The organism is Pseudomonas monsensis (genome assembly GCF_014268495.2).
Classification (GTDB): domain Bacteria; phylum Pseudomonadota; class Gammaproteobacteria; order Pseudomonadales; family Pseudomonadaceae; genus Aquipseudomonas; species Aquipseudomonas monsensis.
The window spans coordinates 5,648,953-5,706,043 of the sequence record NZ_CP077087.1 but is presented as its reverse complement, the minus strand read 5'-3'; the positions used below and the strand labels follow the sequence as shown (position 1 = coordinate 5,706,043).

Below are 57,091 nucleotides of genomic sequence, written 5' to 3'. Positions count from 1 at the left end.
GGTGGCGGTCTGGTCGACGGTTCCGTGGTGCTGATCGGTGGTGATCCCGGTATCGGCAAGTCGACGATTCTGTTGCAAACCCTGTGCAATCTCGCCAAGAGCATGCCGGCGCTGTACGTCACCGGCGAAGAGTCCCAGCAACAAGTGGCCATGCGTGCCCGCCGTCTCGGGTTGCCTCAGGATCAACTGCGGGTGATGACCGAAACCTGCATCGAAACCATCATCGCCACGGCCCGTCAGGAAAAACCCAAGGTGATGGTGATCGACTCGATCCAGACGATCTTCACCGAGCAATTGCAATCGGCGCCCGGCGGCGTTTCGCAAGTGCGTGAGAGTGCGGCGTTGCTGGTGCGCTACGCCAAGCAAAGCGGCACCGCGATTTTCCTCGTTGGCCACGTCACCAAGGAAGGCGCACTCGCCGGCCCCCGGGTGCTTGAGCACATGGTCGACACCGTGCTGTATTTCGAGGGCGAATCCGATGGCCGGTTGCGCTTGCTGCGCGCGGTGAAGAACCGTTTCGGTGCGGTCAATGAACTGGGCGTGTTCGGCATGACCGACAAGGGCCTTAAAGAGGTTTCCAACCCATCGGCGATTTTCCTCACCCGCGCCCAGGAAGAAGTCCCGGGCAGTGTGGTAATGGCGACGTGGGAAGGCACCCGGCCGATGCTGGTGGAAGTGCAGGCGCTGGTCGATGACAGCCATCTGGCCAACCCGCGTCGGGTGACGCTGGGGCTGGATCAGAACCGCCTGGCGATGTTGCTCGCGGTGCTGCACCGCCACGGCGGCATTCCGACCCACGATCAGGACGTGTTCCTCAACGTGGTCGGTGGGGTCAAGGTGCTGGAAACAGCGTCCGACCTGGCGTTGATGGCGGCGGTGATGTCGAGCCTGCGCAACCGGCCGCTGCCCCACGATCTGCTGGTGTTTGGCGAAGTGGGCCTGTCGGGCGAAGTGCGTCCGGTGCCGAGCGGGCAGGAGCGCTTGAAAGAAGCTGCCAAGCATGGCTTCAAGCGGGCGATCGTGCCGAAGGGCAATGCGCCGAAGGAATCCCCGCCGGGTTTGCAGATCATCGCCGTGACCCGCCTCGAACAGGCCCTCGACGCGCTCTTCGAATAACTTGAACCCACCGCATAACCTGTAGGAGCTGGCCAGCCAGCGCCTACAGGATTCAATTGTGGATTCTAGATTTCGATCAGGGCGCCCAGTTCGCGCTCCAGTTCGGCTTCGTCAGCCAGGTTCAGCTCGATCAGCCGCCGCAAGCGCTGGATCGATTCCAGGCCGATATGCCGGCAGACAAAACCCAACTGACCCTGATCTTCATGGGCCAGATGCACATCCATCTGGATATCGACGTCATCGCTCAGATGGATGTCGACGAAAAAATCCTGCTCCGCATTCCCCAGCCACGGCTCGGGCCGCTCGATCAGCAGCCCTTTGAGTGACAGGTCGATCAGCTTGACCGGCCAGATGAATTGGCCCTGACTCAGCTCGGTTCTGGCATCGAACGCAATACGTTTGAAGCGACGGCGATTGGCTGGGTGTTCGCTCATGACGCAATCCTCGGAAGAGTTCGCTGACTATAGACCCGACCAATGGGTGCCTGCCAATCAACCAAGCGTCTAGACCAATGTCGGGGTATGGCCTTTGGCGCCAGTAGCGCTAAACTCGGGGTGGCTGTCTTTCTTGTCCACCCTGGCTGGAATAATAAAATGAAAAATAATAATAGCCTGCTGCGCCACTTACCCTGGCTAGTGCTGGCAATCGTAGGAGCGTGCGCCCTGGGCGTAGTGGCATTACGCCGAGGAGAGGCGATCAACGCCTTGTGGATCGTGGTCGCTGCCGTGGCCATTTATCTGGTCGCGTACCGTTACTACAGTCTGTTCATCGCCAACAACGTGATGCAACTCGACCCGCGTCGGGCCACCCCCGCCGTGCTCAACAACGACGGTCTGGACTATGTGCCGACCAACAAACACATTCTTTTCGGTCACCACTTCGCAGCGATTGCTGGCGCAGGGCCTCTGGTTGGCCCAGTGCTGGCGGCGCAGATGGGGTATCTGCCCGGCACGCTGTGGCTGATTGCCGGGGTGGTGCTGGCGGGCGCCGTGCAGGACTTCATGGTCCTGTTCATGTCGACCCGGCGCAACGGCCGTTCCCTGGGTGACATGGTGCGTGAGGAAATGGGCCGTATCCCCGGCACCATTGCCCTGTTCGGCTGCTTCCTGATCATGATCATCATCCTCGCGGTGCTGGCGCTGATCGTGGTCAAGGCGCTGGCCGAGAGCCCGTGGGGCATCTTCACCGTGATGGCGACCATCCCGATCGCGATGTTCATGGGCATTTACATGCGCTACATCCGCCCGGGCCGCATCGGCGAGATCTCCGTGGTCGGCGTATTGCTGCTGCTCGGGTCGATCTGGCTCGGTGGGCAGATTGCCGCTGATCCGGTGTGGGCCAAGGCGTTCACCTTCACTGGCGTGCAGATTACCTGGATGCTGGTCGGTTACGGCTTTGTGGCTGCATCGCTACCGGTGTGGCTGATTCTGGCGCCGCGTGACTATCTGTCGACTTTCCTCAAGATCGGTACCATCGTCGCCTTGGCGATCGGCATTCTGGTGACCATGCCCGAGCTGAAAATGCCGGCACTGACCCAGTTCGTCGACGGCACCGGCCCGGTGTGGAAGGGCGGTCTGTTCCCGTTCCTGTTCATCACCATCGCTTGCGGTGCGGTGTCCGGTTTCCATGCACTGATTTCTTCGGGCACCACGCCGAAGCTTTTGGATAACGAAACCAACGCCCGTTACATCGGTTACGGCGGCATGCTGATGGAGTCGTTCGTGGCGATCATGGCCATGGTTGCCGCTTCGGTGATCGAGCCAGGCGTGTACTTCGCCATGAACAGCCCGGCCGCCGTGGTCGGCAGTGATGCCGCGTCAGTGGCGCAAATGGTCACGAGCTGGGGCTTCGCGATCACGCCGGAAGCGCTGCAAGCCGTGGCTCACGACATCGGCGAGACCACCATTCTGGCCCGTGCCGGTGGTGCGCCGACCCTGGCGGTCGGTATCGCGCAGATCCTGCACAGTGTCCTGCCGGGTGAGAACACCATGGCGTTCTGGTACCACTTCGCGATCCTGTTTGAAGCGCTGTTCATCCTGACTGCTGTGGACGCCGGCACCCGTGCCGGGCGCTTCATGCTGCAGGACCTGCTCGGCTCCTTTGTGCCGGCGCTCAGACGTACCGAATCGTGGACCGCCAACCTGATTGCCACCGCCGGTTGTGTGGCGATGTGGGGCTGGTTGCTGTATCAAGGTGTGATCGACCCATTGGGCGGCATCAACACCTTGTGGCCACTGTTCGGTATCTCCAACCAGATGCTGGCCGGTATCGCGCTGATGCTCGGCACCGTGGTCCTGATCAAAATGAAGCGCCAGCGCTACATTTGGGTCACTCTGCTGCCAGCCACCTGGCTGCTGATCTGCACCACCACGGCGGGCTTCATCAAGTTGTTCGACGCCAACCCGGCGATCGGCTTCCTGTCGCTGGCCAAGAAATACAGCGATGCGCTGGCCAATGGTCAGGTGCTGGCACCGGCAAAAAGCGTTGAGCAAATGCAGCACGTGATCTTCAACGCTTACACCAACGCAACGCTTACCGCGCTGTTCCTGTTCGTGGTCTTCAGCATCCTGTTCTACGCGCTCAAGGTCGGCATCGCCGCCTGGGGCAAAAAAGAGCGTACGGATAAAGAATCGCCATTCCAGGCTCTGCCGGATGCGTAACCAGAGGATTGCACCATGTTCAATGACCTGAGTCGCCTCGGTAAATACCTCGGTCAGGCCGCGCGCCTGATGGTCGGCATGCCCGACTACGACACCTACGTCGAGCATATGCAAACCAAGCACCCGGACAAACCGGTGATGAGCTACGAGATGTTCTTTCGCGAACGTCAGGAAGCCCGTTACGGTGGCAAGGGTGGGCCGAAGTGCTGTTGAGCTGACAGCGCAAGGTTGAGGTAATCCCTGTGGGAGCGAGCCTGCTCGCGAATACGGAGTGTCAGTTGATGAATAATTTGACTGGCACACCGCTTTCGCGAGCAAGCTCGCTCCCACATTTGTTTTTGTGTTGTTCATTCATTTGAAGGAGATCGAGTTTTGTCCTCTCCCATTCCGGTCACGGTACTCAGCGGTTTTCTCGGCGCCGGCAAGACCACCTTGCTGCGGCACCTGCTCAAAGCCGAGCACGGCCTGAAAATCGCCGTGATCGAAAACGAATTCAGCGACGCCGGCATCGACACTCAGTTGCTGGGTGATGAGCCGGTGCAAGTCATGACCCTGGCCAACGGCTGCGTCTGCTGCACCATTCACACTGACCTGACCAAGGCCCTGTACCTTCTGCTCGAACGCCTGGACAGCGGCGAAATCGCCTTCGACCGTCTGGTGATCGAGTGCACTGGCCTGGCCGACCCGGCCCCGGTGGCGCAAACCTTCTTCATTGAGGAAGAACTGCGCGAGCGCTACCTGCTTGACGGCATCATCACCCTGGTGGATGCCGCCCACGCCGATCTGCACCTGACCCAGACCATCGCCCAGGCACAGATCGGTTTCGCCGACCGCTTGCTGGTGAGCAAGACCGATCTGGTGGACGAGGCGACGTTCACCGCGCTGAGCGAACGCCTGACGCGAATCAACCGTCGTGCGCCGATCCGCGTGGTCGAACATGGCAAGATCAATCTGGCTGAACTGCTGGATGTGCGCGGCTTCAACCTCAACGCTGATCTCGGCGGCGGGGTGAGTCTGCGTCCGGTCAGCAAGGCGCCCTCCATCGACCGTATCTCCAGCCTGGTGCTGCGCACTGAGCAACCGCTGGATATCGATCAGCTCAGCGAGTTCATGAATGAGCTGCTGGAAGACCACGGCAAGCAATTGCTGCGCTACAAAGGCGTACTGAACATCGCTGGTGAGGATCGGCGCCTGGTGTTTCAGGGCGTGCTGAAGCTCTATGGTTTCGACTGGGATACCGAATGGGCCGAGGGTGAGGCGCGGGAAAGCGTAATTGTGTTTATTGCCGATGATTTGCCGGAAGAGAAGATTCGGGCGGGGTTTGCCAAAGTGGCTTCTGCCTGATGGATCTTGGTTGTCAGTGATGGCCTCTTCGCGAGCAAGCTCGCTCCCACAGGAGACCGTATTCTGTCCAGAGAAATGCGGTCAACTGTGGGAGCGAGCTTGCTCGCGAAGGCGATTTAACCGACAACACAACGCTTGACGGTTGGCCCCAGCAGCGTCTGCTCAAGATGATCCAGATGTCGATTCATCAGCATCCCGGCCGTGGAAGCATCGCCTTGCTCCACCGCCTCGATCAACGCCAGATGCTCCTGCCACGCGCAACAGCTGTGCGTCTGGCACTTACTTCGCGCAATCGCCAGTGACGTCAGCGGCACCAGGCTGCCGAGAAAATGCGCCAGCGGGGCATTCCCCGCCATTTGCGCCAACTGCAGATGAAACTCTCCGGATAAGCGAATCGCCGCCCCCCGCCGATCCTGTTCGATGGCCAGGCGCTCGCGCTCGATCAGCGTGCGCACGCGCTTCAAAGCGTCTGCCTGCGGGCGCTGACAGGCCAGATACACCAGCGTGCTTTCGGTCAGGCGCCGCGCCTGCAGAGCTTGCCGTGTCTGCTCCGGATCCGGTTCCGCCACCCGTGGCCGGTGATTGGCCCGCAGCACAATGATGTGCTCATGTGACAGTTGGGTCAGTACCCGGCGCACGTCTGCACGGCTGGCGCCGAACATGTCTTTCAGGCTGTCTTCGGTAAAACGGCTGGCCGAATGGATGCGCCGCTCGAGAATCGCATCGAACAGTCGCGGATACAGATCCGCCGCCGGTGCGCGCGGGCGGGAGAAGGGCAGGGGCGTCGGGGGCTGGCGAGTGGGCGACGCTGCGGCAAAACTGTTCATGGCCTGTCTCCAGTTGGGGTCAGCGACTCAAGTGGTCATCCGGAATATTCAGTTCGATACCCATCCGCTGGCCCTCACGCAGAATGTGCCGACGCATTTCGGCGCTGGCCTGGGCGCTGTTCTTGCTGCGGATGGCGCGTACCACCGCCTCGTTTTCTTCCAGGCGTTCGGCCAAGTGTTCGGGCGAATTGCGCAACACTTCGGCGCTTTGCTTGAGGGCGTTGCTGGTCTGTTGCACCACGCTCTGGAAGATCGGGTTGGAGGTCAGGGTGAACAATTCTTCGTGAAAGGCGATGTAGGCGCTGACTCCGGCTTCGCTGTCGCCCGCTTCCAGCGCTTCGCGCATGTCCATCAAGGTCAGGCGCAGTTGCCCGACTTCCTTGCTGCTGATCGACTGCGCCACCAGACCGACGATGAACGGTTCCAGGGTGTAGCGCAGTTGCAGCACGTCTTCGAGGCTGGCGCCGGCGACTGCGCTGTCGTGATTCTGGCTGTCGCTCATTTGCGCATCGAGCACGACCACGCCTTTGCCCGGCATCGAGCGTACAAGGCCGAGGGTTTCCAGGACGATGACCGCTTCGCGCAGGCTTGGGCGGCTGATGCCCAGTTGCTCGGCCAGTTCGCGCTGGCCCGGCAGCATCTCGCCGGAGCGCCACTGGCCACGGGCGAGGGCGCTGCGCAGTTTTTCTACGACTGAGTTGACGACGGTTGATGTGGTAATCACTTGTCTTGCTCCATGTGCCCGTCAGGAGCCGGCAAACGAAGATCAAAAGATCGCAGCCTGCGGCAGCTCCTGCAGGAGTTAAATCAGAACTCTTGCTGGTGCGCCGGAGTTGCTGTTTTACGCGGTTGAAAGGTGTAGCCCTGCTGACCGCTGAGTACTTTGTTTGCGCGTTGCACGTCGATGTCCTTTTCCCAACGGGCGATGGCCACGGTGGCGACACAGTTGCCGATCAGGTTGGTCAGTGCGCGGCCGATGCCCATGAACCAGTCCACGGCCAGGACCAGCACCAGACCGACCACCGGGATTGCCGGAATCGCCGTCAGCGTGGCCGCCAGAATCACCAGTGCCGAGCCGGGAATGCCGTGGGCGCCTTTGGAGGTGATCAGCGACACCAGCAGAATGGTCAGCAAGTCGGTCATGGCCAGTGGTGTGCCGGTGGCGTTGGCGATAAACACAATCGCCAGGGTCAGGTAGATCGAAAAACCGTCGAGGTTGAACGAGTAGCCAGTGGGGATCACCAGGCCGACCGTCGAGCTGCCAATGCCGAGATGTTCAAGTTTGCGCATGATTTGTGGCAGCACGGCGTCGGAGGAGGCGGTGCCCATGACAATCAGCAATTCTTCGCGCAGGTATTTGAGCAACGGCCACAGACGCAGGCCGGACGCACGCATCACCAGACCCAGAATCACGCTGACGAACGCCATGCAGGTCAGGTAGAACAGGCCGACCAGGCTGCCCAGGTGTTGCAGCGAATCGAGACCGTATTTGCTGGTGGTGAAAGCAATGGCGCCGAACACCCCGATTGGCGCCAGACGCACGATCATGCCCATGATCCGGAAAATCACATGGCTCAGTTCGTTGATCAACCGCGAGATCCCGGATGCTGCTTCACCGACCAGATTCAAGGCACTGCCGAACAACACCGAGAACAGCAGCACTTGCAGGATGTTGTTGTCGGCGAAGGCGCCGAGCACCGAGGTCGGAATCAAATCCATCAGGAACTGCGTGGTGGTGTGTATGTGTTGACCGCGTTCGGCGATGTCGCCCATGTCGGCGGCAGACAATTGTTCAAGATGGATATTCGCGCCGCTGCCAATGCCGGTGCTGAAGGCGAATACCAGGCCGATCACCAACGCGAGGGTGGTCAGCACTTCGAAGTAGATCACCGATTTGAGGCCGATGCGCCCGACCTTTTTCAGATCACCCGCGCCGCTGATGCCGCTGACCACCACGCAGAACACGATCAGGCCGATGAGCATCTTGATCAGTTTGATGAAGCCGTCGCCGAGCGGTTTGAGTTGAGCAGAGTATTCGGGAAGGGTCAGCCCGCAGACGATGCCAAGCACCAGTCCGAGAACCACTTGGAGGAAGATTGAACGCGAGCACCATCTGAGCATGGGAGGAATCCTGGTCGGTGTCCTGGCTGCCGTGCGCGGGGCGCATCAGATTGAGGACTTAATTATTGTGGTCTTACCGGTATGTCCAGTGCAGGCGCAGTCTAGGATTGGTTTTGGCGGGATCGCAAGTGAAAAATGACGAATTGGCATGACCGGTCTGACCAGTCAGGGGCAATGCCGCGTTCTTGAGCCATTCACGGGTTTGAAAATTTTTTGCAGGCGAAAAAAAACCGGCCATCACTGGCCGGTTTTTTCATGCTGCGGGTTTAACGTCGCAATTAAGCGCCGTACACCGGCAGTTTCTTGCAGATGGCTTTGACTTTCTCACGCACGGCGTCGATCACCGCTTCGTTGTTCAGGTCAGCCAGGATGTCGCAGATCCAGCCAGCCAGCTCTTTGCACTCTGCTTCCTTGAAGCCGCGAGTGGTCACAGCCGGGGTACCGAAACGCAGGCCGGAAGTGACGAATGGCGAGCGTGGATCGTTAGGCACGGAGTTCTTGTTCACGGTGATGAACGCTTTGCCCAGAGCGGCGTCGGCGTCTTTACCGGAGATGTCCTGCTTGATCAGCGACAGCAGGAACAGGTGGTTCTTGGTACCGCCGGAGACTACGTCGAAACCGCGCGCGATGAACACTTCGGCCATGGCCTGGGCGTTCTTCACCACTTGTTCCTGGTAAGCCTTGAACTCAGGCTGCAGCGCTTCCTTGAAGCAGATCGCTTTAGCGGCGATCACGTGCTCCAGCGGGCCACCCTGGGCGCCCGGGAATACTGCGGAGTTCAGCTTTTTCTCGATCTCGGCGTTGGCGCGCGCCAGGATCAGGCCGCCACGTGGACCGCGCAGGGTCTTGTGGGTGGTGGTGGTCACGACGTCAGCGAAAGGCACCGGGTTCGGGTAGACGCCAGCGGCGACCAGACCGGCTACGTGAGCCATGTCGACGAACAGGTAGGCACCGACTTTGTCAGCGATTGCACGGAAGCGCGGGAAGTCGAGGATCTGCGAGTAGGCAGAGAAACCGGCCACGATCATTTTCGGCTTGTGCTCAACGGCCAGACGCTCGACTTCGTCGTAGTCGATCAGGCCGTTGGCGTCGATGCCGTACTGCACCGCGTTGTACAGCTTGCCGGAGGACGACACGCTGGCGCCGTGGGTCAGGTGACCACCATGGGCCAGGCTCATGCCCAGGATGGTGTCGCCACCTTGCAGCAGGGCCAGGTAGACCGCGGCGTTGGCTTGCGAACCGGCGTGCGGCTGAACGTTGGCGTAATCGGCGCCGAACAGCTCTTTTGCACGATCAATTGCAAGCTGCTCAACAACGTCGACGTACTCGCAACCACCGTAGTAGCGCTTGCCCGGGTAGCCTTCGGCGTACTTGTTGGTCAGTACCGAGCCTTGAGCTTCCATCACCGCAGGGCTGGTGTAGTTTTCCGAAGCGATCAGCTCAATGTGCTCTTCCTGGCGCTGAGCTTCTTGCTCCATGGCGGCAAAGAGATCGGCGTCGTACTTGGCAATAGTCAAATCACGGCTGAACATGGCGGTCCTCAAGGATCGGGGGCAGAAAAGGGGGGCATTCTAACTCAATGGGTTTTGGATGGCATATGAAACGACATCATGTCGCAGACAAGTGGCATTCATGACAGATGTGCGGTGCATCTGCCGGCCCCATCGCTGGCAAGCCAGCTCCCACAATGTCTGTGTTTCAATCGGAGAATATTGATCCACGGCAAGTCCTCGGGGAAACCGGAGTGGCCGCAGGATTTCGTGATCGCCATCCATCCCTGTGGGAGCTGGCTTGCCAGCGATGAGGTCAGGAGCAACACCCGAAGGTTTCAGTCGAACATGAAGAGGGCGTCGTTACTGAACTGCGCCTCAAACCGGCTCGCCGGCATCGGCCGGCCGAACAGATAGCCCTGCACCTCATCGCAACCGTGCTCGCGCAGGAAGTCCAGTTGCTCATGGGTTTCCACGCCTTCGGCGATCACCGCCAGGTTCAGGCTGTGGGCCATGGCGATGATCGCCCGAGCAATCTGCGCGTCCTGTTCACCGGACGGCAAGCCATCGACGAAGGTACGGTCGATCTTCAGCACGTCGATCGGGAATTGCTTGAGGTAATTCAACGATGAATAACCGGTGCCGAAGTCGTCGACCGCAATGCTCAGGCCGAGGTTTTTCAGGCCGGCGAGAATCTGCATCGCCTCGCTGACTTCGCGCATCAGGATACTTTCGGTCAGTTCCAGCTCCAGGCACGCCGGCGGCAGGCCGGTTTCGCGCAGGATCGTGGCGATCCGCGTGCCGAGCTGGCCATCGGAGAACTGTCGCGCGGAAATGTTCACCGAGACCTTCGGCACCCGCACCCGGCTCTGGTGCCAGGTCTTGAGCTGACGGCAGGCCTCGCTGATCACCCAGTCGCCCACGTCTACCACCAGACCGAGCTCTTCCAGCACCGGAATGAAATCCCCCGGCGGCACCAGTCCGCGACGCGGATGACGCCAGCGCAGCAGCGCTTCAGCGCCGGTCAGGCGTTTGCCGTCGCCGCTGAATTGCGGCTGGTAATACAGGACGAATTCGTTCTGTTCGAGGGCGTGGCGCAGGTCGCTTTCCAGCTCCAGACGTTCCAGCGCGCTGGCGTTCATGTCGGCCTGGTAGAACTGGAAGTTGTTCTTGCCGCGTTCCTTGGCGTGGTACATCGCGGTGTCGGCGTTCTTCATCAACTGGCTGAGTTCGTTGCCGTCCTGCGGACTCAGGGCGATACCGATACTCGCGGTGACAAAGAATTCACGACCTTCGAGCACAAACGGCCGCACCAGGCTGGCGAGGATCTGCTCGGCGACATGAATCGCCCGGTTCAAGGCCATTTCGCGGCTGGAGCGATGTTGCAGCAGCAAGGTGAATTCGTCGCCGCCCATGCGCGCCACGGTGTCGTCATCGTCGACGCAGGCCAGCAGGCGCGTGGCCATGTCTTTCAACATGCGGTCGCCGGCGGCGTGGCCGAGGGAGTCGTTGATCGGTTTGAAACGGTCGAGGTCGAGGAACATCAGTACCACCCACGACTTCTGCCGCTCGGCCGATTGCAGTGCGGTGTGCAGGCGATCCTGGAACAGCGTGCGGTTTGGCAGATGGGTCAGGGCGTCGTAGTAGGCGAGGCGGTGAATCCGCTGTTCGCTGGCCTTGCGCTCGCTGATGTCGCTGAAGAAGCACACGTAACTGGCGAGGTCGCCTTCATCGTCGAGTACCGCAGTGATGCCGACCCACGCCGGGTAATGCTCGCCATTACGGCGCTTGAGCCAGACTTCGCCTTCCCAGGTGCTGTGCTGGTGCAATTGCTTGAGCACGTAGCGCAGGTGCGCGTCCTGTTGCTCGTCGACGGTGAGCATGTTCGGCAACTGATCGAGCACCTCCGACACGGCGTAACCGCTGACCCGGCTGAAGGCTTCGTTGGCCTGCACGATGTAGCCGGCGGGGTCGGTGATCAGGATCGCCGACGTCGAGTGTTCAAATACCGTAGCGGCCATGCGCAGGTCTTTTTCGGCGCGGCGTTGCTGGCTGATGTCGCGGCCGACGCCGAGCACGCCTTCGAACGCGCCATGTTCGTCCCACACCAGCACCAGGCGCAGTTCGATCGGAATCTTGCGGCCGTCTGCGCGCAGGCAATCGAACAGGAACATTTGGGTCTGCACCTGGTTGCGCAGCACGGCCAGTTGTTCAGGCTTGTCGAGCGCTTTGCTGACCCGGTCCATCAGGGAGTAAATGCCGCTCAGCTGTTGCGGGTTGGCGATGGTCGATTGCCAGCCGTTCTGGAAAATCCACTCGGCGTCGTAGCCCAGCACTGCCTGCACCGACGGGCTGACGTAGTTCAGCGACAGCTTGCTGTCGGTGGAGAAAATCACGTCGCTGATGCTTTCGGCGAGCATGCGGTAGCGCTGTTCGCTGTCGCGCAGGGATTCGCTGGCCTCGATCTGTTCGGTGATGTCCTTGGCCACGCCGATGATCCGCGTGACCTGATCGTGTTTGTCCCGGGCCAGCGCCTGCTCGCGAATATCGAAACGCCGCCACTTGCCGTCACGATGACGGAAACGCAACTGGCATTGCAGCAACTGGCTGTAGCCGGCGTGCCGCTGCATCTGCCGCGAACGGTGGTAGTAATCGGCGTCTTCCGGGTGCAGGAGGATTTCCCAGAAGTACTCGCCCATCTGATGCAGTTCGGTGCGGTTGTAACCGAGGGTCTGGCCGAGGTGGTGGTTGCTGAAAATCATCCGCTGGCTGATCACGTCCTGCACGTACAGATGATCCGGCACGGTGCGCACCACGTCCGACCAGAAACCTTCGCGCTCCAGCAACGACAGCTCGATCAGCTTGCGGCTGGTGATGTCGTTGATGCTGAGGATCACCGCTTTGTAGTCGTGCTGTTCCTGCGGCAGGCGCAATACCATCCACAGGTGCTGGTCGCGGCCGTTACTGTTCGGCAGTTTGACTTCCAGTTCCAGCTGCTTTTGCTGCTGCAGGACGGCGTCGAGCACCTGATTGCCGATCGCGCAGTGGTAGTGCGGATGGCCGTCAATCAACAGCTGCCAGGCGTGTTCGCAGGAATTGACGTTGAGCAGTTGCAGCGCCACCTGGTTGACCTCGGTGACGCGCAATTCCTGCAGCAGTTGCTGGCGTTGCACCGGTTGGTCGAGCCAGGCCTTGAGCTGATCGCTGGTCTGAATCTGCGCCCTGTCGAAGAATTGCTTGAGCCCGGACAGGTCCAGCACACACAGCGCGACGCCGGTGCCTTCGAAAATATCCTGATAACGCCGACGCCCTTCATGCACCTGACGCTGGCGACGACGCATGTTCAGCAGCGCGATCACCGGCAACATCGAGAAGGCCAGGCCCAACAGGCATTTGCCGATGAACGCCGGGAGCAGTTCTTCGAGTACGCGCTGCCGATCGAACAGACCACGCAACTGCCAGTCGCTGCTGCTCAGCGGCACGGTCAGCACGGTGTTGGCCAGATCGTCCGGTGTCAGGACACCGGGTTTGGCTGCGGGCAGGGCTTCGTCGCGGCTGATGATCTGATGGTTGACGCGGTTTTCCACCAGCCACAGGGGCCGCGCTCCGGCTTCGTTCTGTTTGGTCAGCGAATCGAAAAATGTCGGCGTCAGACGCAGGGCCCAATAGCCGCGGGAGCTGCCACTGGCCTGATGCAGTAACAGGTGCACCACCGACCCGTCATCGGCGTTGCTGAAATAATGGGCTTGCGAATGACTGCGGCGCACCAGTTCGGTGAGGTAGTCGGCGTCAGCACTGTTGGCGGCGCTGTCGCTGATGATTCTGCCGGAAGGGCTGAGCAGCGCGATGCTGCGCAGGTCCGGCAGCGAACGCTGCAGCTTGCGCAGCAAGGCCTGCTGTTCGTCGGCCGATTGCGGTTGTTCGACGATCGGTAGCAGGTTGAGGGCGATTTGCGCGTTCAGCGCCATGTTCAGGCTGACCTGCGAAGCGAGATCGGCGGTGTAGTCGATGGTGTACTGACGCTGGTTTTTCTGGGTTTCACGCAGTTGATCGAGCAGTTGCCAGAACAGCAAGGCCAGCAATAAAAGCACCAGCGTCGCCAGCGCGCCCTTCAATGTTCCGCGCAGGGGCGAGCCGGGCGCCGGTTGGAGGCTGCTCACAGAGGCTGGCGGAGTGACGTTGGACAAGCTGTAATCCTGCGATTTGGCTGGACTGGCGCGACGTGCACTATAAGCCGGACGCCCAAAGGGCGGCTAGCATGCCTTGAGTTGTGGCGAAGTGCCAGCCCCACTCGGCTGGACTGCCACCGGTCATTAAGGTAGCTTTGCCGGTTACGCGGGAGCGTTCCAGCTCCTAGAATCAGACTTTTTCAGCGCGCACGCATTGATGGCCATCAAGTGGTCTAGTGAACGACGCGCATCGGTCTGGCCGGGCATCGCCTGCGCTCCAATCATTCATCTGTCACTGACCCAAGGTTCTCCATGGCTCAATACGTCTTCACCATGCATCGGCTGGGCAAAGTTGTTCCGCCGAAGCGGGAAATCCTGAAAAACATTTCGCTGTCGTTCTTCCCCGGCGCCAAGATCGGCGTACTCGGCCTCAACGGTTCGGGTAAATCCACGCTGCTGAAAATCATGGCTGGCGTCGACACCGAGTTCGAGGGCGAAGCCCGTCCGATGCCGGATCTGAACATCGGTTATCTGCCGCAAGAGCCACAACTGGATCCGGCCAAGACCGTGCGTGAAGTGGTCGAGGAAGCGGTCAGCGTGATCAAGGATGCGCAAGCGCGTCTGGACGAGGTGTACGCCGCTTACGCCGATCCGGATGCCGACTTCGACAAGCTGGCTGCCGAACAGGCCAAGCTCGAAGCGATCCTGCAGGCCAGCGATGGTCACAACCTCGAGCGTCAACTGGAAGTTGCTGCCGATGCGTTGCGCCTGCCGGCCTGGGACGCAAAAGTCGAACACCTGTCCGGTGGTGAAAAGCGCCGTGTGGCCCTGTGCCGTCTGCTGCTGTCCGCCCCGGACATGCTGCTGCTCGACGAACCGACCAACCACCTGGATGCCGACTCCGTAGCCTGGCTGGAGCACTTCCTGCACGACTTCCCGGGTACCGTGGTTGCGATCACGCACGACCGTTACTTCCTGGACAACGTCGCTGGCTGGATTCTGGAACTCGACCGCGGCGCGGGCATTCCTTACGAGGGTAACTACTCGGGTTGGCTGGAAGCCAAATCCGATCGTCTGGCGGCCGAATCCAAGCAGCAGTCGGCTCACGAAAAAGCCATGAAGGAAGAACTGGAGTGGGTGCGCAAAGGCGCCAAGGCCCGCCAGTCGAAATCCAAGGCACGTCTGCAACGCTTCGAAGAAATGCAGTCGCAGGAATTCCAGAAGCGTTCGGAAACCAACGAGATCTACATCCCGGCCGGTCCGCGCCTGGGCGACAAGGTCATCGAATTCAAGAACGTCACCAAGGGCTACGGCGATCGCGTGCTGATCGACAACCTGTCGTTCTCCATGCCGAAAGGCGCCATCGTCGGCGTGATCGGTGGTAACGGTGCCGGTAAGTCGACCCTGTTCCGCATGCTGATGGGCAAGGAAACGCCGGATTCGGGCACCATCGAAGTCGGCGAAACCGTGCAACTGGCCTGCGTGGACCAGAGCCGTGAAGACCTCGACGGCAGCAAGACGGTGTTCCAGCAGATCTCCGACGGTTCCGACCAGATCCGCATCGGCAACTACGAGATCCCGTCGCGTACTTATGTCGGTCGCTTCAACTTCAAGGGCGGCGACCAGCAGAAGTTCGTCAAGGACCTGTCCGGTGGTGAGCGCGGTCGCCTGCACCTGGCGCTGACCCTGAAGGAGGGCGGCAACGTCCTGCTGCTCGACGAACCGTCCAACGACCTCGACGTTGAAACCCTGCGTTCCCTGGAAGAAGCCCTGCTGGACTTCCCGGGCGCCGCCATTGTGATCTCTCACGATCGCTGGTTCCTGGACCGCGTCGCGACCCACATCCTGGCGTACGAAGACGACTCGCAAGCGGTGTTCTTCGAAGGCAACTACACCGAGTACGAAGCCGACCGCAAAAAGCGCCTCGGCGAAGCGGCTGCCCAGCCACACCGGGTACGCCACAAAAAACTGGCCTGATTCGGGTTGGTTGCATAAAGAGCGGAGCCTTCGGGCTCCGTTTTTTTTGCCCGGGTTTTGTCAGCGGGACCGAGTCGCGACCCCTTCGCGAGCAAGCTCGCTCTCACAGGGGAACGCATTTCAAATGTGGGAGCGAGCTTGCTCGCGAAGGCGGTATAACTGTTGGTGCATAACTCAAATTTAGAATCACCATACAGGTGCAAAAAGCCCAAAAAAACCGCCTGATTTATATCCTGTGCACCATTTAATTTCATAACTGCGACATTTTGCGCTGTTCCTGTGCGCAAATCGTTTGCTACAGTCCGGCTCAATCGCTTCCAACGACAATAAATTTGCCGAGACTTTTCCCATGATCGAATCCGTCGAATCCTTCCTCGCCCGGCTGAAAAAACGCGACCCGGATCAACCCGAATTCCACCAGGCCGTCGAAGAAGTCTTGCGCAGTCTGTGGCCGTTTCTCGAAGCCAATCCGCGTTACCTGACCTCGGGCATTCTGGAGCGCATCTGCGAGCCGGAGCGCGCAGTGGTGTTCCGTGTGTCGTGGGTCGACGATCAGGGCAAGGTCCAGGTCAATCGCGGTTTCCGTATTCAAATGAACAGCGCCATCGGCCCGTACAAGGGCGGCTTGCGCTTCCATCCTTCGGTGAATATGGGCGTGCTGAAGTTTCTCGCCTTCGAACAGACCTTCAAGAACTCCCTGACCTCGCTGCCCATGGGCGGCGGCAAGGGCGGTTCGGACTTCGATCCGAAGGGCAAGAGCGATGCCGAAGTCATGCGTTTCTGCCAGGCGTTCATGAGCGAGTTGTACCGCCACATCGGCGCCGACGTCGACGTGCCGGCCGGCGATATCGGCGTCGGTGCGCGGGAGATCGGTTTCCTGTTCGGCCAGTACAAACGCCTGAGCAACCAGTTCACCAGCGTGTTGACCGGCAAGGGTATGACCTACGGCGGCAGCCTGATTCGCCCGGAAGCCACCGGTTTCGGTTGTGTGTATTTCGCTGAAGAAATGCTCAAGCGCCGCGGGCAGGCCGTCGAAGGCAAACGCGTGGCGATCTCCGGTTCGGGCAACGTCGCCCAGTACGCGGCGCGCAAGGTCATGGATCTCGGCGGCAAAGTGATTTCCTTGTCCGACTCCGAAGGCACGTTGTACTGCGAGTCCGGCCTGAGCGAAGAGCAATGGCTGGCGTTGCTGGAGTTGAAGAACGTGAAGCGCGGACGCATCAGCGAGCTGGCGACCGCGTTTGGCCTGGAATTCCGCGCCGGGCAGCTGCCGTGGTCGCTGGCGTGCGACATCGCGCTGCCTTGCGCCACCCAGAACGAACTCGACGCCGAGGCTGCGCGAACCCTGCTGCGCAACGGCTGCGTGTGCGTGGCCGAAGGCGCCAACATGCCGACGACGCTTGCGGCTGTGGATATCTTCATCGAGGCCGGCATTCTGTTTGCGCCGGGCAAGGCGTCCAACGCCGGCGGGGTTGCGGTGAGCGGTCTGGAGATGTCGCAGAACGCCATGCGCCTGCTGTGGACGGCGGGTGAGGTGGACAGCAAGCTGCACGCGATCATGCAGTCGATCCACCACGCCTGTGTGCATTACGGTGAAGAGAACGGCCAGGTCAACTACGTCAAAGGCGCGAACATCGCCGGTTTCGTCAAAGTCGCCGATGCGATGCTCGCCCAAGGCGTGGTTTAACCCGCTTCGATGCGGATCACTTCGATCATCTGATCGCCAGCGGGGCGCTGCCACAGCACTTCGTCATTGAGCCGGGCACCGAGCAATGCCCGGCCCAACGGCGAGGCCCAGTTGATCAGGCCCTGACTGGCGTCGGCCTGATCTTCGCCGACCAGTTGCACTCGGCGTTCGGTGTCGTGTTCGTCGGCGTAAGTCACCCAGCTGCCGATCTGCACCTTGTCGGTAGACGTCGCAGGGGCGGCGACCTGCGCACTGCTCAGGCGCTGATTGAAATAGCGCAGATCCCGTTCCAGATCGGCCAGACGCTGCTTGTCGGCCTGCTCGCCTTTGGCTGATTGTTCGGCGTGCAGGGTCTGCAAGTCGGCGACTTTGGCCTGCAACTGTGCCAGGCCTTGTGGTGTGACGTAATTGGGCTGCGCGCTGACCTGCCGTTCGACGGGCTGATCGGCTTGCGCGGCGGCGTTGTCTTCGTTGACGAAAGCGCGGCTCATGGTGTCCTCCTGTGATAGGAATTGGTCCATGGTCGCCGGCATTTGGTTTCACTGGATGTCTGGAAACGACCTATTGCGAGCGATAGGCTCGTCCGGCGTCCTGATCTTTCTGCTGCTGCCAGGCACGCTCGCGTTCGTCCCAGTGCTCGTTGCGATATTCTTCGCGATCCTTGTTCTCCAGCATCGCCTGACACTGGCGAAAGCCGTCGGTCCAGCCTTCGGCGTATTGCTTGTCCTTGAGATAGCGCGGCACGTTCTTGCGAAACTCGCCACTGATCGAGCCGGCGGCTTGCCGTCCGCTGACGCAACCATCGTCAAAACCATCGGCGAAGGCCGGTGGATAACCTCTGGCGATCAAATCTTCATGGGTGGTCTGGCAACCGCCCAGTAACAGCACAACACCCAGCAAACCCGCACACCGCCACATCGCACTCTCCCGCGCCGGTTGTCCGGCTTATGGGGAAAGTCTAGAAGCTGATTCATGACACGGCTGTCGAAGCCCCGTGAAAAATCCATTAACACCACAAGACCAAATGTGGGAGCGAGCAGGCTCGCTCCCACAGGGGGAATTTGTCGGGCTTCAGATCAGTAGTGATACCACTTCACTTCAAGCATGACCTCTGTTTCCGGCGTGGCGAGATGGCTGAACTCACGCTGCGCACTCAGACGCAAACCGAGGTTGCGTGACAGCTCCCACTGCTGGTTCAGGCTCAGGCTGCGGCGCACTTCGCCGTTGGTGAAGTAATCGCCCTTCGCCTCGACGCTGAGATTGCCCAGCGGGTTTTTCCACAGCACGCCGCTGTTGAAACCGGCCGCCGGGGTGATGAACCCGGCGAAGTCATTGTTGTGCTCGATGCGCACGGTGCCGAGGGCAAAGCCGAGCATGTCTTCGCCCAGTTGCCAGGTGCCGCCACCGCCACCGTTGACGTGGCTGACCAGGGTTTCGTCATCGTGCTTGCCGGGCACACGCTCAAGGCCGCCGGTGACTTGCCATGACAACGGCTGCAACAACTCATTGCGCGGGGTCAGCGAGCGGATGGTCGCCAGATCCAGTTGCTGGAACTGCCACTGGTTGCCTTCGTACTGGCGCAGTTTCATCTGCAGGATCTCGATCTGCGCGCCGAGCGGGAAGCTCTCGGCGTTGTCGTTGAGGTCGTGGTAAGCCATGCGCAAGCCGTATTCGCCGAAGGCGCGGTCGCCTCGGGTGCCGAGACCGGCCTGCCAGGTGCGCGATTCGTGGCCGTCCTCGGGCAGGCCGGGTTGCGGGATGTCCAGCTCCGGCGCCGGATTCTTGTTGATCGCCCGCAGCAGTTCGAAGCTGCGCTGTGCCCGTTGCGAGTCGCGTTCCTGACCGTTGGCGCGGTAGCGCTCCAGGCGATATGCCGCGTCGATGATCAATGCTTGGCGGTCACGGGGCAGCGTTTTGAACGCCGGGTCCTGCAACACCTGTTGATCGGCACTGACTTTCAGCACCCATTGCTGTTCGTCACTGTTCAACGGCTCGGCACGGCTGAGCAGTTCACGCTCGCGGGACGGGCGGTACTGGATGCTTTCCACCAGCCCGGCTTCCTTCACCGCTTTGACCGTGTCGGTGGGAATGGCGGTCAACGGGAATTGCTCGGTCAGGCGCAGGCTCGGCCGTGCCACTTGCAGCAGCTCAAGCAGGCGATACGAGCAGTTTTCGTCGAAGAAGAAATAGTCGAACTGGATCTGCTTCAGCTCCCACACATGTTCGACCATGCGTGCGGTTTCTTCCTGCGTCAGGTTCAGCCGGTACTCCCACAAGTCGCGGTTTTCCAGGCTGCGGTATTCGGAGAGTTTTTCCTGATAGGGCACCAGCGCGAACAGCCCCGGATAGCCGCCCATCAAGCCTTTCCAGGCGTAGAGGATGCTGTTGTCCGAGCCTTCGATGTAGGCGCCGAAGTTGATCGCGTAACTCAGCAGTGAAGTCTTGTCGGCTTGTACATCAGCCTGGTCGATGCGCAGCAAGGTGTGGCCGAACATCGACGAAGGACTGTTGAGATAAGCCGCCGGGAAAATCATCACCGCGCTGTGCGGCGAGACATCCTTGAACCATTTTTTGTATTCGGCGCATTCCGGCGTCGGCAGATCGCTGAGATTGAGCTGTGCCTTCAGCCAGCGCGTGCGCGCCGGGTACACGCACTGCGCGTGTTGCTCGCCGAGACTGGCCGGGGCGTACAGCGCTTGCACGGTGGCGGCCAGTTCACGATCGGGGTGTTCGTTGCCATCGGGCGCGAGGAAGAACTTCTTGTCGCTGACATAGCTGCGCCAGCCGCCAAGCTTGGCGGTTTCGTAGTGACCGAGGGAAATCCAGAAACGATCGTTGGCCAGTTGCTGCAAACGTTGAGGGTCGATGTGAGGCGCGGCGGATAGCGGGGCGCAGACACAGAGCGCCAGCCAGGCAAGGCGTTTGAGCATAGGTGGCAACTTAAGTCGAAAGAAAATAAAACCCGGATCGGGGTGTAATCACTCCACCCTGTGGCGAGGGGATTCATCCCCGTTGGGCTGCGAAGCGGCCCCGGAACCTGTATTCCCAATGCATCAGATACAGCGCATGCACAGGTTTGGCGACGGCTTCGCAGCCGAACGGGGATGAATCCCCTCGCCACAGGTTCAGCGTCACAGCGGACTGATTGCATTCAAAAACAAAACCCGCTTCCCGAAGGAAGCGGGCGGGGTCGAGCTTAAGCCTGAGTCGCGTACTTGGCCAGACGTGGGTCTGATTTCAGCACGGCCAGAGTGTTGGTATGCACGTCTTCAGCGGTCACGTCAGCCTTGCTGAAGATCTGCTGGAAGTGTTCGTGAGTGACGGCAGCGAAGTGCGCACGGTCTTCCGGCGCCACACCCAGTACCACGGCATAAGTCGTCAGCGCTTCGCCGTTGCCTTTGGCCATGTCTTCGGACAGTTCGTTCATCATGCCATTCATGGCGAACCAGGATTTGCCGCCGTACGTCAGCGACGCGTTGGTGGAGCAACCGTTGGTGCCGGACGTCATGCCGAACGTGGCATTACCGGAAGTGCCGTTGGTGGTGGAAGCGAGGAAGTGCGCCGGGGTGCCACGCTGACCTTCGAACAGCATGTTGCCCCAACCGCAATCCGGGCCGCCCGGGGCTTGCGCCATTGCGTTGATGGATACAGCGGTGAAGAGAGTACCGAGAAGAATCCGTTTCATATCTTTGTTCTCTTTGTGTGCATACCAATGGACAGGGTTCTGGCCCCCCAAGCTCTGTACGAAACAGACCCAAACGAAGCCAGTGGGCCAGTATTAGTTCCAGCCGCGCAGTTTGGAGTTTAGGCACGTTCTAACGGTTCCGTGATTTTTTACAAAAGATTCGGTAATAGCCCCGGTTTCAGGGAACCTGCTGCGCAGAGGGCCGGTTGTCTATGCTTTGGCAGATGGCGCGCCTTGCCAGTGGGGCACGGGCGGCGCCAGAATGCCGCTATCTGCCCCGCCTGATTGTTAAGGAAGTCCGATGCCTGATCCTGTTGCTGCCAGCCTGCGTATAGCGCCCGAAGCGCTGACTCGTCCGTTTTCCGCTGAACAGTTCAGCTTCACTACCACCAATGATCTGGAGCCCTTTCGCGGTGTGCTCGGCCAGGAACGCGCGGTCGAAGCCTTGCAGTTCGGTGTGGCCATGCCACGCCCCGGTTACAACGTCTTTGTCATGGGCGAGCCCGGCACCGGGCGCTTCTCGTTCGTCAAACGCTACCTGAAAGCCGAAGGCAAACGCCTGCAGACCCCGGCGGACTGGGTTTACGTGAACAATTTCGATGAGCCGCGCGAGCCGCGCGCACTGGAGTTGCCATCGGGCACTGCCGGTTCGTTCATCGGCGACATCAACGGTCTGATCGACAACCTGCTGGCGACGTTTCCGGCAGTGTTCGAGCACCCGTCCTACCAGCAAAAGAAAAGCGCCATCGACCGCGCTTTCAATCAGCGCTATGACAAGGCCCTCGACATCATCGAGCGTCTGGCCCTGGAAAAAGACGTCGCCCTGTACCGCGACAGCAGCAACATCGCCTTCACCCCGATGCTCGACGGCAAGGCGCTGGATGAGGCGGAGTTCGCGCAGTTGCCGGAAGCCGATCGCGAGCGTTTCCACGATGACATCTCCGGCCTCGAGGAGCGCCTGAACGAAGAACTCGCCAGCCTGCCGCAGTGGAAGCGTGAATCGAACAATCAACTGCGTCAGCTCAACGAAGAAACCATCACCCTGGCCTTGCAGCCATTGCTCTCGCCGCTGTCGGAGAAATACGCGGAGAACGCTGCGGTCTGCGGTTACCTGCAAGCCATGCAGGTGTATCTGCTGAAAACCGTGGTCGAGCAATTGGTCGACGACAGCAAGACCGACGCCGTTGCGCGCAAGCTGCTCGAAGAGCAATACGCTCCGAGCCTGGTGGTCGGGCATCCGGCCAGCGGCGGTGCGCCGGTGGTGTTCGAGCCGCACCCGACCTACGAAAACCTGTTCGGCCGCATCGAATACACCACTGATCAGGGGGCGCTCTACACCACCTACCGGCAGTTGCGTCCGGGGGCGCTGCACCGCGCCAATGGCGGCTTCCTGATTCTGGAAGCGGAAAAAATGCTCAGCGAGCCGTTCGTGTGGGATGCGCTGAAACGCGCCCTGCAATCGCGCAAGCTGAAAATGGAATCGCCTCTCGGTGAGATGGGCCGTTTCGCAACCATGACCCTCAACCCGCAGCACATTCCGCTACAGGTCAAGGTCATCATCATTGGCGCGCGGCAGCTGTATTACACGCTGCAGGATCTCGATCCGGACTTCCAGGAGATGTTCCGCGTGCTGGTCGATTTCGACGAAGACATTCCGATGGTCGACGAAAGCCTGGAGCAATTTGCCCAGTTGCTGAAAACCCGCACGTCGGAAGAAGGCATGGCGCCGCTGACCGCCGATGCGGTGGCCCGTCTGGCGACCTATAGCGCGCGGCTGGCCGAGCATCAGGGACGTTTGTCGGCGCGTATCGGCGATCTGTTCCAACTGGTCAGCGAAGCGGATTTCATCCGTCACCTGGCCGGCGATGAAATGACCGACGCCGGGCATATCGAGCGCGCACTGAAAGCCAAAGCCACGCGTACCGGGCGGGTGTCGGCGCGGATTCTCGACGACATGCTCGCCGGGATCATCCTGATCGACACCGACGGCGCAGCGGTCGGCAAATGCAACGGGCTGACCGTACTGGAAGTCGGCGATTCGGCGTTCGGTGTGCCGGCGCGGATCTCCGCCACGGTGTACCCGGGCGGCAGCGGCATCGTCGACATCGAGCGCGAGGTCAACCTTGGCCAGCCGATCCACTCCAAAGGCGTGATGATCCTCACCGGGTATCTGGGCAGCCGTTACGCGCAGGAATTCCCGTTGGCGATTTCCGCGAGTATCGCCCTGGAGCAGTCCTACGGTTATGTCGATGGTGATAGTGCGTCGCTGGGCGAGGCGTGCACGCTGATTTCGGCGCTGTCGAAAACCCCGCTCAAGCAGTGCTTCGCGATCACCGGTTCGATCAACCAGTTTGGCGAAGTACAAGCGGTCGGCGGGGTCAACGAGAAGATCGAAGGCTTCTTCCGCCTCTGCGAAGCACGCGGGCTGACCGGCGAGCAGGGCGCGATCATTCCGCAGGCCAACGTCGCCACGCTGATGCTCGACGAAAAGGTCCTGGCGGCGGTGCGCGCCGGGCAGTTCCACGTGTACGCCGTGCGTCAGGCGGACGAGGCGTTGAGCCTGCTGGTCGGTGAGCCGGCCGGTGCACCGGATGCTGACGGTCAGTTCCCCGAAGGCAGCGTCAACGCGCGGGTGGTGGAGCGTCTGCGGGTGATTGCCGAGATGATCAGCGAAGAGGACCTGAAAGAGGCCGAGAAGGAGCTGGCGCAGGAGGCGTTGGCAGAGGCCAAACCGGCATAAGCCTTAACCCGGGCAAACTGTAGGAGTGAGCCTGCTCGCGATAGCAATTCATCAGTCACTGTGGCTTTGACTGATACACCGCTATCGCGAGCAGGCTCACTCCTGCATTTTTTTTGCGGTGATCTTCGGGAAAAGTGCCACTACTCTGACGCCAATATTCACACAATGACCATTCGGCGCCTTCTGGTTCTATCCGGCTTGCTCGGCAGACTTTTCTTCTATTCTCAGCTCAAGGACATCGACAGTATCACTGGATCGAAACAGCCTTCGCGTGAGGGCTGAACACCGGCTTTACCGAGGGTCGCCGCCATGTCGCGCAACCTCTGCCTCACCCGTCAATGCCTGGGTCTTGTGACCCGTATCGAGTGCGCCATCAAGCCGTTGGCCGGCGATAACGGCATGTGGACCTTGCTCTTCGCTGCCGGCATGGCCGGTGAACAACCTTCCGCCATCAAGGCCCAGGGCCCGTTTCATGGGCCGGTCGCCGCCGAGTCGATTCTCGACACCATCGTCGAAAGCCTGACGATGCATGGTTACGAACTGGCCGACGATCCGCAGATCTGGAGCCTGCACCTGCAAGCCCAGCTCCGTCAGATCAATGGTGGGCGTGGGCGTACGGTCGGCATGTTCGACCATTAGGCGCAATCACGGCGCAGTGTCGGGCAACTGCGCCTTGTCGAGTTTGACCTCAAAACCGTATTGCACGGTATTGAGTTCAGTTCGCTGATAGGTCTCCACGTGCGTTGGACGGCCATAGAAGTAATGCACGCCGAACAGCGCCGGACCTTCCGCACTCGCGTCATGACTGACCGACAGAATCTGTTTCAGGTAGTTGCCGCTGTCGTCTTTGACAAAGAATCGCCAGGCGTTGGCCGGGAACTGTTTCAGGTCGACCACCAGCGTGTTGTTCTTGATCTCCAGGCCTTTGGGCAGCGACTTGGCGTCGTAGGACTTTTTCTCCACGCTGGCGAGAAACAACGGCATCGAACCCACGGCAATCGCCGGGGTTTCCGGGAACAGGTTCAAATCGTAAGTGATGGTCGCCTGCAGCGGATCGACTTGATACGCCTCGGGCGGCAGTTCGATCGGCTCATCGAGTTTGCCGCTGCGTTTCTCGGTGAAGAACGTGACCGGGCTTTCACCCGGGCTGAAATCATCGCCGAGCAGCTCATCGTTGAAGGTCCGCCGGTGAGAGAACTCGATGCGTGCAGCGCTCGGATCCTCCACCGACTGATGGATGCGGATGCCGGCCTTCAACGCTTCCTCGGTGAGGCTCGCGCCCTTGAGCCAGTTCGGCGCCAGATCGTCATAGACCACCACCGCCGGGTCCAGCGGCTGGATGGCTTTTTCCGTGGTGTGCTGACTGAACGTGCGCACCGGCAGGTCCAGCGCCTTGCGGGTCACGGTCGCCGATGAGAAGTCGAGCACGCTGACTTCCAGGGTCTCGACAGGGCCGTTGAAGTAGACCTTGTTGTAACGGCGCGGGTGCTGTTGCTCGAAGGCCTGCTGGTCGTCCTCGAGCTGTTTTTCCAGGGTTTCGCTCCAGGTTTTCTGCTGTTGCAGATGCGCCAGTTGTTTCTCGTAGAAAGCCACTTGTGCCGGGCTCTCGTTGATCGAACCGGCGCGCACCAGGTATTGCCCGGTGCTGTCGCGGGCCTGAACGATCAACGGATTGAGCTGCACCCCTTGGACCTCGGGCGCCAGTGGCAGGCTGTTACTGAATTCGACTTCGGCGTAGTTTTTTTCCAGCTTCAGCAGGGTGACGCTGAGGTTGTCGTCGGTGCGAGTTTGGCCGACGTCCTTCTGGCTCAGGTTGAAGCTGAACAGGCGGCGCGGGGTGATGACTTCGACTTTGCCTTGCAGGCTCACCGGTTGCGGCTGGGTTTTCTTGTCCACGTTCAGACCGTCGATGAACGGGTAGGTGACGGTCAGGTCATCGGGGTGGGTGACGTTGGAGCTGGAAGGACTGAGCTGAATGCCCGGGTCGGTTTCCGACCACTCCGGCTGCCAGGCGATCACGCGTTTATTGCTCAACGTCACCGATTGCCATTCCACGCCATGGGGAAACGGGAAGCCACCGGGAACGTTGAGGTTGAAGGGGAATACCGGTTGCAGGTCGGTGAGATAATCGGAGCTGGCGTCCTTGTGCAGCACGAACAGACCGTTGATGAGCGTATCGACCAGCGCCTGTGGGGAAGGGTAGTGCTTGAGGATGCCGAGGGTGTCTTCGCCGTGGACGGTTTTCAGCTCTGTGCTGTCGAGCTTGAGTCGCGCGCGTTCGAGCAGCAGCAGTGAGCCGCCGAGTTCGGTTACGGCATCCTTGAGTTTCGGGTCGGTAATGGCGTCCAGTGAGTGTTCGAACGTTGCCGTCTTCGCGTCGAGGCTGACCGAGGGTTTTTGCTCTTCGCCGGGAGAGCAACCACCCAGCAGCAGAGCGAGGCAAATTCCGGCAGTCTTCAACGGTAATCGCACATCCATTTCCAGTCGTCCTGTCCACTTTCGCTAGGCGGTCAATGGTTTGGACAGTAGCAGAAAAAAAATCGCACACACACGCAGGTCGCGGTGATCGGAGGTGCGAGCCGGGCGGTTTCTGGCTGTCACAGCTGGCTGTTATACTCGCCCCCGATTACAACCCCCCTTGTGTGAGATTCAATGGAACGCTTTTTCGAAAACGCAATGTACGCCTCGCGCTGGCTGCTGGCGCCGATCTACTTCGGCCTGTCCCTCGGGTTGCTGGCGCTGGCACTGAAATTTTTCCAGGAAGTCTTCCACGTCATCCCCAACGTGTTCTCGATGGCCGAATCGGACCTGATCCTGGTGCTGCTCTCGCTGATCGACATGGCGCTGGTTGGCGGCCTGCTGGTGATGGTGATGATTTCCGGTTACGAAAACTTCGTCTCGCAGCTGGACATCGACGACAACAAGGAAAAGCTCAACTGGCTTGGCACCATGGACTCTTCGTCGCTGAAGATGAAAGTGGCGGCGTCGATCGTGGCGATTTCCTCGATCCACTTGCTGCGCATCTTCATGGACGCCAAGAACGTCGATCCCGAACACCTGATGTGGTACGTGATCATCCACATGACCTTCGTGATCTCGGCGTTCGCCATGGGTTATCTGGACAAGGTCACCAAGCACTGATCATTAATTGATCACTGCCAAAACACCGCCCGTCTGTTGCGAAACAGACGGGCGGTGTCGTTTGTGGCTTGTGCTTTGGTGCGCGCGGGCATATCCCTGTAGAGGTCCTGATTCGCCACTGCGTGAGGTGCGTTCATGAACCTGCAAGAGCTGAATGCGTTTGCCATCGCCAGGAAGGTTGATGAGCTGAACCTGATCTCCATGGAAGGCGGGATTTATCTGCTAGAAGCGCGGATGCACGGGGCGGCGTATCCGTTGAGTGATCTCAAAGGCAACATGCTGACGTTGCGATCAGTGGAGCATGCGCGGGATCTGCTGCATAACTTTCCGTTGTTGCCGTTCAACCTTGTACACACCTCGGTGCACGATGAAATGTGCGGCCTGGGTGGCAGCGTTGATGAGAGCCTGAAAGTGCCGCTTGCCTGGCGCTCGGCCCTGTAGGGCCTGCCACACAGGTTCGGCATCTGTGCTAGTCTGCTCGCCCTTTTGGTTCCGGGCGCGCCGGGACGCGCTGTGCACGCACGGCAAGTCTTGTGGCCGTCCGCACAGCGGAGCAGTGTCATGTCCGAAGTAAATCTGTCCACCGACGAAACCCGCGTCAGCTACGGCATCGGCCGTCAGCTGGGTGACCAGCTGCGCGACAACCCGCCACCGGGTGTCAGCCTGGACGCCATCCTGGCTGGTCTGACCGACGCGTTCGGCGGCAAGCCAAGCCGTGTGGGTCAGGAAGAAATGTCCGCCAGCTTCAAAGTGATCCGCGAGATCATGCAAGCCGAAGCGGCGGCCAAAGCTGAAGCGGCTGCTGGTGAAGGCCTGGCTTTCCTGGCTGAAAACGCCAAGCGTGAAGGCATCACGACCCTGGCTTCCGGCCTGCAATTCGAAGTGCTGACCCAGGGCGAAGGCGCCAAGCCATCCCGTGAAGACACCGTGCGTACTCACTACCACGGCACCCTGATCGACGGCACTGTGTTCGACAGCTCCTACGAGCGTGGCCAGCCTGCTGAATTCCCGGTCGGCGGCGTGATCGCTGGCTGGACCGAAGCCCTGCAACTGATGAATGCCGGCAGCAAATGGCGTCTGTACGTGCCGAGCGAACTGGCTTACGGCGCGCAAGGCGTTGGCAGCATCCCGCCGCACAGCGTGCTGGTATTCGACGTCGAGTTGCTGGACGTTCTGTAATGCCAGGCCTGCCTTGATGGCGGGCTAATGCAGGAGTGAGCCTGCTCGCGATGGCGTCTGTTCAGTCGACTACTCAGTTGCCTGATATGCCACTATCGCGAGCAGGCTCACTCCTACAATTTTTTTGGGGCTTCATATTTCGATCTTGTGATTCAGCTCATGGGTCGGGCGCAAGGCCCGGGCATAGCAGAACAGGAACAGATTGCGCACCAGCTCCTTGAGCACCAGCGGTTCGCTGGAATTCAGGCTGCTGACGTCCAGATCGCCCTGATCCTGCAGCTCATGCAGGGCATCTTCTTCCAGTACCGCACAGACTTCTCCGGTTTCCCGATGCAGGATCCTGAGGTAAGGGTGTGGACGATCCAGCCAGGCGTCGATCAAATAAGTCATGGGTCTCATCTCCTTGAAAGGTTTCAATGAGAATAATTCTTATTCGTCAAATAGCAAGTGCCTATTGGCGGATCGGGATTTTTTCCGGGTAAAGATTGCGTAAGGTCAAAACGGCTGGCGTCTGGCTATTACGTGTGCGTGCAGGGGCAAGGCGGGGAGGGCGAAGCACCATCCCGCGCCGGGCGCGGGATGGCTGACAGCCGGATCAGACTTTTCTGACGAACTCGGACTTGAGCTTCATTGGGCCGATGCCGTCGATCTTGCAGTCGATGTCGTGGTCGCCATCGCACAGGCGGATGTTCTTGACCTTGGTGCCGACCTTGACCACCAGCGAGGTGCCCTTGACCTTCAGGTCCTTGATCACGGTGATGGTGTCGCCATCCTGCAGGACGTTGCCAACCGAATCCTTCTTCACGGCATCATCGGACGCCACTTCAGCTTCGCCGCTGGCCGACCACTCGTGGGCGCACTCAGGGCAGATCAGTTGGGCACCGTCTTCGTAGGTGTATTCGGAATTGCATTTCGGGCAGGGTGGCAACGTGCTCACTAAGGCTCCTTGAGGGATGTGGTTCGCTAAAAGTCGCACATTGTATAAGGTTTTAGCGCTTGGTGGGCAGGCAACAAAAAGCCGCAGGCTTCGGGGGAAGGCTGCGGCTGTTTGATTGCGCGGTAATCAGTGCGTGCGGGCGACCGCAAACTCACTCAATTCAACCAGTGCATCGCGGTACTCGCTGGCCGGCAGCGCATCGAGGCACTTGATTGCACGGGCCACATAATCACGCGCCAGTTGTGCGGTGTAGTCCAGCGAACCCGAGGCTTCCACGGCGATGCGGATGCTTTCCAGGTCTTCGATCCCGCCTTTCTGGATCGCCTGACGCACCAGTGCCGCCTGCTCTGGCGTGCCTTCGCGCATGGTATAGATCAGCGGCAGGGTCGGCTTGCCTTCGGCCAGATCGTCACCGACGTTCTTGCCCAGGGTCTCGGCGTCGCCCTTGTAGTCGAGCAGGTCGTCGACCAGTTGGAACGCCACGCCCAGATGATCGCCGAAGGTGCGCAGGGCTTCGCTCTGCTCGGCAGTCGCGCCCGCCAGTGCGGCGGCGCTGTGGGTCGAGGCTTCGAAGAGCATCGCGGTCTTGCCGCGGATGACTTCCATGTAGGTTTCTTCGGTAGTGCTGGCGTCGCGAACCTTGGACAACTGCAACACTTCGCCTTCGGCGATGATGCGTGTGGCCTGGGACAGGATCTTCATCACCGACATCGAGCCCAGTTCGACCATCATTTCGAACGAGCGCGAGTACAGGAAGTCGCCGACCAGCACGCTCGGGGCGTTGCCCCACATGGCGTTGGCGGTCGAACGGCCACGGCGCATGCCGGACATGTCGACGACGTCGTCATGCAGCAGGGTTGCGGTGTGCAGGAATTCGATGGTGGCGGCCAGCAGGCGCAGGTCATCGCCTTCGCGGCCCAGGGCCTTGCCACACAACAACACTAATAAAGGACGCAGGCGTTTGCCGCCGGCCGAAGTGATGTAATCGCCGATTTTCGATACCAGCGGCACTCGGGACGTCAGTTGCTTCTTGATGATGCCGTCGACGGCGCTAAAATCGTCCGCCACCGCGCGGTAGAAAGCTTGGGGTTGCATCAGCGAGAGTCGCTCCAGAAGGGTTGCGCGGCATGCTAGGACCCACACCGGGGCCTGTCAAGGCGCGATGGACGGCCACTTGCATGGCAGCGGCAGCTTGCGTACAATCGCGCACCCTGAACTTCCTGGGCAGCACCTGCCTTACGCAATTGCACTTGGGCCGTTCCAGCCCCATGCAGCCATGCCAGCCAATACCTCTTCTTATAAAGAGCTGGGTGAGCAGGATTATCGGAGAAATACCATGTCTTATGCAGTAATCGTTACTGGCGGCAAGCAATACAAAGTCGCCCCAGGTGAATACCTGAAGATCGAAAAACTGGAAGTCGCTACCGGCGAATCCGTTACCTTTGATCGCGTTCTGTTGGTTGCCAATGGCGACGACGTGAATATCGGCGCTCCAGTTGTTGCTGGCGCTACCGTTGTGGCTGAAGTGATCTCCCAAGGTCGTCACGATAAAGTCCGCATCATCAAGTTCCGTCGTCGTAAGCACCACATGAAGCGTATGGGCCACCGCCAGTGGTACACCGAGATCAAAATCACCGGTATTCAGGCTTAATTACAGCCTAATTCCTCACTAGGAGAATTGAACTCATGGCACACAAAAAAGCTGGTGGTAGTACCCGTAACGGTCGCGACTCAGAAGCCAAACGCCTTGGCGTGAAGATGTATGGCGGCCAGGTCATCAAGGCCGGCAACATCATCGTGCGTCAGCGCGGCACCCAATTCCACGCTGGCTACGGCGTTGGCATGGGTAAAGATCACACCCTCTTCGCGAAAATCGAAGGCGTGATCAAGTTTGAAGTAAAAGGCGCCTTCGGTCGTCGTTACGTGAGCGTTGTCGCGGCTTAATCGCGAGATCGCTGGAAGAGCCCTGTCTTGCGACGGGGCTTTTTCGTTTGTGGGGTGAGTCTCTTGCAAAACTGTTTGTATGGGCTGTCGGCGTGCGATGCAGGTCGTGTTTTGGGGTCGCTGCGCTCATTTTTGCAAGAGTCTTATGTCTTGATTGTTTTTCGGCTCGTCCGTATGGCGAGAGGCGTTGAGTTATGAAGTTTGTAGACGAAGTATCGATCCGCGTAAAAGCCGGTGACGGCGGCAATGGCTGCATGAGTTTCCGTCGGGAAAAATTCATTGAAAACGGCGGCCCGAACGGCGGTGACGGCGGTGACGGCGGTTCCATCTACATGATGGCCGACGAAAACCTCAACACCCTGGTGGACTACCGTTACACCCGGCATTTCGATGCCGAGCGTGGCTCCAACGGCGGCAGCACCGACTGCACCGGTAAAAAGGGTGAAGACCTGATCCTGCGCGTGCCGGTCGGCACCACCGTGATCGACTCGGCCACTCAGGAAGTCATCGGCGACCTGACCAAGGCGGGTCAGAAACTGATGGTGGTGCAGGGCGGCTGGCACGGTCTGGGCAACACCCGTTTCAAATCCAGTACCAACCGCGCGCCGCGTCAGACTACACCGGGCAAGCCGGGTGAGCAGCGCGACCTGAAGCTGGAAATGAAGGTGCTGGCTGACGTTGGTCTGTTGGGCTTGCCGAACGCCGGTAAAAGTACCTTTATCCGTTCCGTTTCGGCAGCCAAGCCGAAAGTCGCCGACTACCCGTTCACCACCCTGGTGCCGAACCTTGGTGTGGTCAGTGTCGATCGCTGGAAAAGCTTCGTCATCGCTGACATTCCGGGGCTGATCGAAGGTGCGTCCGATGGTGCTGGTCTGGGCATTCGCTTCCTCAAGCACCTGGCGCGTACCCGTCTGTTGCTGCACCTCGTCGACATGGCGCCGCTGGATGACAGCAGTGCGCCGGATGCGGCTGAAGTGATCGTCAACGAGCTGGTCAAGTTCAGTCCGTCGCTGGCCGAGCGTGATCGCTGGCTGGTGCTGAACAAATGCGACCAGATTCTCGAAGAAGAGCACGAAGAGCGCGTCAAGGAAATCGTTGAGCGCCTGCAGTGGGAAGGTCCGGTCTATGTGATCTCGGCCATCGCCAAAGAAGGCACCGAGCGCCTGACGCGCGACATCATGCGTTATCTGGAAGATCGTGCTGATCGCCTGGCCAACGACCCTGCCTACAAGGAAGAGTTGGCCGATCTCGATCAGCGCATCGAAGACGAAGCCCGTGCGCAGCTTCAGGCGCTGGATGACAAGCGTGCCCTGCGTCGCAGCGGCGTGAAGTCGGTCCATGACATCGGCGACGATGACTGGGACGAAGAAGATGTGGATGATGAAGACGGTCCGGAAATCATTTACGTGCGTGACTGATCTGTTGCGATAAACTTGAACGCCGCTCAATCGAGCGGCGTTTTGGTATCTGGAAATCGATCGTTGGTGACCAATAGCCACGATTAACGTCACGGGCAGCGCTGGGTCGCGCTGTCCTCAAGCTAAGGTTGAAGATGATGCGGAGCAAAGTGACAGGTGCGCAGCGTTGGGTCGTGAAGATCGGCAGCGCTTTGCTGACAGCTGATGGCAAAGGGCTGGATCGTGCGGCTATGAGTGTCTGGGTCGAGCAGATGGTGGCCTTGCATGAGGCTGGCGTCGAGTTGGTGCTGGTGTCCTCCGGGGCAGTGGCGGCCGGCATGAGTCGCTTGGGCTGGACCGCACGACCCAGTGCGATGCACGAGCTCCAGGCGGCCGCAGCGATTGGCCAGATGGGCCTGGTGCAGGCCTGGGAATCAAGCTTTGCCGAGCATGGCCGGCATACGGCGCAGATTCTCCTGACCCACGACGACCTGTCCGACCGCAAGCGTTACCTGAATGCCCGCAGCACCTTGCGCGCCCTGGTCGAGCTGAAGGTCATCCCGGTGATCAACGAAAACGACACGGTGGTCACCGACGAAATCCGTTTTGGCGACAACGATACGCTGGCGGCGCTGGTGGCCAACCTGGTCGAGGCGGATCTGCTGGTGATTCTCACGGATCGCGACGGCATGTTCGATGCCGATCCTCGTAACAACCCGGACGCGCAATTGATCTACGAAGCGCGCGCCGATGATCCGACCCTGGATGCAGTGGCGGGCGGTACCGGCGGTGCGCTGGGGCGTGGCGGCATGCAGACCAAGTTGCGCGCGGCGCGGCTGGCGGCGCGTTCCGGTGCGCACACCATCATTGTGGGTGGGCGTCTTGAGCGTGTGCTCGATCGCCTGAAGGCTGGCGAGCGCATTGGTACGCTGCTGTCGCCTGAGCGCGGCATGCTGGCGGCGCGCAAGCAGTGGCTGGCCGGGCATCTGCAAACCCGCGGCACGCTGGTGCTGGACGAGGGCGCGGTGTCGGCGTTGTCGCAAGGCAACAAGAGTCTGTTGCCGGTCGGGGTCAAGCTGGTGCAGGGCAGCTTCCGTCGCGGCGAAATGGTGGTTTGCGTGGCGCCTGACGGTCGTGAGATCGCCCGGGGTCTGGCCAACTACAGTGCTCTGGAAGCGCAAAAAATCATCGGTCAGTCGTCGGATGCGATTGTCGGCGTGCTGGGCTACATGGCTGAGCCGGAGTTGGTTCACCGTGACAACCTGATTCTGGTCTGAGGAAAACGCGATGCGCATGGCAAAAGGATTGTTGGGTCTGTTGATGGCGTTGCCATTGCTGGCCTCGGCCGAGGAAATCGGTCAGGTGTCGACGGTGTTCAAGTTCGTCGGCCCGAATGACCGGATCGTGGTGGAGGCCTTCGATGATCCGAAGGTCGATGGCGTGACGTGCTATCTGTCGCGCGCCAAGACTGGTGGGGTGAAGGGTGGTCTGGGGCTGGCGGAAGATCGCGCCGAAGCGTCGATCGCTTGCCGTCAGGTCGGCCCGATCAAGTTCAAGGGTGATCTGAAGGATGGCGATGAGGTATTCAAGGAACGCACCTCGCTGGTGTTCAAGACCATGCAGGTGGTGCGTTTCCTCGACAAGAAGCGCAATACGCTGGTGTACCTGGTCTACAGCGATCGCCTGATCGAGGGCAGTCCGCAGAATGCGGTGACGGCCATCCCGATCCTGCCGTGGGTGCCGGTCCAGCAATAACAATGCAAAGCCACTGTAGGAGCGAGCCTGCTCGCGATAGTGGTGTGTCGGTCGAGATCAACTTTGACTGACGCACCTGTCGCGAGCGGGCTCGCTCCTATATTTTTTCGTGCTGCGTTTCTCAAATTGCAGGCAATAAAAAACCGACCCTGAGGTCGGTTTTTTAATGACTACGTCGCTTAGGCAGCTTCTTTCAGTGCCTTGACGTGGCCATTCAGACGGCTCTTATGACGAGCAGCCTTGTTCTTGTGGATGATGCCTTTATCGGCCATGCGGTCGATAACTGGCACAGCCAGAACGTATGCAGCTTGAGCTTTTTCAGCGTCTTTTGCGTCGATGGCTTTAACTACATTCTTGATGTAGGTACGAACCATGGAACGCAGGCTGGCGTTGTGGCTGCGACGCTTCTCAGCCTGTTTTGCACGTTTTTTGGCGGAAGGTGAGTTGGCCACCGTCGAGCTCCTCGAAAGACTTTTTAGGAAATAGCAAACAAAATAGGCCGCGAATCATGCCGATGAGTTGGAGTCTTGTCAAGGGCACTTCAATCGTTCCGCTAAGTGGTAGGTATAAAGAGGCGGGATATTTATTTCCGGCGCTTGACCTGTAAACTCGCGAGCTTTGGCTCTGTGCTGTTGCGGCGCGGAGTATCGCACAAGTGGGCGCATTGTTCGCCTGCTGTTTATCGACAGGCACACATTCCCTCAATGAATCTGCTCAAATCGTTGGCCGCCGTCAGCTCTATCACGATGCTTTCCCGGATTCTCGGGTTTGTCCGCGACACCCTCATCGCGCGCACATTCGGCGCCGGGATGGCAACGGACGCCTTCTTTATTGCCTTCAAATTGCCCAATCTGTTGCGGCGTATCTTTGCCGAGGGCGCGTTTTCGCAAGCCTTTGTGCCGATTCTGGCCGAATACAAAAGCCAGAAGGGCGAGGAGGCGACACGCACCTTCATTGCCTACGTGTCAGGTCTGCTGACCCTGGTGCTGGCGCTGGTCACCGCGTTGGGCATGATTGCCGCACCGTGGGTGATCTGGGCCACGGCGCCCGGTTTCACCGATACGCCGGAAAAATTCCAGCTCACCTCCGACCTGTTGCGGGTGACGTTCCCCTATATATTGCTGATCTCCCTGTCGTCGCTGGCCGGGGCCATCCTCAATACCTGGAACCGCTTCTCGGTGCCGGCCTTCGTGCCGACGCTGCTCAACGTCAGCATGATCGTGTTCTCGCTGTTCCTGACGCCGTACTTCGATCCACCGGTCATGGCCCTTGGCTGGGCGGTGCTGGTCGGTGGTCTGGCGCAGTTGCTCTATCAGCTGCCGCATCTGAAAAAGATCGGCATGCTGGTACTGCCGCGCCTGAACCTGCGCGATAGCGGTGTATGGCGGGTGATGAAACAGATGCTGCCGGCCATCCTCGGCGTGTCGGTCAGCCAGATTTCGCTGATCATCAACACCATTTTTGCCTCGTTTCTGGTGGCCGGTTCGGTGTCGTGGATGTATTACGCCGACCGTTTGATGGAGTTGCCGTCCGGCGTACTCGGCGTGGCACTGGGCACAATCCTGTTGCCGACCCTGGCCAAGACCTACGCCAGCAAGGATCGTCATGAGTATTCGCGGATCCTCGACTGGGGTTTGCGCCTGTGCTTCGTGCTGGTGCTGCCGTGTTCGCTGGCGTTGGGCATTCTTGCCGAACCGTTGACCGTTTCATTGTTCCAGTACGGTCAGTTCAGTGGCTTCGATGCCGAGATGACCCAGCGCGCGCTGATTGCCTATTCTGTCGGTTTGCTGGGGATTATCGTGATCAAGGTGCTGGCGCCGGGCTTTTATGCGCAACAGAACATCCGCACGCCGGTGAAAATCGCAATTTTCACCCTGGTCTGCACGCAGTTGTTCAACCTGATGCTGATCGGTCCGTTGGCCCATGCCGGTCTGGCCTTGGCGATCAGTGCCGGTGCCTGCCTCAACGCCGGGCTGCTGTTCTACCAATTGCGCAAACAGCAGATGTATCAGCCGCAGCCGGGCTGGGCCAAATTCGGTTTCAAACTGGTGGTGGCGGTGGCGGTCATGTCGGCGGTGTTGTTGCTCGGCATGCATTTCATGCCCGCCTGGGATCAGGGGCACATGTTTGAGCGCTTCCTGCGTCTGGGCGCTCTGGTGATTGCGGGCGTGGTGGCGTACTTCGGCATGTTGCTGCTGCTCGGTTTCCGTCTGCGCGACTTCAATCGCAAGGCGTTGAGCTGAGGTTTCATCCTTGAAAGACGGGCGTGGGCCGGCAGTTTTGTCGGCTCGATCACTTTGCGTTACGGTGTCGCCTGTCGTCGGCCGTCGGGTGTGGTTATAATCGACCACTTTATGAGCAAGAAGCGCGTTATGCAGCTGGTTCGAGGCCTCCACAACTTGCGCCCCCAGCATCGGGGCTGCGTCGCCACTATTGGCAACTTTGACGGTGTTCACCGTGGTCACCAGGCTATCCTGGCCCGACTGCGTGAGCGTGCGCTCGAGTTGGGCGTACCCAGCTGCGTGGTGATTTTCGAGCCGCAGCCACGGGAATTTTTCGCTCCCGAGACCGCGCCGGCACGTCTGGCACGCTTGCGCGACAAGCTGCAACTGCTGGCCGCCGAAGGCGTCGACCGGGTCCTGTGCCTGGCGTTCAACCAGCGGTTGAGCAAGCTCAGCGCCAGTGAGTTCGTCGATACCATCCTGGTCGATGGCCTTGGCGTGCAGCATCTGGAAGTCGGCGATGATTTCCGCTTTGGTTGCGACCGCCTCGGCGATTTCGATTTCCTGATGCAGGCCGGACAAGTCCACGGGTTTACCGTGGAAGCCGCGCAAACCGTCGAGCTGGACGGCATTCGCGTCAGCAGCACCCAGGTGCGCAACGCGTTGGCCGCCGCCGATTTTGCCTTGGCCGAACGCTTGCTCGGTCGCCCGTACCGGATCGCCGGTCGCGTGCTGCACGGCCAGAAACTGGCCCGGCAACTGGGTACGCCCACTGCCAACATTCAACTCAAGCGTCGTCGCGTGCCGTTCACCGGGGTTTATCTGGTGGATGTGGACATCGACGGCAAGACCTGGCCCGGCGTCGCCAATATTGGCGTCCGGCCCACGGTGCAAGGTGATGGCAAGGCCCACCTTGAAGTTCATCTATTGGATTTTGCCGGCGATCTGTATGACCGGCGTCTGACGGTGGTTTTCCACCAAAAGCTGCGTGAAGAGCAGCGCTTCGCCTCCCTGGAGGCACTGAAAACGGCGATCAACGCGGATGTCGCCGCCGCCCGTGCACTAGCCGCACCTAGCGCCCATCGCTAATGAAGAGCCTTAAATGACCGACTATAAAGCCACGCTAAACCTTCCGGACACCGCCTTCCCAATGAAGGCCGGCCTGCCACAGCGCGAACCGCAGATCCTGCAGCGCTGGGACAGTATTGGCCTGTACGGAAAGTTGCGCGAGATTGGCAAGGATCGTCCGAAGTTCGTCCTGCACGACGGCCCTCCGTACGCCAACGGCACGATCCACATCGGTCACGCACTGAACAAGATTCTCAAGGACATGATCATCCGCTCGAAGACCCTGTCGGGTTTCGACGCGCCGTATGTTCCAGGTTGGGACTGCCACGGCCTGCCGATCGAGCACAAGGTTGAAGTGACCCACGGCAAGAACCTGGGCGCGGACAAGACCCGCGAGCTGTGCCGTGCCTATGCCACCGAGCAGATCGAAGGGCAGAAGACCGAGTTCATCCGCCTCGGCGTGCTGGGCGACTTCGCCAACCCGTACAAGACCATGGACTTCAAGAACGAGGCCGGTGAAATCCGCGCCCTCGCCGAAATCGTCAAGGGCGGTTTCGTGTTCAAGGGCCTGAAGCCTGTGAACTGGTGCTTCGATTGCGGTTCGGCCCTGGCCGAAGCTGAAGTCGAGTACGAGAACAAGAAGTCCTCGACCATCGACGTGGCCTTCCCGATCGCCGACGAAGCCAGACTAGCCGCCGCGTTCGGTCTGCCGTCGCTGAGCAAGCCTGCCTCGATCGTGATCTGGACCACCACCCCGTGGACCATCCCGGCCAACCAGGCGCTGAACGTACACCCGGAATTCAACTACGCCCTGGTCGATATCGGGGACAAGCTGCTGGTCCTGGCTGAAGAGCTGGTTGAATCCTGCCTGTCCCGTTACGGCGTTGAAGGCACCGTACTGGCCATCGCGCCGGGCTCGGCGCTGGAGCTGATCAACTTCCGTCACCCGTTCTACGACCGCCTGTCGCCAGTCTACCTGGCCGACTACGTGGAACTGGGCGCCGGCACCGGTGTGGTTCACTCCGCCCCGGCCTACGGCGTGGACGACTTCGTGACCTGCAAGAAATACGGCATGGTCAACGACGACATCCTTAACCCGGTGCAGAGCAACGGCGTGTACGTGCCGTCGCTGGAGTTCTTCGGCGGCCAGTTCATCTGGAAGGCCAACCCGGCCATCGTCGACAAGCTGACCGAAGTCGGTGCGCTGATGCACACCACCGTCATCGAACACAGCTACATGCACTGCTGGCGCCACAAGACCCCGCTGATCTACCGCGCCACCGCGCAGTGGTTCATCGGCATGGACAAAGAACCAGTCAGCGGCGACACCTTGCGCGTACGCTCGCTCAAAGCCATCGAAGACACCAAGTTCGTTCCGGCCTGGGGCCAGGCGCGCCTGCACTCGATGATCGCCAACCGTCCGGACTGGTGCATCTCCCGTCAGCGCAACTGGGGCGTGCCGATCCCGTTTTTCCTCAACAAGGAAAGCGGCGAGCTGCACCCACGCACGGTCGAACTGATGGAAGAAGTGGCCAAGCGCGTTGAAGTCGAAGGCATCGAAGCCTGGTTCAAGCTCGACGCCGCCGAACTGCTGGGCGACGAAGCGCCGCTGTACGACAAGATCAGCGACACCCTCGACGTCTGGTTCGATTCGGGCACCACCCACTGGCACGTATTGCGCGGTTCGCACCCGATGGGCCACGAGACCGGTCCACGCGCCGACCTCTACCTGGAAGGGTCCGACCAGCACCGCGGCTGGTTCCACTCGTCCTTGCTGACCGGTTGCGCGATCGACAACCACGCGCCATACCGCGAGCTGCTGACCCACGGTTTCACCGTCGACGAGTCCGGCCGCAAGATGTCCAAGTCGCTGGGCAACGTGATCGCGCCGCAGAAAGTCAACGACACCCTGGGCGCCGACATCATGCGTCTGTGGGTCGCGTCGACCGACTACTCCGGCGAAATGGCCGTGTCCGAGCAGATTCTGCAACGCAGTGCGGACGCCTATCGTCGCATCCGTAACACGGCGCGCTTCCTGCTTTCCAACCTGACCGGTTTCAACCCGGCCACCGACCTGCTGCCGGCTGAAGACATGCTGGCGCTGGATCGCTGGGCCGTGGACCGTACCCTGCTGCTGCAACGCGAGTTGCAAGAGCACTACGGCGAATACCGTTTCTGGAATGTCTACTCGAAGATCCACAACTTCTGCGTGCAGGAGCTGGGTGGTTTCTACCTCGACATCATCAAGGATCGCCAGTACACCACCGGCGCCGACAGCAAGGCCCGTCGCTCGTGCCAGACCGCGCTGTTCCACATCTCCGAAGCGCTGGTGCGCTGGATCGCACCGATCCTCGCGTTCACTGCCGACGAGCTGTGGCAGTACCTGCCGGGCGAGCGCAACGAATCCGTCATGCTCAACACCTGGTATGAAGGTCTGACCGAGCTGCCGGAAGGCTTCGAGCTGGGTCGCGCTTACTGGGATCGCATCATGGAAGTGAAGGTTGCGGTCAACAAAGAGATGGAAATCCAGCGTGCGGCCAAAGCCGTCGGTGGCAACCTGCAGGCCGAAGTGACGCTGTTCGCCGAAGACGCGCTGAGCGCCGACCTGGCCAAGCTGAGCAACGAACTGCGCTTTGTCCTGATCACCTCGACTGCCAGCGTGGCACCTTTCGTTCAGGCACCGGCGGACGCGGTCACCACCGAAGTCAGCGGTCTGAAACTGAAGATCGTCAAATCGGCCTTCGCGAAATGCGCCCGTTGCTGGCACTGCCGCGAAGACGTCGGCGTGAACCCGGAGCATCCGGAAATCTGCGGCCGTTGCGTCGACAACATCAGCGGCGCCGGCGAGGTTCGTCACTATGCCTGATTCCGTTGGCCGTTTCGGACGGTTGAGCTGGCTCTGGTTGAGTTTGCTGGTTCTGGTCATCGACCAGGCCAGCAAGTTCTACTTCGAAAACAAGCTCGAAATGTTCCAGCAGATCGTGATCATTCCCGATTACTTCAGCTGGACCCTGGCCTACAACACCGGCGCGGCGTTCAGCTTCCTGGCTGACAGCTCCGGCTGGCAGCGCTGGCTGTTCGCCCTGATCGCGATTGTGGTCAGTGCAGTGCTGGTGGTCTGGCTCAAACGCCTGGGCCGCAACGATACCTGGCTGGCCGTCGCGCTGGCGCTGGTGCTGGGCGGTGCGCTGGGCAATCTGTATGACCGCATTGCCTTGGGCCATGTGATCGACTTCATTCTGGTGCACTGGCAGAACCGCTGGTACTTCCCGGCATTCAACTTCGCCGACAGCGCGATCACCGTTGGCGCGATAATGCTGGCACTGGACATGTTCAAACCGAAGAAAACCGGAGAAGCCGTTCATGACTGAACAGGTAGTGGCTGAGCAACGCATCGGTCAGAACACGGAAGTCACCTTGCACTTCGCATTGCGCCTGGAGAATGGCGACACGGTCGACAGCACCTTCGACAAAGCCCCGGCGACCTTCAAGGTCGGTGACGGCAATCTGCTGCCGGGTTTCGAAGCCGCACTGTTCGGCTTCAAGGCCGGCGACAAGCGCACGCTGACCGTCGAGCCGGAAAACGCCTTCGGCCAGCCGAACCCGCAAAACGTACAGGTCATCCCGCGTTCGCAGTTTGCCGACATGGAGCTGTCACCGGGTTTGCTGGTGATCTTCAACGATGCGGCCAATACTGAGCTGCCGGGTGTGGTGAAAGAGTTCGACGACGCGCAAGTGACCGTCGACTTCAACCACCCGCTGGCCGGCAAGACGCTGACCTTTGACGTCGAGATCATCAACGTTAAAGCGATCTGACTGGCTCTATGAAGTCAAATGTGGGAGCGAGCTTGCTCGCGAATGCGGTGTGTCAGCCAACAGTAATGTTGCAGGTGATGGCCTCTTCGCGAGCAAGCTCGCTCCCACAATGTTTTCCACAGTTTTCGTTATTTCTTGCGCGCAAGACACGAGGCACAGCATGCAAATCAAACTCGCCAACCCCCGTGGCTTCTGCGCCGGCGTGGACCGGGCGATCGAAATCGTCAACCGCGCCCTGGAAGTCTTCGGGCCGCCGATCTACGTACGCCACGAAGTGGTGCACAACAAGTTCGTGGTCGAAGACCTGCGTAATCGGGGCGCGATCTTCGTCGAAGAACTGGATCAGGTGCCGGACGACGTCATCGTGATCTTCAGTGCCCACGGCGTTTCCCAGGCCGTGCGCAACGAAGCCGCCGGTCGTGGTTTGAAGGTGTTCGACGCCACGTGCCCGCTGGTGACCAAGGTGCACATCGAAGTTGCGAAATACAGTCGCGACGGTCGTGAGTGCATCCTGATCGGCCACGCCGGTCACCCGGAGGTCGAAGGCACCATGGGCCAGTACGACGCCAGCAACGGCGGCGCGATCTACCTCGTCGAAGACGAGAAGGATGTGGCTGAACTGCAAGTGCGTAACCCGGAAAAACTCGCGTTCGTGACCCAGACCACGCTGTCGATGGACGACACCAGCCGCGTGATCGACGCACTGCGCAGTCGCTTCCCGTCCATTGGTGGCCCGCGCAAAGACGACATCTGCTACGCCACGCAAAACCGTCAGGACGCGGTCAAGCAACTGGCCGACGAATGCGACGTGGTGTTGGTGGTGGGCAGCCCGAACAGCTCCAACTCCAATCGCCTGCGTGAGCTGGCTGAGCGCATGGCCACGCCGGCCTACCTGATCGACGGCGCCGAGGATCTGCAGAAGAGCTGGTTCGATGGCGTCGAGCGTATCGGCATCACCGCCGGTGCTTCCGCGCCGGAAGTGCTGGTGCGCGGCGTGATCCAGCAATTGCAGGCGTGGGGCGCGACCGGTGCCGATGAGCTGGCCGGGCGCGAAGAGAACATCACCTTCTCGATGCCGAAAGAACTGCGCGTCCGCTCGATTTAACGCTTTGCGCTTTCTCGCACAGCGCCTGCCCGGTTTTCTCCCGGGTCAGGCGCACCCGACCGGTCGCCGCCAGCACCACCTGCAACTGGCTGACCGGTTCGTGTGCCGAACACAGATGTAACGTCCCTGCCTGAAACGCTCGCCCGGGCATCAGCGGTTGCCCCAGACTGCTGAAGCGCACGTAACGACTGACCGCCCAATTGCCAACAATCGGTATCCGCTGGGCACTCGCCCGCTCCTGTAGCAGTGGGTTGTCGCTGTCCTGCGGCCCCTTGCCACTGATATCCAGAATGATCCGCCAGCCCTGACTCCAGTCGCCGTTGATGCCGTGAATCACCACGCTCTGATTGCGCGTGATGGCCTGTGTTCGGGCATTGCGGATGCCGTCGAGCAAGGACTGCGCAGCCTGGTCGCGATGAGTCGCTTCGGTGAAAGCGGCAAACGCCGGACTGACCAGCGCCAGAACAATTACGCCAATCGCCAGTCCCATAAGCAATTCAATCAGACTGAAACCCTGTTGCGGCATGACGACTTCCTCCCTGAAGCCTGAGGCCCGGCGCAATCCTTGCGCCGGGCACGGCAAATCAACCGACACAGGCCGGTTGAATGTTCTAGTTTGTAGAGGCAGGTATAGCCGACGGCAACGGAGGGCATGGATGAATCATCGTACAAAAGGTTTCACGCTGCCCGAGTTGCTGGTCGCGATCGCCGTGTTGGTGATTCTCCTCACCCTGGCGGTGCCGGGCTTCACCCGTTCGATCCAGAGCAGCAAGGCCGACACCGAAATGGGCGACCTGCAGCGTGCCCTCAACTACGCGCGACTGGAGGCGATCGACCGCGGCGTGACCACGCGCCTGCGGCCGAGCGCCGGTGGCAGCGTGTGGACCGGCGAGTTGTCGGTCTACGACGGTACTGGCAATGCGGCCAATGTATTGCGGGTTGTTCCAGCGATGAGCAGCGGCGCGACTCTGACGCTACCCTCAGGAGTGACTGCACTGGATTTCAACAATCTGGGTGGTCTGGCGGCACCGTCGACGGCGGTGGTCATCAGTTACGTGCTGGGAACGCAAAGCAGGACGCTGAACGTGTGTCTCAACGGACGAATTCAATGGGGTGGAAGTTGCGGATGAGGGCAGGGAGCTTAAGGGCACAGGAGGGCATGTCGCTGATCGAGGTGCTGGTTGCGTTGCTGATTCTGACCGTCGGCATATTGGGCGCGGCAGCGGTGCAACTCAATGCGCTGAAGTACACCGACAGTTCACGGATGACCAGTCAGGCCAGCTTCATCGCCTACGACATGATGGACCGCATCCGCGCCAACGCCGCGGCCGATTACACGGGCACGCCGCCGACCTCGGGCAACCTCGGCGTCGCCCGCGATCAGGACCTCTACGACTTCACCACCAACATCATCAATTTCGGCGGGCCGACCGCTACCGGCACGATCACCCTCAATCAGCGGGTGTACACCATCACCATCAACTGGAATGACTCACGGGCCGCGAATGCCACGGGCACCACGCGCAGTTTCGTCCTGACCAGTCGCGCCGCAGTCGACCCGGTGGCCACGCCATGAAGCATCACAATCGGGGGTTCGGCCTGATTGAAATGCTCATCGCCCTGGCGCTCGGGCTGATCGTGGTGTTGGGGGTGGTGCAGACGTTTCTCGCCGCGAAAAACACCTATGTCAGCCAGAACACCGGGGCGGCGATGCAGGAGGACGCACGTTTTGTGCTGAGCAAGATGATCCAGGAGCTGCGCATGGTTGGTATGTTCGGCTGCCTCGGCAGCATTACCGACGCAAGTTCGGCCGGGGATTTCAATGCGGCACAGCTCACCCCGATCAGTTGGGACAACAGCAACCTCAAGCTGACCCTGGTCACCGCCGACGTCGGCGGCAATGGTGGCACGCCGACCTGGACGGTGGTCTCCGATTGCCGCAACAGCGCCACGGCCTATACCGGATTGCGCACCGCCGCGAGCGGGCAGATCGCCTTTCCGATCCGCCGCTTGATCTACAGCTTCAGCAACAACCAGATCCTCATGGGCACCGGCAGCGGCACGCCGACCCAGCAGGTGCTGGTGAATAACGTCAGTGCCTTTAACGTGACCTTCGGTCTGGCCTCGTCCGCCACCGATGTCGCGGCGTCCTCTTACAGCAGCAACCCCGGCGATCCGGCGCGCATCCGCAGCGTGCGCCTGAGCCTGACCCTCACCGACCCGAACAACCGGGTGGCCAATCAAACCTTCAACGTGGTTGCCGCGTTGCGCAACCGCTTGCAGTGAGGGCCGGGCCAATGAGGATTTCTTTGCATCAGCGACGCACCCAGCGCGGCATGGTGCTGCTGGTCAGCCTGGTGTTCCTGTTATTGCTGACCCTGGTGGGGCTGTCATCAATGCAAAGTGCCAACCTGCAGGAAAAAATGGCCGGCAGTGTCAGCCTGCGCAATCAATCGTTCCAGACTGCCGAGGCGGCGTTGCGCATCGGCGAGAGTGCGGTGCAACTCGACAGTTATTCGCTGGCCGTGTGTGCCAGTACTGCGCAATGTGCGCCGCCGGCAGAGTCATCGGTGGTCAGTGCGGCGGGGCTCAATTCGACCTCGGGGGTGACGTGGATCGCCGCCGGCAATGGCTTCTATGGCGTGCAGAACATCGGCACCACCCTGACGGCGGTGAACGTGCCGAGCAATACGTCGGCGACACTGTATCGAGTGACCGCGGTCGGTATCGCCGGCACTTCGCGCAGTGTGGTGGAGAGTGTCTATGCGAAGTATTGAGCGCTGCTGGAGACTGTTGGCGGGCATGCTGGCGGGCTTGTATCTGGCTGCGCCGGCCTATGCGTTCACCCCGTCCGATTCTCCACTCTTGAGTGCGGCAGCGGTGCCGCCCAATGTGATGTTGCTGATCGACGATTCCGGGAGCATGAACAGCATCATTTATGCAGCGGGGTTCGATCCGAACGTCACTCGCACGCCGGCCAGGCAGTGCAACGCGTTCCTCGGGCTGTGCTCGGTCCTCAATGCACCCACGATTACTGGCGATCCGGTGTTCTTGTCAAGCCTGCCAACGTCTGGATGCTCCGGTGGGGCGTATGCTTTTTACAACAACAGCGTGGCGCCGCTGTGTCTGAAACTGCCTGATCCGGTGGGCGGCGGCAACACCCGCTACACGGGGGATTACATTTCCTACGTGGTCGGGCTGGCGATCAGCAACGGCACGCGCGACTTCACCACCGGAGCGATTCCCAACGACTACCGGATCAACGTGGCACGCAATGTGTCCTCCGCGCTGGTCGCCAGCAACCGAACCTTGCGCATGGGACTGTCGACCTTCAATCCGGTCACCAACAACAACTCCGGCAATGGTGGTTACATCGCTCGATCCATCAGTGACCTGTCGCCGGTCTCCGGCAGCGTGACTCAGGCCCAGGCCGACGCCAACTACAACGCGCTGATTTCGTCGATCAACGGCTTGAGTGCCGTGGCCAACACGCCGCTGGCGGAAACCTATTACGAAATCACCCGCTACATGCGCGGCATGGCGCCGTACTACAACAGCACGCCGACCACCTACACCAGTCCGATCCAGTACCGCTGCCAGAAAAACTACGGCGTGGTCATCACCGATGGTCTGCCGACCTTCGATCGCACGTTTCCCACCAATGACCCGCTGGGCGGCAGTCGTCTGCCGAACTGGGACGGCATCAACAATGACGGCGACAACCGCAATGGCGACGACGAAGGTGACACGCTGTATCTGGATGACATCGCCAAATTCGCCTTCGACATCGACATGCGTTCATCGGGGACTGACGCCGCCGGCAAAAGCTGGAACGCCGTGGATTTTCCCAAGCAGAACATGAACACCTACACCGTGGGTTTTACCGCCGACAACGACATGCTCCTGGATGCGGCCAGCTATGGGCAGGGCAAGTATTACCAGGCGACCGACGGCACTGGCCTCAACAGCGCACTGTCCTCGGCGTTGAGTGACATCACCTCCAAAGCCGGCTCCGGTGGCAGCGGCGTCACCAGCGGCACCACGCTGGCCAGTGGCACCAGTTATTTCCAGACCAGCTACGATCCCAGGGACTGGCGCGGGACGATCAAATCCTTCGGCTTCACCTCGGCCGGCGCGGTGAATACCTCCGCGGCCTTGTGGACCTCCGACACGACCATCGTTCCGGGCGCAACCGCACCGACCTATCAATCGTGGAACACCTCCAGCAACGCCGCCGTTACCCTGGCGTACGGCAACTTTTCTGCGACCCAGCAGACCACGCTCGGTCAAGGCCTGCCCAGCGGCATCAGCGGCAGCGATCTGGTGGAGTGGAGCAAGGGCACCAACAAAACCGGGCTGAAGGTGCGCAGCGTATTGCTCGGCGACATCATCAACTCGCCGCTGGTGCTGGCTTCACCCAGCGACAAAACCGCCTCCGACCTGTCAGGCGACAGCACCTACAGCACTTACCTGACCACCAAGGCGGCGAACATGAACCCCAGCCTGGTGGTGAATGCCAACGATGGTTTTGTCAACGTCATCAACGCCGCCAACGGCACCCGGCGCTATGCCTACATGCCGTCCAGCGTACTGCCGTCGCTGCGGCTGATTGCCGACCCGGCGTACGTCAACGGCGTCAGCCACAAGTTTCTGGTGGACGGGCAGGTCGGCGTGTATGACGCGCAACTCAACAGTGCCTGGAAAACCCTGGCGATTGGCGGCACCGGCGCTGGTGGCAAGACTTTCTATGCCTTGCAGCTGTTCGACGCTGCGGCGGGCAATGTGCTCAATGCCCTGTGGGAAGTCAGTGCGCCCGCCACGGCAAACACCGCCAACGCTTTTAATGATCTGGGTTATGCCTACGCGCGGCCGGAAGTGGCACGCTTGGCCGATGGTCGCTGGGCTGCGTTCATTGCCAATGGTTACGGCAGCAACTCCGGGGTGGCGGCGTTGTATGTGCTGGATGTGCGTGACGGTTCGTTGATCAAGAAGATCGTGATAGACAGCAGCGAAACCACCAATGGTCTGTCGTCGGTGAAGCTCAAGGTCAATTCGTCAAACGTGGTGCAGGCAGCCTACGGCGGCGACTTGAAAGGGCGTCTGTGGAAATTCGACCTCAGCGCGACCTCGACCAACAGCTGGGGCCTGGCGTTTTCCGGCAAGCCGTTGTTCACCACGGCGGGCGGGCCGACCCAGCCGATCACGGCGCAGCCGCTGCTGGCGGACAACTCGTTGGGCGGCAAGCAGGTTTTTTTCGGCTCCGGCAAATTCAACGAGACCGCCGACAAGACCAACAAGGATTTGCAGGCGTTTTATTCGGTGTGGGATGCCGACGGTGGTGCCGGGCAACTGACGGTCAGCAGTTTGCAGGCGCAGGCGGTCACCGGGGTGTTTTCCGGCAGCACCGGGCAGTTCATCACCACCAGCCAGAACGACACGACATATCCTGGGGAGAAGGGCTGGTATCTGCCCTTGGTGTACAACAGCGTGCTGACCGGTGAGCGGGTGATCAATCAGGCCAGCCTGGTGCTCGGGCGCATCGTGTTTACCACGGCCAATGTCGACACCACTGACCCGTGTGCCAGTTTCGGCAGCGGCAAACTGGTCGAACTCGATGCGTTCAGCGGTAAGATGCTCAACTACGCGGTGCTCGACACCAACGCCGACGGCGTGGTCGACAGCAACGACACGATTTCCAGTGGTGTGGTGTTCACTGGTGGCATTCCGACCCTGAACGCCATCATCAATGGCGCGACCCGCAAGATCGTCAACGATTCCAGTGGCACCGTCACCACACTGGTGGAAAAATCCGGCGGCGGTAGCCGTCGTATCATGTGGCGACAAATACAGTAAGTGAGAGTTTGAGGCATGCGCAGAGTCAACCGGGGCTTCACCCTGATCGAAATCATGATCGTGATTGCGATCATCGGGATCATCATCACCATCGCCGCACCGAGCTACACCGAATACCTGAAAAAGGGACGGCGCGCCGAGGTGGTCTCGCTGCTCTCGGAACAGGCGCAGATCCTCGAGCGTTTCTATACCAAAAACAACGTCTACACCGGCATTACCGGTCTGAGCGCGGGCAATGACTTTTACACGCTCACCCCGACGGTCACCGACCAGACCTTTCTGCTGACCGCCACCCGCAAGGCCGGCACTACCATGGCGACCGACAAGTGCGGGGACTTCACCCTGACCAACACCGGCGTCAGAAGCATGAATAACGCTACCACCGGGCTGACCACCAAGGATTGCTGGGGCCGCTGAGGTACTTTCTCAAGGGCGCGTTTTGCGCCCACTGTCTTTTTCACGGTTGGATCAAACATGACCAGGCAACAGCAAGTGGTGATTGTCGGTGGCGGGGTGATTGGCCTGCTGACCGCCTACAACCTCGCCTCCGAAGTGCGCAGCGTGGTGCTGCTGGATCGTTCGGACCTCGGCCAGGAATCGTCCTGGGCCGGTGGCGGCATCGTGTCTCCGCTGTACCCGTGGCGCTATAGCCCGGCCGTCACCGCGCTGGCGCACTGGTCGCAGGATTTTTATCCACAGCTGGGCGAACGCCTGTTTGCCGATACCGGCGTTGATCCCGAAGTGCACACCACCGGCCTGTACTGGCTGGATCTGGATGACGAAGCCGAGGCACTGGCCTGGGCCGCACGGGAGAACCGTCCGTTGCGGTCTGTGGATATCTCGGCAGCACACGATGCGGTACCGGTGCTGGGCGGTGGATTTTCGCGGGCGATCTACATGGCCGATGTCGCCAACGTCAGAAACCCGCGTCTGGTCAAGTCGCTGAAGGCGGCGTTGCAGGCGCTGCCGAACGTGACCCTTCGCGAGCAATGCGAAGTCAGCGGGTTTGTGCGTCAGGGCGAGCGGGTGGTGGGCGTGCAGACTTCAACTGGCGTGATCGAGGGCGATCAGATCGTGCTGACGGCCGGCGCCTGGAGCGGCGATCTGCTCAAGACGCTGAACCTGTCGCTACCGGTCGAGCCGGTCAAAGGCCAGATGATTCTGTACAAATGCGCGGCCGATTTCCTGCCGAGCATGGTTCTGGCCAAGGGACGCTATGCGATTCCGCGTCGTGACGGGCACATCCTGATTGGCAGTACGCTGGAGCACGAAGGCTACGACAAGACGCCGACCGATGTGGCGCTGGAAAGCCTCAAGGCGTCGGCGGTCGAGTTGATTCCCGCGTTGGCGGATGCCGAGGTGGTGGGGCATTGGGCCGGGTTGCGTCCTGGCTCGCCGGAAGGGATTCCGTACATCGGCCGGGTGCCGGGGTTCGCGGGTTTGTGGTTGAACTGCGGGCATTACCGTAACGGGTTGGTGCTGGCGCCGGCGTCGTGTCAGTTGTTTGTCGATGTGATGCTGGGGCGGACACCGATCATTGATCCGGCACCGTATGCGCCTGAAGGCCGCATTTAGTCAGATATTTTTCCACGGTCTGGCAGACCGTTTTCGCCAGCAAGCCCGCACCCACAGTTGATCGTGTCGGTCACAAATCCAATGTGGGCGCGGGCTTGCTCGCGAAGGTGGCCTCAATCCAGACCGAGTTTCTTCAACCTGTAACGCATCGACCGAAACGACAGGCTCAAGCGCTGCGCCGCCGCCGTGCGATTCCAGCGCGTCTCCTCCAGCGCCTGCAGGATCAACTTGCGTTCGACGTTCTCTAGATAATCTTCCAGGTTGTCGATTTGCGTCAGGTCGGCAATTGCGCCACCCGCTGCGCAGTTACCCTCGCTCAGGCGCAAGTCCTCAGCTTCGATCGTCCGGTTTTCACACAAGGTGTGCGCCCGTTCGAGGACGTTTTCCAGCTCGCGCACATTCCCCGGAAAGCGGTAGTTCTTCAGGGTTTCCAGCGCTTGCGGGTGCAGTCGCGCCGGCGGTTGGCCGGTGTCCTTGGCCAAGCGCTTGAGCACGTGCGCTGCCAGCACTTCAATGTCATCGCGTCGTTCGCGCAATGACGGCACGCGCAATTCGATGACGTTAAGCCGGTAATACAGATCCTGACGAAAGCGTTCAGCAGCCACTTCGGCGTCCAGATCCTTGTGGGTGGCGCACAGAATACGCACATCGACCACGGTTTCCTGTTGGCCACCGACGCTGCGCACGGCTTTTTCCTGAATCGCCCGCAGCAGTTTCACTTGCATGGACAGCGGCAGGTCCGCCACTTCATCGAGAAACAATGTGCCGCCGTGAGCTGTCTGGAACAGTCCGGGCTTGTCCTCGACCGCACCGGTAAAACTGCCTTTGCGGTGACCGAAGAATTCACTCTCCATCAATTCCGAAGGAATGGCCCCGCAGTTCACCGGCACGAAGGGCTGGCTGGCGCGCGGGCCTTGTTCGTGGATCAGCCGCGCCACCAGTTCCTTGCCGCTGCCGGACTCGCCGCTGATGTACACCGGCGCCTGGCTGCGGGCGAGTTTGTCGATCTGTTTGCGCAGATTGCGCATGGGCGACGAGTCGCCGAGCAGGCGTCGGTCAATCGAGGTGCACACGCCACCGGCCACCGGCATGCGCAGGGCGGTGCCGACCAGTTCACGCAGGCGGGTGAGGTCCACCGGTTTGGTGAGAAAGTCGAAAGCCCCGGCCTTCAGCGCGTTGATTGCGGTTTCGAGGCTGCCATATGCGGTGATCATCGCCACCGGCAGCTGTGGATAACGTTGCTGAATGTGTTGTACCAGATCCAGGCCGGTGCCATCGGGCAGGCGCATATCGGTCAGGCACAGGTCGAAGGGCTGGCGCTGCAACAGGGCCTGGGCTTCGCCGAGATTACGCGCGCTGAAGGTGTCGAGTTTCATCCGTCCCAGGGTGATTTCCAGGAGTTCGCGGATATCCGGCTCGTCGTCGACGATGAGGATTTTTTGCCGTGGGCTCGTGTTCAACTTTGTTTCCGTCCGTGAGCAAAGGTGATGCGAAAGCAGCCGCCGTCTTGGCGTGACTGGAAGTCTAGGCGCGCTTGATTGCTTTCGCACAGCTCACGGGATAGATAAAGCCCAAGGCCGGTGCCCTGGCTACTGGTGGTGAAGAACGGTTCGAACAGATGTGCCTGTTGATCGAGCGCGACGCCGGGGCCGTTGTCCCGTACTTCGAGCACCGCCAGCTGGCTGGCGGGGTCGACGAACAGGGCCAGCCAGACCTCGGCCTGTTCGTGCAGCAGGGCGCTGTGGCGCCAGCCGTTGCGCAACAGATTGTCGAGAATTTGCGTGAGCTGGTTGGGGTCCATCAGGGTGGTGAAGTCCCCCGAATTGATCCGTAAGTGAATCTGCTGACGCTCAGTGGCCTGTTCGCGGCTTTCGGCAACGAAGTTTTCCAGCCACGGCTTGAGATCCAGGCGTTGCGGTGCACTCTGCTGGCGGCGGGACAGTTGCAGGACGTTTTCGATGACTCGGTTCATGCGCTGGGAGTGGTCTTGAATAATCTGCGTCAGACGGCGATCCGCACCATCGAGTTCCTCGGATTCCCCCAATAGCTGCGCGGCATGACTGATGGCGCCTAGCGGATTGCGGATTTCGTGGGAGATGCCGGCGGTCAGGCGGCCGAGGGCGGCCAGTTTCAGTTGCTGGGCCTGCTGGGCGATTTGCGCGAGGTCTTCGAGAAACACCAGGGTCTGTGGGTTCGGGCTCTGGTCCAGGGCGATGAAGCTGGCTTGCAGTTCGAGGCCGTTGCCGGGGATTTTCAGGCTTTGCGGGCGCAGGGTCGGGTTGTTCATCCACAATTGCAGGCGATCGACCAGTGCCGGCGAATAGTCGTCGATCAGATGCCCTTGAAGATGGGATTGCGCGAGCAGGATCTGCGCGCTGTGGTTGGCCAGTTGCACCCGGCGCGCTCCGTCGAGCACCAGAATGCCGGTGCGCATGCGTTGCAGGATCAGCGCATTGAGCGCTTCGAGACCGACCACTTCGCTGGCGCGGCGTTCGGCCAGGGTTTCACTGACCTCCAGACGCCTGATCAATCCTTGCACCAGCAGTGAGGCGGCGAAACACAGCGCACCGAGGGTGCCGGCCTGCAGGTATTCATTGGCGCTCAGGGGATGGCTGAAGCTGAGCAGGAAACTCAGGCCGACAATGCCGAGCGCGCCAATGGCGGCGATCAGCAGGCCGATACGCCGCCGCAGCAAGGTATTGCTGATCGCGATCGAAACGATCAGCAGATTGCCCAGGGCACTGACCACGCCGCCGGCCGCGTAGAACAAACCGCACAACAACAGCACGTCGACCAGCGCCAGCGTGAACAGCTGAGTCGGGCGCCGGGTGTTTTCAAAGAACACCACCAACAGAATGTTGAGCACCAGATACAGCCAGCTGCCGCCGCGCAGCAGATCGTCGTTGGCCGAGGTCAGCAGGCGGTTGTCCATGTTGCTGGAGATCAACAGCACCAGGGTGATGCCGACGCTTAAACGGTAGAGATGGTAGAGGCGCAGCAGGCGCTGCGCCTGTTTGCTGTGGGCGCTGGCGGCCTCAGCGATCACTGGAGCCCGGGCCTTGCTCGAGGTGAGCCTGGCTGCAATACCACTGTTGTTGAAGGCTCAGCGCACGGTCGCGCGGCAGGTGAACGCCGCAGTGGGCGCAGCGCACCATCGGTGCGGCGTCTTGTTCGCGAGGATCGCGACGGGATGGATTGGACGCGGCGGGTGCCTTGAACTTACGCCACAACCAGAACGCGGCGAAAATCACGGCAATCCAGAACAATAAACGAAGCATGATGAGCGGCTTTTCGACTGATGATCCGGCAGTTTAGCCAAGGACCCGAGACGCGCACAGTCTATTCAAGCGCGCCCATGAAAAAGGGAGATCCGAAGATCTCCCTTTTTCTGTGCATCGGCTGTATTCAGTCGAACAGGCCGAACGTCATGTAGCTGAACCACGAACGGTCGGAACTGCTGGATTCCGGCGCTGGCTCTTCGATCACGTCGCCGTTTTCGTCTTTCGGCTTGAGCTCGTTCGGGATCGCGTCTTTCGCGTCCTGGAACTGTTTCTGCACGTCCTGGTTGGCGCGGGTTTCTCCCGGCGGCAGCGGTGGACGCGACTCGATCAGACCCAGAGTGGCCTTGCTCAGGAACGAGCGGTTGTCGGCTTCGGCCACCGATGGCACGAACTGACCATCTTGCAGGCTCGGGTGGTTCGGGTAGTTGAGCTTCAGGGTTTCCAGGCTGCTAGCGGCCAGGTCGTCCAGATGCAGACGCTGATAGGCCTCAGTCATCACTGCCAGGCCGTCGCCGACCGATGGGGTTTCCTGGAAGTTTTCCACCACGTAACGGCCACGGTTGGCAGCGGCTACATAAGCCTGACGGGTCAGGTAGTAGTCAGCCACGTGGATTTCGTAGGCAGCCAGCAGGTTGCGCAGGTAAATCATGCGCTGCTTGGCGTCCGGCGCGTAGCGGCTGTTCGGGTAGCGGCTGGTCAACTGGGCGAACTCGTTGTACGAGTCGCGAGCGGCGCCCGGGTCACGCTTGGTCATGTCCAGCGGCAGGAAGCGCGCCAGCAGGCCGACGTCCTGGTCGAACGAGGTCAGGCCCTTGAGGTAGTAGGCGTAGTCCACGTTCGGGTGCTGTGGGTGCAAACGGATAAAACGCTCGGCGGCGGACTTGGCAGCTTCCGGCTCGGAGTTTTTATAGTTGGCATAGATCAGTTCAAGCTGTGCCTGGTCGGCGTAGCGACCGAACGGATAGCGCGACTCCAGAGCCTTCAGCTTGGCTGTGGCGCTGGTGTAGCTATTATTGTCCAGGTCGGTCTGAGCCTGCTGATACAGCTCGGCTTCGCTCAGGTTTTCGTCGACGACTTCCTTCGATGAGCAAGCAGCGGTCAATGCGAGGATGGCGATCAGCAGCAGGTGTTTCACTTGCATGGCGGCTTGCGTCCCTATGACGGCCGCTGTCTTGGGCGGGGCCGTCCTGTTATGATGAGCGCCCCGTTGAAAAGCCTCGGGGCAAAAGACGCCGTATTTAACCACAAGCGCGCAGCCGAAACCAAAGGCTGTGCCGACGCCCAGTCAGAGCATGTCCGATAAAATTGAACTTCGCGCAGAGGTGCCGTCCGAATTGGGCGGCCAACGCCTCGATCAAGTCGCCGCCCAACTCTTCGCTGAGCACTCACGCTCGCGCCTTTCCGCCTGGATCAAAGAAGGTCGCCTGACTGTGGACGGGGCGGTCATCCGCCCACGCGACATCGTGCATGGCGGTGCCATCCTTGAACTGACTGCCGAGCAGGAAGCCCAGGGCGAGTGGATCGCCCAGGACATCGAGCTCGACATCGTCTATGAAGACGACGACATTCTGGTGATCAACAAGCCTGCGGGCCTGGTGGTGCACCCGGCTGCCGGTCACGCCGATGGCACCTTGCTCAATGCCTTGCTGCACCACGTGCCGGACATCATCAATGTCCCGCGCGCCGGTATCGTGCATCGTCTGGACAAGGACACCACCGGTCTGATGGTGGTGGCCAAGACCATTCAGGCGCAGACAAAGCTGGTTGCACAATTGCAGAGCCGCAGCGTCAGCCGCATTTACGAGTGCATCGTGATCGGCGTGGTGACGGCGGGTGGCAAGATCAATGCACCGATTGGTCGCCACGGCCAGCAGCGCCAGCGCATGGCAGTGATGGAAGGCGGCAAGCCGGCCGTCAGTCACTACCGCGTGCTGGAGCGTTTCCGTTCCCACACCCACGTGCGGGTAAAACTGGAAACCGGCCGGACCCACCAGATCCGCGTGCACATGTCGCACATCAACTTCCCGTTGGTCGGCGACCCGGCGTACGGCGGTCGTTTCCGCATCCCGCCGGCGGCGAACCCGACCATGGTCGAGTCGCTCAAGCACTTCCCGCGTCAGGCGCTGCATGCGCGCTTCCTCGAGCTCGATCATCCGACCACCGGTGAACGCATGAGCTGGGAATCGCCGCTGCCGGAAGACTTCGTCTGGCTGCTGACCCTGCTCAAGCAGGATCGCGAGGCATTCGTCGGATGAACTGGCTGACGCCGGACTGGCCTGCGCCGGCCAGCGTCATGGCCTGTGTCACCACTCGCGAGGGCGGTGTCAGCGAGGCGCCGTTCGACAGCCTCAATCTGGGCGATCATGTCGATGATCGCCCAGAGGCTGTTGCCGAGAATCGTCGGCGTCTGACCGAGCGCTTCTCTATAAAGCCGGCCTGGTTGCAGCAAGTGCACGGAATTGTCGTGGCTCATGCTGATCCAGACGTGGTGGCAACGGCTGACGCCAGTTGGACGCAGACCCCCGGCATTGCCTGTACGGCGATGACCGCGGATTGCCTGCCGGCATTGTTCTGCAACCGTGCCGGCACTCGTGTCGCGGCGGCTCATGCCGGTTGGCGCGGGTTGGCGGCGGGCGTGCTCGAAGCCACTCTCGATCAACTCGACACCGCTCCGGCGGACGTGCTGGTCTGGCTCGGTCCGGCCATCGGCCCGAAAGCGTTTGAAGTCGGCCCGGAAGTGCGGGAAATTTTCATCAATCAACTGCCCGAAGCGGCATCAGCCTTCGTACCGAGCCACAATGCTGGCAAGTTCATGGCCGACATCTACCTGCTGGCGCGGCTGCGTCTGGCTGAACGGGGTGTCACTGCGGTTTATGGCGGCGATTTCTGCACCGTGACCGATCCACGCTTCTTCTCCTACCGTCGTGCGTCGCGCACGGGGCGCTTCGCCTCCCTGATCTGGCTCACCCGCTAGACTTGTCTGATCTGTATCAACTCTCTGACGCTTGAATCTTCCAGAATCGACCGCATCTACAGTGCTATCTGGCAGGTTTCTTTATTCAGGATGGTTTTTAGGTCCGGCCTGCTCAAAAGGAAGGTGACCCCATGCGTATAGACCGTTTAACCAGCAAATTACAGTTGGCGTTGTCCGACGCCCAATCCCTGGCCGTAGGCCATGATCATCCGGCCATCGAGCCGGCGCACTTGATGCAGGCCATGCTTGAACAGCAGGGCGGTTCGATCAAGCCGCTGCTGATGCAAGTGGGCTTCGACGTCAGCAGCCTGCGCAAAGAGCTGACCAAAGAGCTCGACCAATTACCGAAAATCCAGAACCCGACCGGCGACGTCAACATGTCGCAGGATCTGGCGCGCCTGCTCAATCAGGCTGATCGCCTGGCTCAACAGAAGGGCGACCAGTTCATTTCCAGTGAGCTGGTGCTGCTCGCGGCGATGGACGAGAACAGCAAGCTCGGCAAGTTGCTGCTCGGCCAGGGCGTGAGCAAGAAAGCCCTGGAAAACGCGATCAACAACCTGCGTGGCGGTGAAGCAGTCAATGACGCGAACCACGAAGAGTCGCGCCAGGCGCTGGACAAGTACACCGTCGACCTGACCAAGCGCGCCGAAGAGGGCAAGCTCGACCCGGTGATCGGCCGTGACGACGAAATCCGTCGCACCATTCAGGTTCTGCAACGCCGGACCAAGAACAACCCGGTGTTGATCGGCGAGCCTGGCGTAGGTAAAACCGCGATTGCCGAGGGTCTGGCCCAGCGCATCATCAACGGCGAAGTGCCGGACGGCCTCAAGGGCAAGCGTCTGTTGTCGCTGGACATGGGCGCGCTGATTGCCGGCGCCAAGTATCGCGGGGAGTTCGAAGAACGCCTGAAATCGCTGCTCAACGAGCTGTCGAAACAGGAAGGGCAGATCATTCTGTTCATCGACGAACTGCACACCATGGTCGGCGCCGGCAAAGGCGAAGGCTCGATGGATGCCGGCAATATGCTC

The 57,091-nt window shown here is 60.5% G+C and carries 52 protein-coding genes (2 of these 52 running past the window's edge); 32 read left to right on the top strand and 20 right to left on the bottom strand.

Translation table 11 applies throughout. The features are described from left to right. Positions 1-1,116: the 3' portion of a DNA repair protein RadA gene (radA, locus tag HV782_RS25200; protein ID WP_007909773.1), read on the top strand. It extends 252 nt beyond the left edge of the window; 1,116 of the gene's 1,368 nt are visible here — the last part of the coding sequence; its start codon lies off the left edge, out of view; its stop codon occupies positions 1,114-1,116. Between the two features lie 65 nt (positions 1,117-1,181). Here radA and HV782_RS25195 read toward each other — a convergent pair whose 3' ends face one another. Further along, the gene (locus tag HV782_RS25195; RefSeq protein WP_128614450.1) at positions 1,182-1,550 is read right to left on the bottom strand and encodes a PilZ domain-containing protein; all 369 of its coding nucleotides are present in this window, start codon (positions 1,548-1,550) and stop codon (positions 1,182-1,184) included. Positions 1,551-1,709: 159 nt separating this feature from the next. Between HV782_RS25195 and HV782_RS25190 the strand changes: the two genes are divergently transcribed. From HV782_RS25190 to yjiA, 3 genes are all read left to right on the top strand, one after another. Next, positions 1,710-3,776: a carbon starvation CstA family protein gene (locus HV782_RS25190; protein WP_186748039.1), complete on the top strand. Its 2,067-nt coding sequence runs from the start codon at positions 1,710-1,712 to the stop codon at positions 3,774-3,776. A gap of 15 nt (positions 3,777-3,791) precedes the next feature. Continuing rightward, the gene (locus HV782_RS25185; protein WP_003228401.1) at positions 3,792-3,989 is read left to right on the top strand and encodes a YbdD/YjiX family protein; all 198 of its coding nucleotides are present in this window, start codon (positions 3,792-3,794) and stop codon (positions 3,987-3,989) included. Between the two features lie 159 nt (positions 3,990-4,148). After that, a complete protein-coding gene (gene yjiA, locus HV782_RS25180) occupies positions 4,149-5,120 on the top strand; it encodes a GTPase (RefSeq protein WP_186748040.1) in 972 nt (323 codons plus the stop codon). Between the two features lie 116 nt (positions 5,121-5,236). Here the strand turns inward: yjiA and HV782_RS25175 are convergent, their stop codons facing one another. From HV782_RS25175 to morA, 5 genes are all read right to left on the bottom strand, one after another. Next, entirely contained in the window at positions 5,237-5,947 is a 711-nt protein-coding gene (locus HV782_RS25175) for a GntR family transcriptional regulator (protein WP_186748041.1), read from the bottom strand. Between the two features lie 19 nt (positions 5,948-5,966). Further along, positions 5,967-6,671 (bottom strand): FadR/GntR family transcriptional regulator, encoded by a 705-nt coding sequence (locus HV782_RS25170; protein WP_123463980.1) that lies wholly within the window; start codon positions 6,669-6,671, stop codon positions 5,967-5,969. 83 nt (positions 6,672-6,754) lie between these two features. Beyond that, entirely contained in the window at positions 6,755-8,068 is a 1,314-nt protein-coding gene (locus HV782_RS25165) for a C4-dicarboxylate transporter DctA (protein WP_123463982.1), read from the bottom strand. Positions 8,069-8,346: 278 nt separating this feature from the next. After that, positions 8,347-9,600 carry a serine hydroxymethyltransferase gene (gene glyA, locus HV782_RS25160; RefSeq protein WP_123463984.1) on the bottom strand — a complete coding sequence of 418 codons (1,254 nt, stop codon included), beginning with the start codon at positions 9,598-9,600 and terminating at the stop codon, positions 8,347-8,349. A 296-nt stretch (positions 9,601-9,896) separates the two neighbouring features. Beyond that, a complete protein-coding gene (morA, locus tag HV782_RS25155) occupies positions 9,897-13,745 on the bottom strand; it encodes a cyclic di-GMP receptor MorA (protein WP_186748042.1) in 3,849 nt (1,282 codons plus the stop codon). Positions 13,746-14,039: 294 nt separating this feature from the next. Here morA and ettA point away from each other — a divergent pair, with 294 nt between their 5' ends. Together ettA and gdhA are read left to right on the top strand one after the other, a co-directional pair. Continuing rightward, positions 14,040-15,704 carry an energy-dependent translational throttle protein EttA gene (gene ettA, locus HV782_RS25150; RefSeq protein WP_186748043.1) on the top strand — a complete coding sequence of 555 codons (1,665 nt, stop codon included), beginning with the start codon at positions 14,040-14,042 and terminating at the stop codon, positions 15,702-15,704. A 349-nt stretch (positions 15,705-16,053) separates the two neighbouring features. Beyond that, on the top strand, positions 16,054-17,391 hold the full coding sequence (gene gdhA, locus HV782_RS25145) for an NADP-specific glutamate dehydrogenase (protein ID WP_123463990.1): 1,338 nt from the start codon (positions 16,054-16,056) through the stop codon (positions 17,389-17,391). On the opposite strand, the gene HV782_RS25140 is transcribed toward gdhA, so the two are convergent. The 4 genes from HV782_RS25140 to HV782_RS25125 all read right to left on the bottom strand — a co-directional run bounded on the left by HV782_RS25140 (position 17,388) and on the right by HV782_RS25125 (position 21,076). Next, positions 17,388-17,882: a GreA/GreB family elongation factor gene (locus HV782_RS25140; RefSeq protein ID WP_186748044.1), complete on the bottom strand. Its 495-nt coding sequence runs from the start codon at positions 17,880-17,882 to the stop codon at positions 17,388-17,390. The two genes, gdhA and HV782_RS25140, sit on opposite strands and share 4 nt — an antisense overlap. 70 nt (positions 17,883-17,952) lie before the next feature. Then, complete coding sequence (locus HV782_RS25135) at positions 17,953-18,309, bottom strand: hypothetical protein (RefSeq protein WP_123463994.1); 357 nt, start codon at positions 18,307-18,309, stop codon at positions 17,953-17,955. Between the two features lie 158 nt (positions 18,310-18,467). After that, complete coding sequence (locus HV782_RS25130) at positions 18,468-20,321, bottom strand: Lnb N-terminal periplasmic domain-containing protein (RefSeq protein ID WP_186748045.1); 1,854 nt, start codon at positions 20,319-20,321, stop codon at positions 18,468-18,470. Positions 20,322-20,587: 266 nt separating this feature from the next. Then, positions 20,588-21,076 carry a DUF3015 domain-containing protein gene (locus HV782_RS25125; protein WP_007909797.1) on the bottom strand — a complete coding sequence of 163 codons (489 nt, stop codon included), beginning with the start codon at positions 21,074-21,076 and terminating at the stop codon, positions 20,588-20,590. 301 nt (positions 21,077-21,377) lie between these two features. On the opposite strand from HV782_RS25125, the gene HV782_RS25120 reads away from it, so the two are divergent. Together HV782_RS25120 and HV782_RS25115 are read left to right on the top strand one after the other, a co-directional pair. Further along, the gene (locus HV782_RS25120; RefSeq protein ID WP_123463997.1) at positions 21,378-23,816 is read left to right on the top strand and encodes a Lon protease family protein; all 2,439 of its coding nucleotides are present in this window, start codon (positions 21,378-21,380) and stop codon (positions 23,814-23,816) included. Positions 23,817-24,125: 309 nt separating this feature from the next. Beyond that, on the top strand, positions 24,126-24,455 hold the full coding sequence (locus HV782_RS25115; protein WP_123463999.1) for a PA4575 family protein: 330 nt from the start codon (positions 24,126-24,128) through the stop codon (positions 24,453-24,455). A gap of 6 nt (positions 24,456-24,461) precedes the next feature. Here the strand turns inward: HV782_RS25115 and HV782_RS25110 are convergent, their stop codons facing one another. Continuing rightward, positions 24,462-26,294, bottom strand: a complete 1,833-nt coding sequence (locus HV782_RS25110) for a hypothetical protein (RefSeq protein WP_186747870.1) — start codon at positions 26,292-26,294, stop codon at positions 24,462-24,464. A gap of 174 nt (positions 26,295-26,468) precedes the next feature. On the opposite strand from HV782_RS25110, the gene HV782_RS25105 reads away from it, so the two are divergent. The 3 genes from HV782_RS25105 (at position 26,469) to bamJ (ending at position 28,136) form a co-directional block, all read left to right on the top strand. Beyond that, a complete protein-coding gene (locus HV782_RS25105) occupies positions 26,469-26,957 on the top strand; it encodes a TIGR00645 family protein (protein WP_003228371.1) in 489 nt (162 codons plus the stop codon). A gap of 135 nt (positions 26,958-27,092) precedes the next feature. After that, positions 27,093-27,398, top strand: a complete 306-nt coding sequence (locus tag HV782_RS25100; protein ID WP_123464003.1) for a DUF6482 family protein — start codon at positions 27,093-27,095, stop codon at positions 27,396-27,398. Positions 27,399-27,518: 120 nt separating this feature from the next. After that, a complete protein-coding gene (gene bamJ / locus HV782_RS25095) occupies positions 27,519-28,136 on the top strand; it encodes a BamJ family beta-barrel-assembly machinery protein (RefSeq protein ID WP_123464005.1) in 618 nt (205 codons plus the stop codon). A gap of 132 nt (positions 28,137-28,268) precedes the next feature. On the opposite strand, the gene HV782_RS25090 is transcribed toward bamJ, so the two are convergent. The 3 genes from HV782_RS25090 to HV782_RS25080 form a co-directional block, all read right to left on the bottom strand. Beyond that, the gene (locus HV782_RS25090; RefSeq protein ID WP_123464008.1) at positions 28,269-28,526 is read right to left on the bottom strand and encodes a PA4570 family protein; all 258 of its coding nucleotides are present in this window, start codon (positions 28,524-28,526) and stop codon (positions 28,269-28,271) included. Positions 28,527-28,731: 205 nt separating this feature from the next. Continuing rightward, the gene (locus tag HV782_RS25085; RefSeq protein WP_025108781.1) at positions 28,732-29,073 is read right to left on the bottom strand and encodes a zinc ribbon domain-containing protein YjdM; all 342 of its coding nucleotides are present in this window, start codon (positions 29,071-29,073) and stop codon (positions 28,732-28,734) included. Between the two features lie 126 nt (positions 29,074-29,199). Next, positions 29,200-30,168 carry a polyprenyl synthetase family protein gene (locus HV782_RS25080; protein WP_186747872.1) on the bottom strand — a complete coding sequence of 323 codons (969 nt, stop codon included), beginning with the start codon at positions 30,166-30,168 and terminating at the stop codon, positions 29,200-29,202. 241 nt (positions 30,169-30,409) lie between these two features. Here HV782_RS25080 and rplU point away from each other — a divergent pair, with 241 nt between their 5' ends. The 5 genes from rplU to HV782_RS25055 all read left to right on the top strand — a co-directional run bounded on the left by rplU (position 30,410) and on the right by HV782_RS25055 (position 34,169). Further along, positions 30,410-30,724 carry a 50S ribosomal protein L21 gene (rplU, locus tag HV782_RS25075; protein WP_007950961.1) on the top strand — a complete coding sequence of 105 codons (315 nt, stop codon included), beginning with the start codon at positions 30,410-30,412 and terminating at the stop codon, positions 30,722-30,724. Between the two features lie 35 nt (positions 30,725-30,759). Beyond that, complete coding sequence (gene rpmA / locus HV782_RS25070; protein WP_003228360.1) at positions 30,760-31,017, top strand: 50S ribosomal protein L27; 258 nt, start codon at positions 30,760-30,762, stop codon at positions 31,015-31,017. A 194-nt stretch (positions 31,018-31,211) separates the two neighbouring features. Next, positions 31,212-32,435 carry an Obg family GTPase CgtA gene (gene cgtA, locus HV782_RS25065; protein WP_064589260.1) on the top strand — a complete coding sequence of 408 codons (1,224 nt, stop codon included), beginning with the start codon at positions 31,212-31,214 and terminating at the stop codon, positions 32,433-32,435. Positions 32,436-32,572: 137 nt separating this feature from the next. Then, positions 32,573-33,691 carry a glutamate 5-kinase gene (gene proB, locus HV782_RS25060; RefSeq protein WP_027612826.1) on the top strand — a complete coding sequence of 373 codons (1,119 nt, stop codon included), beginning with the start codon at positions 32,573-32,575 and terminating at the stop codon, positions 33,689-33,691. A 10-nt stretch (positions 33,692-33,701) separates the two neighbouring features. Then, on the top strand, positions 33,702-34,169 hold the full coding sequence (locus tag HV782_RS25055; protein WP_123464013.1) for a CreA family protein: 468 nt from the start codon (positions 33,702-33,704) through the stop codon (positions 34,167-34,169). A gap of 179 nt (positions 34,170-34,348) precedes the next feature. On the opposite strand, the gene rpsT is transcribed toward HV782_RS25055, so the two are convergent. Continuing rightward, positions 34,349-34,621 (bottom strand): 30S ribosomal protein S20, encoded by a 273-nt coding sequence (rpsT, locus tag HV782_RS25050; protein ID WP_003228351.1) that lies wholly within the window; start codon positions 34,619-34,621, stop codon positions 34,349-34,351. A 252-nt stretch (positions 34,622-34,873) separates the two neighbouring features. Between rpsT and murJ the strand changes: the two genes are divergently transcribed. From murJ to ispH, 6 genes are all read left to right on the top strand, one after another. Beyond that, entirely contained in the window at positions 34,874-36,412 is a 1,539-nt protein-coding gene (murJ, locus tag HV782_RS25045) for a murein biosynthesis integral membrane protein MurJ (protein WP_123464015.1), read from the top strand. Positions 36,413-36,541: 129 nt separating this feature from the next. After that, positions 36,542-37,480 carry a bifunctional riboflavin kinase/FAD synthetase gene (gene ribF, locus HV782_RS25040; RefSeq protein ID WP_064589256.1) on the top strand — a complete coding sequence of 313 codons (939 nt, stop codon included), beginning with the start codon at positions 36,542-36,544 and terminating at the stop codon, positions 37,478-37,480. Between the two features lie 13 nt (positions 37,481-37,493). After that, positions 37,494-40,325, top strand: coding sequence for an isoleucine--tRNA ligase (ileS, locus tag HV782_RS25035; protein ID WP_123464017.1), 2,832 nt, complete (start codon positions 37,494-37,496; stop codon positions 40,323-40,325). Then, the gene (gene lspA, locus HV782_RS25030; RefSeq protein WP_064589254.1) at positions 40,318-40,830 is read left to right on the top strand and encodes a signal peptidase II; all 513 of its coding nucleotides are present in this window, start codon (positions 40,318-40,320) and stop codon (positions 40,828-40,830) included. The genes ileS and lspA overlap by 8 nt, the downstream gene beginning before the upstream one ends. Next, complete coding sequence (fkpB, locus tag HV782_RS25025) at positions 40,823-41,275, top strand: FKBP-type peptidyl-prolyl cis-trans isomerase (protein WP_186747874.1); 453 nt, start codon at positions 40,823-40,825, stop codon at positions 41,273-41,275. The genes lspA and fkpB overlap by 8 nt, the downstream gene beginning before the upstream one ends. A 160-nt stretch (positions 41,276-41,435) precedes the next feature. Beyond that, complete coding sequence (gene ispH, locus HV782_RS25020; RefSeq protein WP_123464021.1) at positions 41,436-42,380, top strand: 4-hydroxy-3-methylbut-2-enyl diphosphate reductase; 945 nt, start codon at positions 41,436-41,438, stop codon at positions 42,378-42,380. Here ispH and HV782_RS25015 read toward each other — a convergent pair. Continuing rightward, entirely contained in the window at positions 42,337-42,906 is a 570-nt protein-coding gene (locus HV782_RS25015) for a GspH/FimT family pseudopilin (RefSeq protein WP_186747876.1), read from the bottom strand. The genes ispH and HV782_RS25015 overlap by 44 nt on opposite strands. Before the next feature lie 130 nt (positions 42,907-43,036). On the opposite strand from HV782_RS25015, the gene HV782_RS25010 reads away from it, so the two are divergent. The 7 genes from HV782_RS25010 to thiO are packed head-to-tail and all read left to right on the top strand — an operon-like array spanning position 43,037 to position 49,808. Then, a complete protein-coding gene (locus HV782_RS25010) occupies positions 43,037-43,510 on the top strand; it encodes a GspH/FimT family pseudopilin (protein WP_186747878.1) in 474 nt (157 codons plus the stop codon). Then, positions 43,507-43,956, top strand: a complete 450-nt coding sequence (gene pilV, locus HV782_RS25005) for a type IV pilus modification protein PilV (RefSeq protein ID WP_123464027.1) — start codon at positions 43,507-43,509, stop codon at positions 43,954-43,956. Before HV782_RS25010 ends, pilV begins: the two co-directional genes overlap by 4 nt. Then, the gene (locus HV782_RS25000; protein ID WP_186747880.1) at positions 43,953-44,666 is read left to right on the top strand and encodes a PilW family protein; all 714 of its coding nucleotides are present in this window, start codon (positions 43,953-43,955) and stop codon (positions 44,664-44,666) included. Before pilV ends, HV782_RS25000 begins: the two co-directional genes overlap by 4 nt. A gap of 11 nt (positions 44,667-44,677) precedes the next feature. Then, positions 44,678-45,157, top strand: a complete 480-nt coding sequence (locus HV782_RS24995) for a pilus assembly PilX family protein (RefSeq protein WP_123464031.1) — start codon at positions 44,678-44,680, stop codon at positions 45,155-45,157. Next, positions 45,144-48,233 (top strand): pilus assembly protein, encoded by a 3,090-nt coding sequence (locus tag HV782_RS24990; protein WP_186747883.1) that lies wholly within the window; start codon positions 45,144-45,146, stop codon positions 48,231-48,233. The genes HV782_RS24995 and HV782_RS24990 overlap by 14 nt, the downstream gene beginning before the upstream one ends. A gap of 15 nt (positions 48,234-48,248) precedes the next feature. Continuing rightward, positions 48,249-48,650, top strand: a complete 402-nt coding sequence (locus HV782_RS24985; protein ID WP_123464035.1) for a type IV pilin protein — start codon at positions 48,249-48,251, stop codon at positions 48,648-48,650. A 57-nt stretch (positions 48,651-48,707) separates the two neighbouring features. Further along, positions 48,708-49,808 carry a glycine oxidase ThiO gene (gene thiO / locus HV782_RS24980; RefSeq protein ID WP_186747885.1) on the top strand — a complete coding sequence of 367 codons (1,101 nt, stop codon included), beginning with the start codon at positions 48,708-48,710 and terminating at the stop codon, positions 49,806-49,808. A gap of 113 nt (positions 49,809-49,921) precedes the next feature. On the opposite strand, the gene HV782_RS24975 is transcribed toward thiO, so the two are convergent. The 4 genes from HV782_RS24975 to HV782_RS24960 form a co-directional block, all read right to left on the bottom strand. After that, the gene (locus HV782_RS24975; protein WP_186747887.1) at positions 49,922-51,268 is read right to left on the bottom strand and encodes a sigma-54-dependent transcriptional regulator; all 1,347 of its coding nucleotides are present in this window, start codon (positions 51,266-51,268) and stop codon (positions 49,922-49,924) included. Next, entirely contained in the window at positions 51,265-52,854 is a 1,590-nt protein-coding gene (locus tag HV782_RS24970) for a sensor histidine kinase (RefSeq protein ID WP_186747889.1), read from the bottom strand. The genes HV782_RS24975 and HV782_RS24970 overlap by 4 nt, the downstream gene beginning before the upstream one ends. Next, positions 52,844-53,086, bottom strand: a complete 243-nt coding sequence (locus HV782_RS24965; RefSeq protein ID WP_128616134.1) for a PP0621 family protein — start codon at positions 53,084-53,086, stop codon at positions 52,844-52,846. Before HV782_RS24965 ends, HV782_RS24970 begins: the two co-directional genes overlap by 11 nt. 127 nt (positions 53,087-53,213) lie before the next feature. Next, the gene (locus HV782_RS24960; RefSeq protein ID WP_128616133.1) at positions 53,214-54,230 is read right to left on the bottom strand and encodes an outer membrane protein assembly factor BamD; all 1,017 of its coding nucleotides are present in this window, start codon (positions 54,228-54,230) and stop codon (positions 53,214-53,216) included. A gap of 151 nt (positions 54,231-54,381) precedes the next feature. Between HV782_RS24960 and rluD the strand changes: the two genes are divergently transcribed. From rluD to clpB, 3 genes are all read left to right on the top strand, one after another. Beyond that, a complete protein-coding gene (gene rluD, locus HV782_RS24955; RefSeq protein WP_123464046.1) occupies positions 54,382-55,344 on the top strand; it encodes a 23S rRNA pseudouridine(1911/1915/1917) synthase RluD in 963 nt (320 codons plus the stop codon). Continuing rightward, on the top strand, positions 55,341-56,063 hold the full coding sequence (gene pgeF / locus HV782_RS24950) for a peptidoglycan editing factor PgeF (protein WP_186747892.1): 723 nt from the start codon (positions 55,341-55,343) through the stop codon (positions 56,061-56,063). Before rluD ends, pgeF begins: the two co-directional genes overlap by 4 nt. A 131-nt stretch (positions 56,064-56,194) precedes the next feature. After that, positions 56,195-57,091 carry the 5' end (the start) of an ATP-dependent chaperone ClpB gene (clpB, locus tag HV782_RS24945; RefSeq protein ID WP_186747894.1) on the top strand. The gene runs 1,668 nt beyond the window's last position, so only the first 897 of its 2,565 coding nucleotides appear in the window; the start codon lies at positions 56,195-56,197; the stop codon falls past the right edge of the window.

Excerpts from the sequence above, each read along its gene's own strand:
- HV782_RS25195 (WP_128614450.1), bottom strand. The coding sequence starts at position 1,550 with ATGAGCGAACACCCAGCCAATCGCCGTCGCTTCAAACGTATTGCGTTC.
- HV782_RS25190 (WP_186748039.1), top strand. The coding sequence starts at position 1,710 with ATGAAAAATAATAATAGCCTGCTGCGCCACTTACCCTGGCTAGTGCTG.
- HV782_RS25185 (WP_003228401.1), top strand. The coding sequence starts at position 3,792 with ATGTTCAATGACCTGAGTCGCCTCGGTAAATACCTCGGTCAGGCCGCG.
- HV782_RS25175 (WP_186748041.1), bottom strand. The coding sequence starts at position 5,947 with ATGAACAGTTTTGCCGCAGCGTCGCCCACTCGCCAGCCCCCGACGCCC.
- HV782_RS25165 (WP_123463982.1), bottom strand. The coding sequence starts at position 8,068 with ATGCTCAGATGGTGCTCGCGTTCAATCTTCCTCCAAGTGGTTCTCGGA.
- glyA (WP_123463984.1), bottom strand. The coding sequence starts at position 9,600 with ATGTTCAGCCGTGATTTGACTATTGCCAAGTACGACGCCGATCTCTTT.
- ettA (WP_186748043.1), top strand. The coding sequence starts at position 14,040 with ATGGCTCAATACGTCTTCACCATGCATCGGCTGGGCAAAGTTGTTCCG.
- gdhA (WP_123463990.1), top strand. The coding sequence starts at position 16,054 with ATGATCGAATCCGTCGAATCCTTCCTCGCCCGGCTGAAAAAACGCGAC.
- HV782_RS25140 (WP_186748044.1), bottom strand. The coding sequence starts at position 17,882 with ATGAGCCGCGCTTTCGTCAACGAAGACAACGCCGCCGCGCAAGCCGAT.
- HV782_RS25135 (WP_123463994.1), bottom strand. The coding sequence starts at position 18,309 with ATGTGGCGGTGTGCGGGTTTGCTGGGTGTTGTGCTGTTACTGGGCGGT.
- HV782_RS25130 (WP_186748045.1), bottom strand. The coding sequence starts at position 20,321 with ATGCTCAAACGCCTTGCCTGGCTGGCGCTCTGTGTCTGCGCCCCGCTA.
- HV782_RS25125 (WP_007909797.1), bottom strand. The coding sequence starts at position 21,076 with ATGAAACGGATTCTTCTCGGTACTCTCTTCACCGCTGTATCCATCAAC.
- HV782_RS25120 (WP_123463997.1), top strand. The coding sequence starts at position 21,378 with ATGCCTGATCCTGTTGCTGCCAGCCTGCGTATAGCGCCCGAAGCGCTG.
- HV782_RS25115 (WP_123463999.1), top strand. The coding sequence starts at position 24,126 with ATGTCGCGCAACCTCTGCCTCACCCGTCAATGCCTGGGTCTTGTGACC.
- HV782_RS25110 (WP_186747870.1), bottom strand. The coding sequence starts at position 26,294 with ATGGATGTGCGATTACCGTTGAAGACTGCCGGAATTTGCCTCGCTCTG.
- HV782_RS25105 (WP_003228371.1), top strand. The coding sequence starts at position 26,469 with ATGGAACGCTTTTTCGAAAACGCAATGTACGCCTCGCGCTGGCTGCTG.
- HV782_RS25100 (WP_123464003.1), top strand. The coding sequence starts at position 27,093 with ATGAACCTGCAAGAGCTGAATGCGTTTGCCATCGCCAGGAAGGTTGAT.
- bamJ (WP_123464005.1), top strand. The coding sequence starts at position 27,519 with ATGTCCGAAGTAAATCTGTCCACCGACGAAACCCGCGTCAGCTACGGC.
- HV782_RS25090 (WP_123464008.1), bottom strand. The coding sequence starts at position 28,526 with ATGACTTATTTGATCGACGCCTGGCTGGATCGTCCACACCCTTACCTC.
- HV782_RS25080 (WP_186747872.1), bottom strand. The coding sequence starts at position 30,168 with ATGCAACCCCAAGCTTTCTACCGCGCGGTGGCGGACGATTTTAGCGCC.
- rplU (WP_007950961.1), top strand. The coding sequence starts at position 30,410 with ATGTCTTATGCAGTAATCGTTACTGGCGGCAAGCAATACAAAGTCGCC.
- rpmA (WP_003228360.1), top strand. The coding sequence starts at position 30,760 with ATGGCACACAAAAAAGCTGGTGGTAGTACCCGTAACGGTCGCGACTCA.
- cgtA (WP_064589260.1), top strand. The coding sequence starts at position 31,212 with ATGAAGTTTGTAGACGAAGTATCGATCCGCGTAAAAGCCGGTGACGGC.
- proB (WP_027612826.1), top strand. The coding sequence starts at position 32,573 with ATGCGGAGCAAAGTGACAGGTGCGCAGCGTTGGGTCGTGAAGATCGGC.
- HV782_RS25055 (WP_123464013.1), top strand. The coding sequence starts at position 33,702 with ATGCGCATGGCAAAAGGATTGTTGGGTCTGTTGATGGCGTTGCCATTG.
- murJ (WP_123464015.1), top strand. The coding sequence starts at position 34,874 with ATGAATCTGCTCAAATCGTTGGCCGCCGTCAGCTCTATCACGATGCTT.
- ribF (WP_064589256.1), top strand. The coding sequence starts at position 36,542 with ATGCAGCTGGTTCGAGGCCTCCACAACTTGCGCCCCCAGCATCGGGGC.
- ileS (WP_123464017.1), top strand. The coding sequence starts at position 37,494 with ATGACCGACTATAAAGCCACGCTAAACCTTCCGGACACCGCCTTCCCA.
- lspA (WP_064589254.1), top strand. The coding sequence starts at position 40,318 with ATGCCTGATTCCGTTGGCCGTTTCGGACGGTTGAGCTGGCTCTGGTTG.
- fkpB (WP_186747874.1), top strand. The coding sequence starts at position 40,823 with ATGACTGAACAGGTAGTGGCTGAGCAACGCATCGGTCAGAACACGGAA.
- ispH (WP_123464021.1), top strand. The coding sequence starts at position 41,436 with ATGCAAATCAAACTCGCCAACCCCCGTGGCTTCTGCGCCGGCGTGGAC.
- HV782_RS25015 (WP_186747876.1), bottom strand. The coding sequence starts at position 42,906 with ATGCCGCAACAGGGTTTCAGTCTGATTGAATTGCTTATGGGACTGGCG.
- HV782_RS25010 (WP_186747878.1), top strand. The coding sequence starts at position 43,037 with ATGAATCATCGTACAAAAGGTTTCACGCTGCCCGAGTTGCTGGTCGCG.
- pilV (WP_123464027.1), top strand. The coding sequence starts at position 43,507 with ATGAGGGCAGGGAGCTTAAGGGCACAGGAGGGCATGTCGCTGATCGAG.
- HV782_RS25000 (WP_186747880.1), top strand. The coding sequence starts at position 43,953 with ATGAAGCATCACAATCGGGGGTTCGGCCTGATTGAAATGCTCATCGCC.
- HV782_RS24995 (WP_123464031.1), top strand. The coding sequence starts at position 44,678 with ATGAGGATTTCTTTGCATCAGCGACGCACCCAGCGCGGCATGGTGCTG.
- HV782_RS24990 (WP_186747883.1), top strand. The coding sequence starts at position 45,144 with ATGCGAAGTATTGAGCGCTGCTGGAGACTGTTGGCGGGCATGCTGGCG.
- HV782_RS24985 (WP_123464035.1), top strand. The coding sequence starts at position 48,249 with ATGCGCAGAGTCAACCGGGGCTTCACCCTGATCGAAATCATGATCGTG.
- thiO (WP_186747885.1), top strand. The coding sequence starts at position 48,708 with ATGACCAGGCAACAGCAAGTGGTGATTGTCGGTGGCGGGGTGATTGGC.
- HV782_RS24965 (WP_128616134.1), bottom strand. The coding sequence starts at position 53,086 with ATGCTTCGTTTATTGTTCTGGATTGCCGTGATTTTCGCCGCGTTCTGG.
- HV782_RS24960 (WP_128616133.1), bottom strand. The coding sequence starts at position 54,230 with ATGCAAGTGAAACACCTGCTGCTGATCGCCATCCTCGCATTGACCGCT.
- rluD (WP_123464046.1), top strand. The coding sequence starts at position 54,382 with ATGTCCGATAAAATTGAACTTCGCGCAGAGGTGCCGTCCGAATTGGGC.
- pgeF (WP_186747892.1), top strand. The coding sequence starts at position 55,341 with ATGAACTGGCTGACGCCGGACTGGCCTGCGCCGGCCAGCGTCATGGCC.